This is a genomic window from Bacillus cereus group sp. MYBKT111-2, assembly GCF_051915205.1.
Classification (GTDB): Bacteria; Bacillota; Bacilli; order Bacillales; family Bacillaceae_G; genus Bacillus_A; species Bacillus_A paranthracis.
Genome location: NZ_JBQAEG010000013.1, coordinates 57,216 through 98,761 on the forward strand (window position 1 = coordinate 57,216; position 41,546 = coordinate 98,761).

A 41,546-nucleotide genomic window follows, 5' to 3' on the forward strand; every position below is an offset into this window, starting at 1 on the left:
CTCCCTTCTTTTTGCACGGAACCAAAACTCATCATAAATATAAACACAAACATCAAATATGTTCTCCACGTCAAAGAAGGTATATGCCCTGACCAAAGATAGCTAACTAAATAATTAATTCCCATAATACAAGACGATATTACTAAACTAATACTTATTAGTTTTACATATTTGAGCATATCTTTTCTCCTTGTTTTTTATTTTTCTAATTCTTCAAATTGTAGATTCACTGGTTCTTCTAAAAGTGTTTCATAAAAGTTCTCTGCCAAATCTGTTGTAGGAATTTTTTCATCTACTTCATCAAATCGAATACTATCTAGCCACACACAACCTTCTCCTGATAATAAAACACCAAATGCAATACCAAGCGCTCCTTCTTTTATATCTAATACAACCGAGTACGATTGCCAATTATTCGTATTTTTAATGGGACGATTTTGCATATTATCCATAGCAAGCGGTTCTGTCTCTTTTCCATCTACTCGCATCCACAATCCTGCCCAATCTCTTACATTTTCACTCTTAACAAATGCTGTAAAACGTAATCTCTTCCCTACATATTTATCTGCTCGGAACATTTGCATTAATGTTGAAAATCCTCCGTGCGTAACATTCTCTTTTGCTTTTATGTATGCAGATACTTTCCCTTGATGGACAACTTCATAATCTAAACCCATCTCATATTCAGCAGGATGACTTCCACTTAAGATCCATCCTTTCGGTATACCTTTTTGCATTGAAACACCCTCTCTTTCTATATAAAATGACTGGAAGTACTTTCGATATTTCTTTGGTGGCAATTGAAACATTCTTTTAAAAGCTCTCGTAAATGCCTCTTGTGAGGAAAAACCATATTGCATTGCAATATCAATAACTGCTCTTTCAGTCGATACTAAAGTCTGCGCAGCATGAGTTAACCTTCTCTTTCGAATATAATCCGTTACACTCATCCCAACATATCTTTGAAAGATACGATGAAAATGGTACATCGATACTGCACTGTGAGATGCCACTCTTTCTGTTGTAAGCTCCTCATGTAAGTGATTCTCTATATATTCAATTGATTTTTTTATTATCTCTTTATACTCTTCATGCATTTTAGTCCCTCCCTCACAACTTCAATTTACCATATACATACAAATCGTTTTTGATTTAAATTGCGGATTAGCCCTTATGACTACAGAATAATAATTTATTTTCAACACATACATAATTACATGTTTTTGGGAAAAACTTGTATAGAACGAATTTACATAAGGAGGAATTTATAATGAGAACTCTACTATCAGTTTTATTAGCTCTTATGCTAGTACCTGCATTAACAGGATGTAAAGCTCCTGCAAAAGAAGATACAACTTCTAATAAAAAGACGACTGAAGAAGCAAAAAACGAGGCTCCTGCAGATTTAAAACTAAACTTCAATGAATTCGATTTAAAGGCAGACTACCAAGATACAAAGAAAGACTACGAAGCAGACTATAAAAATGTAGCAGCTGATAAGAAAATGGAAGCAAAAATTGAAGATCATAAAGCAGATGTAAAATTAACAGGAGACGAGGCTATCACAAAATTAAGCCCACTTCTACAAGAATTAAAATTTGATAAAGATACTGCTGACCAAGAAGTAATCGATCAAGTAGTGAACGTGTTCAAACTTGATAAAGACTATCAAAAATTTGATTTAGAAGTTGTCTTCTCTGATGGAACGAAAAAAGAATATAAAAGAGAAATAAAATAAAGAAGTAGGCAGTTGCCTACTTCTTTATTTTTTAATTTTTGCGTATCTTAATTCTGGACTAGAACCAATAATGAATTGGACACCGGATACTGATGATTTTTGTAAATAGGAAGCACTTGGGAAAATAATTGGGATTAATGGTGAATCTGTAAACATAATATCTTCCGCTTTATGCAATAAGTCAAAACGCTTATCTTCATTTTGTTCAACTTCTGCTTCCTTCACTAAAGCGTCAAATTCTTTATTATGCCATTTTGCATAATTGTTTGGACCATCACCTGCATATAAATCTAGTTTAGTAATTGGATCTAATAAAGAGCCGCCCCATCCCATATAAGCTAATTGGAAATCACTTTGCTTGTATGTGTCGATGTAACTCTTCCACTCTTTATTTTCTAATTTAATATCTACGCCAAGATTTTTCTTAAACATTTCTTGCATTGCTTCTGCTACTTTTTTATGTTGTGTATCTGTAGTGAATTTTAATGTTACTTCAGGTAATGTAGACCAGCCTTGTTCTTTCATGCCTTCTTCTAATAACTTTTTCGCTTCTGCTGGATCAAATTTAACGTAATCACCTTTTTCTTTACGGAAATCACGGCCACTTTGTGTTTTTGCTCCTTCTGGAACGAATGCATATGCTTCTTGCGCATTATTTTTATACAATTTTTCAACGATAAATTTACGATCAACCGCTAATGAAAATGCTTTACGTACCTTTGCATTTGTAAACGGCTCTTTTTCTACGTTAAACGAATAAATATAAGAAGAGAACCCTGCAACACGCTTATATTCTTTATTTCCTTTTTCTTTTTCGATCATCTCTTGTGGTAAACCACTTAGTAAATCTAATTCTTTGGATTTAAATAATTGATACGCTGTTTTAGAGTCTGGAATAATACGAAACTCAATTTCTTTTAATGTTACCTTTTTATCATAGAATTCTTTATTTTTTTGTACTGTAATAGCCTGGTTATGCTTCCACTCTTTTAACGTGAATGGCCCATTCGTAATTAACTCTTTTGGATCTGTTTTTAATTTATTATTATCATCAATCGACTTTTTAGCTAATGGAATAAATAGTGAGCTTGCTAGTTTTTGTTTAATAGAAGCAACTGGGTGTTCAAGGGTTACCTTTAATGTTTGAGGATCAACAACTTGAATACCAACTTGTCCTTCTTCACCTTTTCCAGTATTATACGCCTCTGCCCCTTTAATAAAATACATTTCTGTCGCATTCATAGAACCCGTTTTCGGATTTAATAATCGCTTCCATGCAAATTCAAAATCATTTGCTGTAATAGGAGAACCATCTGACCATTTAATATCTTTCTTCAAATGGATTGTATATTCAGTTCCATCAGCATTTACTTCTTCTTTCTCCGCTAATTCATTTTGATATTTCCCATTACTATCTTGCGTATATAAACTTGAAAACAACTGCCCAATTATATAACCTGACGTGCTATCTGTTGCAATAGCAGAATCAAGTGTATATGGATCACTACTAATATTCGTTACTAATCGATCGCCTTCTCCCTTACCAGCACTCGCCTTTTGCGTTTCTTTCTTACCGCAAGCAACAGAAGTAATTGCTAATACGGTCATAATGACAAACAGTAAAAACTTCTTCATCCTACATTCTCCTTTAACCTGAAATTTTTGGTGTAGATGCTAATAATGTTTTTGTATAAGAATGTTGTGGATTACGGAATACTTCGTCCGTATTTCCAAATTCAACAAGTTCTCCTTTGTATAAGACAGCTACTTTTTCACATAAATAGTGAACCATCGGTAAATCGTGCGCGATAAATAAATATGTATAACCTTGTTCTTTTTGGATTTTTTGCAGCAGATGTACAATTTGAATTTGCAATGAAACATCTAATGCCGAAATTGGTTCATCAAGAATCAATACTTCCGGCTCACACAATAACGCTCTTGCAATAGCAATTCGTTGACGTTGTCCTCCGCTAAATTCGTGCGGATAGCGATCAATATATCGTCTATCTAACCCCACACGCTCTAGCGCATCACCTGCTACTTTATCCTTTAATCCTTTATCACCTAAACCAAATGAAATATAGCCTTCCGTTACGCTATCGCGTACTTTCCAGCGCGGATTTAATGCAGCTGTGGAATCTTGAAAAATAAACTGTACTTTCTGTAAGAAATCACGTTTATGAGCTGCCTTCAACTTGTGAACGACTTGACCGTTATAATCAATTTCACCAGACGTTGGGCTCTCAATCCCAGCTATGAGCTTACCAAGTGTTGTTTTTCCTGAACCACTTTCTCCAATAATGCCAAGCGTTGTTCCTTTCGGGATCGCAAGTGATATGTCTTTTAACGCTGCGATTTCTTTATTTTTACTTCCATACGTTTTCGTTACTTGCTTTACAGTAATTAAATCTGTCGTCATGAGGCATTCACCTTCTCTTTTGATTTCGCTTTATTATGCTCCAGAACATGTTGCCAGCAATGTGAACTATGCTCCCCAGAATATGTTGTTCTCTCTGGGAAACGATGAATACATTCTTTTATCGCTACTGGACAACGATTTACAAAAGGACAACCAAAGCTATTTAACGTCTCAATGGAAGGTGTCGTCCCTTCTATTGCACGTAATACTTTTTCGGAATCGTCCATATTGGGAATTGCTTGTAATAAGCTTTTTGTGTATGGATGTTTAGGAGAACCTATCACTTCCTCTATCGTTCCTTTTTCAACAACACGTCCTCCATACATCACAACTACTCGATCCGCTACTTCACGTACAAGTGCTAAATCGTGCGTAATTAGTAAAATACTCGTATTTTGCTTTTCCTTTCTTTCCTTTAATAACTCCATAATTTGCTTTTGAATTGTTACATCTAATGCTGTCGTAGGTTCATCCGCAATAACGAGTTTTGGGTGGCAGGCAAATGCGATCGCTAAACAAATACGTTGCCTCATGCCTCCGCTTAATTGATGTGGGTACTGTTCATAGCGTTTCTCTGCTTCATGTATTCCTAAATCATTTAATAAGTTAATTGCAATTTCTTTTGCCTCTTTTTTCGATTTCTTTTCGTGCTGCAAAATCACCTCTGTAATTTGCCTTCCCACCTTCATCGTCGGATTTAAAGATGAAAGTGGATCTTGAAAGATAAAAGAAATATCTTTCCCACGAATTTGATTCCATTCTGATTCTTGTAGATTCGTTAATGCCTTTGATTCAAAAGATATATTTCCATCATCAATTTGAATTGATTCTTGATTTAAGCCGATAATAGATTGTGCTGTAACACTTTTCCCTGAGCCACTTTCTCCTACAAGTGCAACTATTTCACCTTTGCTAACAGAAAAGGAAACATGCTTCACAATTGCTTGTTTACTATTCTCTTTTTCAACGGCTAACGTTACGTTTTCTAAAGATAAGAGCTGTCCCATGTTTTTTCTCCTTTCGATTCTGTTTTACGATTTTTGGATCAATTGCATCTTGTAAACCATCACCAATCGCATTAAATGCGAACATAATGAGCGCAATCATGATTGCTGGGAAGAATAGCTGCCACCATTCCCCGCTTAGTAATGTCCCAAGTGCATCATTCGTCATCGTCCCCCAGCTTGCTGCCGGTGATTGCACTCCTAGTCCGATAAAGCTTAAAAATGATTCTGAGAAAATAGCTGCTGGAATTGTAAATGATAAATTTACGATAATAATGCCTGTTAAGTTCGGAATTAAGTGCCCGTATATAATTTTCATATGTGATGTACCTAATCGCTCCGCTGCAATAACAAACTCTCTTTGTTTTAAAGATAAGACTTGCGCCCTAACGAGACGTGCCATACCAATCCATCCTGTTAATGCAAGGGCGATGATAATGGTAAAAAGACCTGGTTTCATAACAATTAATAGTAAAATAACAATTAATAAATACGGGATACCGTATAATACTTCGATTCCTCGTATAATCCACTCATCAATTAATGTCCCAAGGCGATTGCGCCCTCTCACATATCCACTAAATCCTCCAATTAGCACACCAAGTCCTATATCAAGAGCAGCTGCCACTAATCCAACTGTTAATGAAATTTTCCCGCCAGCCCAAGTACGTGCCCATATATCTCTTCCCAAATCATCTGTTCCGAACCAATGCTCACTACTAGGTGGTAAGTTTGTCGCCTCTTTTACTTGTTCACTCGCAGTAAATTGCGTTAAACTTTCACCAACAAGTGAAAAAACAATAATGAGTAATAACGTCACTGATCCTAAAACTGCGATTGGATTCGATACAAACTTACGAAACACTTCTTTCTTTCGGCTAATCTTTTGCTGATCTTTATTTATTGTTAATTCTTTTTTCTCTTCATTTGTTAATAACTGGTCATTAATTTCATAAGCACCCATTTAAATATCCTCCCTCCTTACGTAATAGAACGAATACGTGGATCAACAATACGATGAATAATATCTGTAATAAAAATACATACAATTAAAAGTGCACTATAAAAAATGGTTGTTCCCATAATCACTGGATAATCTCGATTAAAAATACTATCTACAAAATATTTTCCGAGACCAGGAATTGAAAAAATCTTTTCAATAACGAAAGTACCTGTTAAAAGTCCCGCCATTAACGGTCCAACAAATGTAAGTACCGGAACAATTGCATTTCGAAGAGCATGTCTTATAATAATTTTCTTAATCGGTATACCTTTCGCTCTCGCTAACTTAATATAATCACTCTGCAAAACTTCAATCATATTAGAGCGAACAAATCTTGTAATCACTGCGATTGGTCCTAACGCTAATGCAAAGGATGGCAATACCGTATGTTCAAATGTACCCCAAGAGGCTACTGGTAAGAGCTCGAATTGAATAGCGAATACTTGTATAAATAGTGGTGCTAAAATAAAGCTCGGAATAGAAATACCGAGGATGGCAAGTAAACTTACACCGTAATCAATTACCTTCCCATGATAGAGAGCCGCAAATGTACCTGCAGCAATTCCGACTAGCAATGAAATAATAAGTGCTTGTAAACCAATAATTGCTGATGGACCAAAACCAGTTGTTATAATTTCTGATACACCTTGCCCGGTTGATTGAACAGATTCACCAAAATCAAAATGAACTACGCCGTCTAAATAAGCAACATATTGATTCCATAACGGTTCATCAAGGTGATACTTCGCTCTCATGTTTTGGATCACTTCTTCAGGAAAGATTTTTGCATCTGATGAAAATGGATCCCCCGGAATAATATGCATAATTAGAAATGTCACCGTCGTAATAACCCATAGCGTGAACACCATAACTGATAATTTTTTAATTACATACACTTCATTAACCCCCTAAACACATATATTTACTTAGTTTTATGAACGTACTTTTTCCATTACTCCCTTTTCTCTTTTTAGAATACAAAAAGCCTTGATCTTAAAAAATAAGATCAAGGCTTAATAAACAAAGGCCTATCACTTATCTTTCAAGACTTGCTTGCTGGAATTAGCACGGTGTTCCTATTACAGAACCCGCTGCTGAGGTGTCATAGGGCCAGTCCCTCTACCTCTCTGGATAAGTAAATTGCTATTTTATTATTTGGTTCAAATTGTATATTTCGAATTATAATTCTGAAAAAATGAAAAGTCAATCAAATTGGATATATTTAGAAAAATCAGTTTTTAATAGTGTGTTTATCTAAATTACAGTTTTTCGCCTATAATAAAAAAAAACGATATGAAAGGAGTTATATGATGGATCCCTTACTTCTAGCAACTATAGGATTACCATTAACAATCGTTATACTTGTTATCATTGGATTTTATAAACTTTTCATTAAAAAGAAAAGCATTACCTCTTTTTACACCCCCTTTGATAATATTACCGGGCAAACTATTTCCGAATTTCACGAAGAACAGAAGGTATTAGTATCCGAGGATGAAGACGGCGATCGTAAGAAGAAAAAATAACCTTGCACAGGCAAGGTTATTTTTTCGTTTCTGCTTGAAAACGTTTATAGTATGTCGATGCTGTTGCAAAATTAATTTCTATATCACGAATCAACGATGAATCTTCTTCTTTAGCTAACTTCTGTAATTTTTTCATTGCTTGTTCCGATTCATTCAAGAAACCGACATATACCTCATGTTCTTGCTCTTTCGACTTCGGAACACGAATTTCTTTTCGTATATGATCAATATCTTCTAACATGCTCGTTGTTACCTTTTGCACATCTTCTTTATATGTAGCAGTCGTTATTTCCTTACCGCCCTTTTCTTTTGCCACTTCAAATAACTGCAGTGCGTTATTAATTTCTTTATTCATTTTCAAATCGTATTTTTCATGTACTGCACGGTATTCTTTCATTTCTTCTGTTTGTTCTGTAGATTGCTCTACCTTTTCTTTCGGTTCTTTCGTATCCTTATTTCCATTACATCCTGCTAGAAGGATCATACTTCCCATTACAGCAATACCCAAAACCTTCTTCATCTCTTCTTCTCCTTTTATCTACAGCTACTACTCATTATAGTTTCTTTTATCTCCACTTGTTATTATACCGAGAACATCCTACTTTTTACACTTAAGACGACATCGTAATATATATACCAACATGTTTGTCACAGTATCGTCACTTTATACAAATAACTTTTGCACTGCTTTACTACAGCACCTTACAAAACTGTAAGCACACATAAAGAACAAACCATGCTAGACTTACATATGCATAACGCAAACATATGTAAGTTTTTAAGGAGAATCATCTATGTACAATACAATGCCTTTTATGGGAGAAGATATTCGTGTCCTTATTCGCGAAAAATCACTTCATATCGAAAATACAGAGAGCCTTCGCCGCGTATTAAAAAAGAAGCATGCTCCATTTAAGTTAGCCCAATATTTAAAACAACAACATACAAATCAATTTCATACAGTGCTAAATATATCAGATAAATCATTAACAATCGAAATCATCGGTCATGTCTACATTGGAAACTTCGCAGATATCTTAAAAGAAATCCCACGTATACCGAAAATTGCTCCTATTATCGTTAAAAAAGCGTATAAAATTACCGACCATACCGATATTATCGACTGCGGGGAAAAAGAAGTTGATAGTAATCGCTGGGTGTGGGATAAACTTGCTATTTTATATGATACGATCATGAATAATATGTATGAGGTATTTGAAAGAAATGAAAAAAAGAACTGATTCAAATATTCCCTTTGAATCAGTTCTTTTTTGTTAAGCCTCTAAATTTTGTCTTGCTTGCAGTTCAAACTGCTTTTCACTTCTTCTAGCCATAAATAAATAGCATAGTACCGCAACAATTTCACAAAGAGCTATTACAACACCCATCGGTAATGCGGTATTACTTCCACCAATACCTACTAGCGGTGCAACAAGCGCTCCTGAAATGAACTGTAATAAGCCTAATAAAGCTGATGCTGTTCCTGCAGCTTGTTTTTGATTTCTCATCGCTAATGAGAACCCAGTTGTTGAGACAACCCCAACACTTGATACGACAAGGAATAACGAGCATAAAACACCAATTAACCCTATTCCTAATAAGATTGTTAGTAGTAAAGATAAACCACCAACAGCTGCAATAACAATACCAGAGACAAATAATGTCTTCTCATTCACTTTCCCTGCTAAACGACCCGTAACCTGACTCGCAATAATAATACCGATACCGTTGATTGCAAAGAATAAACTAAATTGCTGTGGTGATGCTCCGTATATGTTCTGCAACACAAATGGTGATCCCGAAATGTATGCAAACATTGCCGCCGTTACTAATCCTTGTGACAATGCATATCCCATAAACAAACGGTCCTTTAACAGTTTTCCGTACGTCGCTAACGTCCCTGACAAACCGCCTGTTTCTCTTTCTTCAGGAGGTAATGTTTCACGTAATACGAAAGTAGCTGATATTAACATAAATACACTTATTGCTCCGAGAACGATAAAGACACCGCGCCACGTTGTAAACTGTAATAATTGTCCCCCAATAATCGGTGCCAAAATAGGTGCTGCTCCGTTTACTAACATGAGCAGTGAGAAGAATTTCGTCATTTCAGAACCTGAATACATGTCACGTACCATTGCACGTGATATAACAATACCGGCTGATCCTGAAGCTCCTTGTAGAAAGCGTAATAACACTAAAGTCCAAATAGATGGCGCAACAGCACAAAGTAAAGAAGAAGCAACATAAATAATAAGAGCAATAATAAGAGGTTTGCGTCTTCCGTAAATATCACTAATTGAGCCAACAAATAATTGTCCTACTGAAAGCCCAAGCAAACAAGCTGTTAATGTAAGCTGTGCTAGAGATGCACCTGTTTGCAAGTCATCCGTTAATTTCGGTAACGAAGGCAAATACATATCAATAGATAATGGTCCAATCGCCGTAAGTGTTCCTAATACAAGAATCATCCATAACCTGTTCATCTTTACAGGCTTATATATTTCCTGATTAACTTCATTCACTTTTTTCGTTCACCCTTTCCTATACATACTAAATCGTAACAATTATAGTTACAACATAAACATACGTCAAGTATAGCGCATTTTCCTGTTTAATTTTGTAAAAAAAGCGATAGAATCTCTATCGCTTTACTTGTTCAAATTACTATTTGTAAATTTAGATACGGAAGACATCGCCTCTCCTGTATCTAAATATGTGATTTGAATTGGATCTCCCACTTCTGTAAACATAGCATATGGGAACTTTTTCGTAGGTATCATAAACACTTTTTGTTCGTTCTCCAACAGTACATAAACAATTGTATTTTCACCTGATTTTTCTTTATATACACGTTGTACAACGCCTTCTTTTTGCGCCTCTTTTCCATTTGAAGTCGGTCTAAATGAATCTCCGCTTCCACTCAGCGCATTTTTATAATTCTCAAGCGCTTCTTTTTGCGTCGAACCTGTTGCAAATATTTTCGCATTAGAAGCATAGATAACCGTATGGGCACGTACTAACCCTCCATCATCAATAACAGGTACAATCCAAGAAGGTTTACCGTACACGTTATAAATAACCGGCATCGTTCCATGCCACTTTTCTCTCTTAAAGGAATTATCCACGACTTCCGAAGCAGCCGAACCATCCATAATTCCCTTTACTTCTTTTCCATTATAGTAATACAACTTACCTGTACGCGCATCAATGAGTGAGTAACCTAACGCAGAATCTACTCCTTCTTTCGGAGAAGTGAAATCAGTAAAGTAATATAGTGTTCCATCCTTACCGAAAATCGGTGTAACTCCTTCTTTCGTTCCCCACTCAGTCGGGATCTTCATATCAGTTTGCGAGAATTTTGTATTCCAAAATCCGTGAATATATTTACCGAAGTACGTATTTAACGTAGATGCAGTCTCGTGATTTAATACGCCATCAACAAATTTAGGTGCCTTTCCTTTATCATATCTTTTCACCTCACCTGTTTGTGCATCTACTACTACAACGCCCTCTACCTCAAATCCAGATCTTCCTGAAATAAATTCACCGTACGTCATTGTATAATACGGTCTCCCTTTATCATCCACTTCAAATTTAGGTTTCCCTTTAAAGATTAAATTTGGTTCCGCTTGCCTTACCACACGCTCTAAGTTATTCCCGAAAAACATGCTTGGCACGTATTTCATTTTATAACCGAGGTGCAGTTTTGCTTCTGCATCGGGATTCGTACCTGACATTGTTACGTACCCTGGAATTGTCTCCGCTTTACGAGCTTTAAAAAAGCCTGAAACTTCAATCGGTGCTACGTATAAAGCCTCACCATTTACCATTTGTGGTGTTAATTCTCCTAGCTCAAAATAAGCTACTTTCGGAATATCCCCAAATACTTTTTTCATCTTATTCTCCGCTGTCTTTGGAGGCACTGTAAACGGCTGATCATTTTCAGTAAATGGCTCTGAAATATCTTTCTCTACCTTTACAACAGAATCATATTTCGTTTGCGAGATTACTATATCGTGCAAGTAACCAAAGTAGCCGTAACTTGCGAGTAAAACAAACATTAGAATTCCTTTTAATGTGCCTTCTAATTTTCCTATTTGATCTTGTGAAAATAAAACAAGCCCAATTAAAATTGCTACTGCAACAGAATAATGAGTAAGAATTGAATCTGCTCGATCATCAATTAGCCAAAAATATTCATAGATTGCAATACCTATCCAAAATAAAACTGGAATAACTAAAATGGATGATTTCTTACCCTTTACAACCTTCTCATCCCCTTTCTTATCCACTGCTCGAAGTTTACTACCGCCTCTTCTTGTCCATGGAATCAAAAACAAAGTGAGAATAGCTAAAATTAAAAATTTCATCAAAGGCAATGTCCCCTTTTCTTTTGTCTTCCCCTTTAGTATAACAAATAAAGGTTATTCAGGTAAAAATGGGAATAGTTATATTTTTTTACTACTTAATACAACTCCGCTTACTACATATAAGATAGATGCAATATAAAAAATCGTGCCGATCGTAAAGAAATCTACTAAATATCCTGTTGCAATAATTGCTACTGCTCCTCCAATCGATGTCCACACGTGATATTTTCCAATCTCATAACCAGCATTTTCTTGTACAACTTTTCGTGCTAACGACGTCTTCTCTGTATTACGCTGCACAGCCCCTAAAATACCCATTAAAATTTGAAGAATGTATACATGCCATACTTCTGTTGCAATAGGAAAACAAAGCATTAATATTGCCATGGACCAGGCGTATATAATTAATAACTTTCTATCACCTACTCTATCAGAGATTCTTCCAACTAACGGATATACTAGAGCTGAAGTTAAGGCAAATAAGCCATATGCCCAGCCAAACTGTGAGAAGCTATTTCCAACATTCCGAAGCAATAGAATGTAAAAAGGAAATACCATACTTCCAGCCATCATAATCATGCTTTGTGAAGCTACAAATCTTCTATATGTCATTTCGTATACTCCCTATAAAATAAATTCACAAATCTCTCTTTTGGATCCACTTCTTTTTTCTTCTGAAGAAACTCTTCTATACGAGGATATGCTCTCTTTAACTGCGCTTTCGTTGGATAAGAATAATACGGTAAATAATAACTACCGTTATGCTTTAACGTAACATCAATCATCTTCTGAATGACATCCTCTGTTTTCTTTATCTCATTTTCAGAACGCCCTTGATTAATTAAAAGAACCAGTGCAAACATATCATCTTTTGCATAGGATAAAACTGCATTTTCATTCTTTTCCACGTAACGAATCGTAATATTGAGCAAATTAAACTCTTCCTCATTTAATACGTTACGTAAATCATCTATGTATTCCGTGAAAGAATCTATAGGCACAAAATATTCTTGTAACACCTCTGTCCTATTCGGATTTTCATATTCCATAAAGGCACTATCTGACCTCATAACATTATTTCGCGTCTCATACTTTCCATCTGTACGTTCGAAATAACTTCTTTGTATATCCCAAAACGTATTCTTTCCCCAATCACTATAGCGTGATAATCCAAGTAAAAATTTCGGCGCTGCTATAATAGTTTCTTCTTTTAGTTCACTATACTCTTCCCTCATATTTTGATTTTGTGCCAATGTATAATCTGTCACATACATTTCTCTTAAGAATGAATTTGGAGCAACGGAAATACGAGCTAAGTGCATACGAACATTAGCATCTTTTTTCACTTTTTCTTTGAAATAAGACGTGTATTCTTTATAATCTAGCATTTTCGTATGCGTTTCATATAATTCATCATTTGTTAACTTTAAAGTCACATCTAAAATGACACCAAATAACCCATAACCGCCAATGACGTAAGGAAATAAATCCGCATTCTCTTCTCTACTTACATTACGTACAGTGCCATCTGCCATTAGTAATCGAAATGATTCGACTGTATCAATCAATGCCTCATGACGAATATCACGACCATGTACATTTACACTTAATGAACCACCAACCGTAAAAATATTTTGCGATTGCATCACCTGAACAGCAAGACCATATGGATTTACTTTCTTCTGAATATCATTCCACGTGACACCACTTTGAACTGTAATGCGCTTCTTCTCTGGATCAAATTCTAATATTTTATTATACCCTTTCATATCAAGCATCGTACCATGTGGATAATACGTCTGCCCGCCCTGACTATGTTGCATACCAGCAATAGAAATCTTCTCTCCAGAAACATTCGCATCTTGCACTAATTTTATTAAAGGGTGCTCATCCGTAGCACTTTCAACACGTTTTATTTTTGTCGGAAGCAATTTACCTACATCACTCATAATAGGATGATCCAGTTGTTTTTTATATGTATGTACAGACGTTGCAAGCAAAACGGTATACGCTACAATGGCCACTACTATCTTTCCTTTTTTCAAATGACACTCTCCTCTTCTACATCTTTTCCTCTTTATATTGTACCTATTTTCCTATGAAGAAAGAATACAAAAAAGAGGGACCTTATTTTAGGTCCCTCCTTATCAAAACTGTTACTTTGCTGCTGGCAATTGTATTGGGGCAAACTTTTCATACGACGTATATTTTGCGTTCGTAATAATGTGTGCTTTATCCTTGCCATTACTACTCATAATCATGTCTATCTTTGCTGATTCATATTTAAAATCTTTTGTAATGATATATTCTGCATCCACTTCTTCTATCTTCGCATTTTGTGCTTGTAACATTTTCTTCTGCGTTTCATCCATGCTAGTTAACATACTTTCTGTTTCTTGCCCTTTTAATGTAAATTTCAGTTTATATTTATCTCCGCTTTTCTCCAGCTTCATTTTATCTAAAACTACTTCCGGTACTTCTAATTTATCTATAATATCTTGAGTCGCTTTCATTCCACCAGCGTTTAATTGCTCCTCTGGTACGGTTATAACTTCTCCTGTATTAGGGTTTTTTACCTCACCAGCAACTTTACCATCCACAGTATACACTACAACATCTGTACCGGAAATGTTCATTTCAGAACGAGAATTCTTTGTCTTTGGCTCTAATTGCATCTTAGCCTTTAATATATCCATCTCTGTTCCCTCAGCTTTTACCCCTACACCATATGTCATCGTTACATGTTCTTCATTTTTAAAAGCTTCATTCGTTTTCTTGAAAACATCTTTCGCCGTTAATTCCTTTTCTTTTTGAACGGATTCTTTTTTCGGCTCATCCGTCTTTGCTGTTTTCTCATTACTACATCCTACCCCTAGACTGATTGCAAGCACTAAACTTGAAATAAAAATAATTTTTTTCATAATTCCGCCCCCCTTTCCCAAAATAATATCATCTCTTTTCCTATGAAATCTATATAAATTTCAATCTATATTCGCTATATAGCGACATGTTTAATGAAGAGTTTAAATATGATGTAAATAACGACAACTCATTTCAGGAGGTCATTATGAAGGCGATCATTTGCACACAGTATGGACCACCTAACGTTCTTCAGCTTCAAAATATAGAGAAACCTATACCTAAAAAGAACGAAGTATTAGTCAAGATTCACGCAACGAGTGTAACGACTGGAGATTGTAGAATACGTGGGTTTAATAGCCCTCTCTTATTTTGGATTCCTATGCGAATCATATTAGGTTTTAGAAAACCGAGAAAGCCTATACTCGGTGTAGAGTTATCCGGCGAAATCGAAGAAATAGGAACAGATGTAACTCAATTTAAAAAAGGAGATCAAATTTTTGCATTAACAGAGCTTAATGTCGGTGGTTATGCAGAATATACCTGTGTACATGAAAGTGGATTAGTAGCATTAAAACCTACCAATGTAACGTATGAGGAAGCAGCAGTTATTCCCTTTGGCGCAACTTCGGCACTACACTTCCTAAGAAAGGCCCGTATAAAAAGGGGGCAACAAGCACTAATATATGGCGCATCTGGATCAGTAGGAACAGCTGCCGTACAACTTGCTAAATATTTCGGCGCAACCGTTACAGCTGTTTGTAGTCATTCAAATTTTGAACTCGTGCAATCTTTAGGGGCTGACAAAGTAATCGATTATACGAAAGAAGATTTTACTAAGCAGGGGGAATACTATGATGTTATATTTGATGCAGTTGGAAAATATAAAAAATCCCTTTGTAAACAAGTATTAACACCTAATGGAATATATGTATCTGTTAATGGAATGATGGCAAAGGTAAGTAAAGAAGATATGTTTCTACTAAAAAAACTAACTGAAACAGAAAGTTTAAAGCCTGTTATTGATAGAACTTACCGATTAGAAGAAATTGCTGAAGCTCATATATATGTAGAAAAAGGGCATAAAAAGGGGAACGTTTCGATTACCTTAAAATAAAATATATTCAGAAAATAACGTTGACAATTCTTTTTGTAAGATTTACTATTAGTACCATATTAAAAAAACTACATACACATACTCTTATCAAGAGTGGCGGAGGGACTGGCCCGATGATGCCCGGCAACCGAGCTTATAACGTATAAGCTAAGGTGCTAATTCCTGCAAAACGAGTTCTCGTTTTGGAAGATAAGAGAGGAATCTATTTTGTCTATTCGGCACCTCTCTTATTTTTGAGAGGTGCTTTTTATTTTGGAACGTATATTTAAGGGGGAATTATAGATGAAGAAAGTATTATTAAGCATTGTAAGTGGGGCTGTATTATTATTAAGCGCATGTAGCGGGAGTTCAGATAAAGAAGTAAAAGCGTTAGATGAGAAAAAGATTACTGTCGGTGTAACAGGAGGGCCACATGAACAAATTTTTGAAAAGGTAAAAGAAGTAGCAGCGAAAGACGGTCTCGAAATTGATATAAAAGTATTTAATGATTATGTAGCACCGAACGTATCCCTCGATGAAAAAAGCCTTGATGTAAATAGCTATCAAACAAAATCATATTTAGACGTATTTAAAGCTGAACGTAATATGAAATTAACTGAAGTATTTTCAACAGTAACATTCCCTATGGGCGTATATTCAAAAAGCTTAAAGGATGTAAAAGAATTAAAAGAGGGCGATGCAATTGCTGTACCAAATGATCCAACGAATGAACTTCGAGCTTTAAAACTATTTGAAAAAGCAGGGGTTTTAAAAGTGGATCCAAAAGCGACAGAAAAAGCGACTGCGAAAGATGTAATTGAAAATCCAAAAAATTTAAAGATCGTTGAATTAGAGGCATCTCAATTACCAACACAACTAAGTGAAGTGAAAGCAGCTGCCATTAATACAAACTTTGCATTAGGTGCAAAATTAAGCCCTGCGAAAGATTCTATCTTCCGCGAAGGAAAAGATTCACCATATGTAAACTGGGTCGTTGTTCGTACTGAAAATAAAGATGATGCTGTTGTAAATAAATTAAAGAAAGCTTATCAATCTAAAGAAGTAAAAGAATTTATCGATAAAAAATTTGATGGTTCTGTTTTACCGTCTTGGTAGGAGCTGACGATAATGATTGAATTAAAAAATGTATCCAAAGTATTTACAACAAAAAAGGGGAATGTGGAAGCTCTTAAGTCTACTTCCCTCCAAGTAAAAAAGGGCGAAGTATTTGGAATCATTGGATATAGCGGCGCTGGCAAAAGTACATTAATTCGCTGTGTAAATTTATTAGAAAAACCAACAACAGGAAATATTATTGTAAACGAGCAAGATTTAACAAAACTGTCTACAAAAGAACTAGCAAAAGCGAGACAAAAAATCGGGATGATTTTTCAAGGGTTCAATTTACTTAAAACCGTTACCGTCTATGAAAATATCGCACTACCTTTACGCCTTGCTGGCATTCCAAAAGTAGAAATTGAAAAAAGGGTAGAAAAGTATTTACGTATTGTCGATCTCTTTAATCGAAAAGACGCCTATCCAAGTGAACTTTCTGGTGGCCAGAAACAACGTGTAGCCATCGCGCGTGCACTATCACATGAACCGGAAGTGTTATTAAGTGATGAAGCAACGAGCGCTTTAGATCCAGAAACAACTGACTCTATTCTTGATTTATTATTAAAAATCAACGAAGAAATCGGAATTACGATTTTACTCATTACACATGAAATGAACGTTATCCAGCGTATATGCGACCGAGTTGCTGTTATGGAACATGGAGCAGTAGTTGAAAGCGGGACTGTGAAAGATATTTTTACAAACCCACAACATGTAACAACGAAGAAATTTGTAAATAGCGCATTTGCAGCGAAAATTCCAGAAGAGGTACAAAAAGAACTTCAAACTACTGGTGAAATTGTAACTCTTTCTTTTATAGGAAATTCTTCAGGAGAACCAGCATTAGCTGTCGCTACAAAACGATTCCAAGTATATCCGAATATTTTATCCGGTAATATTACTCAATTAAAACATGAAGCATACGGGAAACTTGTCATTCATATGCAAGGGGAACAAAATGAAATCAACCGTGCTTTATCATTTTTACAAGAACAAGGAATCATCGTAGAAGGAGGTAGAACAGACCATGGAAAACAAGTCCTTTTTGGATGAATGGGGTAAAGTTATATGGGAGGCGACAATACAAACCTTTCAAATGACATCTATTTCATTACTCATCTCGATCCTTATTGCACTGCCACTTGGTGTCACACTTGTTTTAACGAGACCTGGTGGACAGCGAGAAAACAAAATCATTTATCCAATTCTTAATACAATTATTAATATCATTCGCTCTCTTCCATTTATCATTCTATTATTCTTCATTCTACCTTTTACAAAATTTCTAATGGGAACATCCATTGGTGTACAAGGTGTTATCGTACCGCTTGTCGTCTTCACTGCTCCCTATATCGCAAGATTGATGGAGACCGCATTATTAGAAGTCGATCGTGGTGTGATTGAAGCTTACCAAGCGATGGGCGTTTCTACTATAAAAATTATTTGGCACGTCATGGTGAAAGAAGCTCGTCCCTCCCTTGTACTTGGATTAACAATTGCAACGATTGGCTTAATCGGCGCAACAGCAATGGCTGGTCTTGTAGGCGCTGGTGGGCTAGGGGATTTAGCATATCGATTCGGACATTTACGCTATGAACCTGAAGTAATGTATGCAACTGTCTTTATTTTAATTATCCTCGTTCAAGGATTACAGTCTTTAGGGAATGGTATTGCACGAAGATTGAAGAAAGATTAAAAAAGAAGGTATCTCACCCTGGTGAGATACCTTCTTTTTACCTTTTGAATCCACCTTCTGAATGAATAACTTGTCCAGTAATCCATTCCGCTTCTTCACTTACTAAAAACTTAATAAGTCTTGCTGCATCCTTTGGTTCACCAATTCTACCAAATGGAAACATCGGTTTTAATCCTTGCTTTATCTCTTCAGTCATCCAGCCTGTATCAGTTGGACCTGGGTTAATTGCATTCACTGTTATTCCTAAATGAGCTACCTCGGCTGACAACGAACTAGTAAGAGCATCAATAGCCCCCTTCGTTGTTGCATACGCTAGTTCTCCAACCATAGGCCCTTGAAATTGTCCCGAAGTCATATTCACAATTCTACCACCAGATTTCTTATCAAACCCTCGGGCAAATTGACTACTTAATAATGTAGTCGCACGAATATTGACCATGTAGTGCTTATCTAATTCTTCAGCAGTCAAATTAGAGAAATTATTATTTGTAGAATACGCTGCATTATTAATTAATATATGAGGGTAGCCTAGTTGTTCAGTAACTTTATTTATAAGCTCTTTCGGTGCATCATTCTGAGTTAAATCTAACTCCATACTCGATACTTTCACACCGTTTTTTAGTAACCCTTCTTGTAATTGTATTTGTTCACTTTGATCAACGCCCCAAGGCATCTCTTTATCATACTCTGTCCAATACGTAAAAAATATATCGTATCCTGCTTCAGCTAATTCTTTACAAATTGCTGCGCCTATACCATCTAAACGACTTACACCTGTAACAACTGCTACTTTATGTTTTAATTGATTCATCATATACTCCTCCAATTTTAAAGGACGCATATTTTATATAAGAGATATGAATTTCCCCACATAGGTATCTATCCTTACAAAGGGGATGCACAAGCCAAATATGCAGTCCTTGCATGATTTACAGATAGCTAAATAACCCCTCACTTATGAGAGAAAAATTCATCTATCTAATTTCGAATCATTACAAGTTCATCCACATATTGAGTCCTTGTCTCCTTTCCATATACCTCTATTTCTATCTTAACAATATGATGTAATATTTTAAATGATAAAAAATAAAAACCAATATTCCATTCCAAACTTCTATCAAATTTATTATATTATAATATTGAAATAATAGAAATAATCAGAAAAAACACTGGTAAATATTGACTAGCCTTCTTATAATAAAATGTGGGGCTAATGTGAGAGTTTAGTTTTAAACAAATAGGGGGAAGAAACATGTCCAAAAAATTACTTTCTTTATTTTCTGCAGTAATCGTAGCAGCTTTTGTAATAACCGGCTGTGGTCAAAGCGATACGACAAATAAAGAACAAAAAGAAAATGCAACAAAAGAAAGCAAAACGGATACGACGAAAGAAAATAAACCTGAAGATAAAAAATCCGAAAACAAGAAAACTGAAGATAAAAAGACGGAAAATACCGCTACTAGCTCCAGCGATTATTCTAAACTTATTTCCTACATGGAAAAAGAAACAGGTGGTAAAACAAAAGTTCTTTTTGAAAATAAGGAACCACAAGTTTATAAAGCTGAAGATGTTTCAGTATCGATGAACAGCTATACATTAGTTGAATTAAATGGATTCCATACGGACTTTAACATTCCATTTAACCGTCAAACAGAGGGCGGAGTTATTCTTGTGAACTATAGCGTAAAAAATAGTTCAGCTAAAGATATTTATTATATGCCAGCATTGGACATGTCATTTACTGGTGCGCAGAAAGTATATAGTAACTATAAAGACTTAATTCCAAAAGAAGATCAGCTGCCAACTAAGCTTGCTCCAACGAATGATTACTTAGTAAAAGCAGGAGAAACCATTTCTGGTTATATCGCGTATCCATTCGGAAAAGATGATCTAGAAAAAATTTCAAGTCTCTCAACAGTCTCAGTCACAGTCCCAACTGCACAAGCTAATAAAGGAAAATTCGATGCTCCAATCGGAAGCCCTGGAAGCTTTTCATTAAGTTTAAATAAACAAGGTGCTGAAAAGGTTGCAACAGATAAAACTTTCTACCAAGATAAAGCTACAGCTAATAACATGGGCGATAAAAAAATGTTAAAAGAGAAATCAAGTATTAATAACAGCCAAGAATTAGGTGCTGTTCATGTTACATTAGACGGATACCAATTTACTCAATTCACACCAAATTCCGTCGAAGCACCACGCTTTGCAAATTTCAAAAATGGTATTGTTCTATTAACAGTGAAATTCAAGCTTGATAACAAAGATACTCAAGACGTTTCATTATCTCCTATAAGCTCTACATTAAGAGTGAATGATGGTACACAATATACAATTAATGAAGGTATGCTACTAAATTACGACTATAACGCTGCAGTCAAAACAGGAACATCTGGAGAGTTACTGCAAGTATTTATTTTAGATCAAGAGCAGTATGAAAAGATTTGGAAAGATAAAAGCTTTGAGATTGAGTTAGGACCTATGAGAAATAAAGAAGCTAAAGATATTTCACAAGGTAAAAAAGCTAAATTTACATTACCTAAATAAATTACTAAATATATAATAGAAAAGGCATATAACATATGATTGTTATATGCCTTCTTTATTTTCATAAAAAAACACTACTTTTGTTCACACTTTATCTATTGTGAATTTTTTCACAATAGATATATAATAAACTTGTAAATACAATATTGGAGGGATTTCAATGGTTATCAATTTTTTAAGAACTGATAAACGTGCTGCTTTCATATTATTATTTTTACGACTTTACATAGGATATACATGGCTCGCTGCTGGAATCGGCAAAGTCTTTGGACAATCTTTTGACGCAAGTGGTTTTCTAAAGGGCGCTATTGCTCAAGCATCAGGTGACCACCCTGCCGTACAAAGTTGGTGGGCAGATTTCCTTCAACACTTTGTTCTTCCAAATGCAGACCTATTTAGCTTTTTAGTTCAATGGGGAGAAATTTTAGTAGGTCTAGGTTTGATTTTAGGCGGATTAACAAAAACAGCTGCATTTTTCGGAATCATAATGAATCTTGCATTTTTATTAAGCGGAACTGTTAGTGTAAATCCAAACCTGCTTATTTTAACTATGTTCATTTTAGTTGCAGGACAGAACGCCGGGCGTATTGGATTAGATGGCTATGTTTTCCCAAGACTTTTCCGTAAAAACAGCCATGGAACATATAAATTAAGTAAAACTGCGTAGTAACGGTTTACTCTTAAAATATAAATAAGAAAAAGAGCCTGCGTATAGGCTCTTTTTTATTTACTCCAAATTTAAACTCTTAACGAGCCACGAAAACCTCTGGCAGCATAATAAGAGTCTGCTCCATTGTGGTACACGAAAACATGTCCGAAGCGATAATCGCAAAATAGCGCACCACCGAGTTCTCTAATATCTGAAGGTGTTTGTACCCAGCTTGATGATTTCATATCAAAATCTCCAAGTTGTTGTAACTCTCGATATTGTTCTTCAGTTAATAGTTCAATACCCATAGCGGCTGCCACATCAATAGCGTTATTTTCTGGTTTATGCTTCTTTCTTGATTCTAACGCTTCAAGATCATAACAAAGGCTTCTACGACCTTTAGGACTCTCCTTTGAACAATCATAGAAAGTATACTCGTCCTTCTCTTTGTCATATCCAACAACATCCGGCTCACCGCCTGTTACTTCCATTTCATTAAGTGACCATAATTTTTCAGCATTAGCTTCTATCTTCGCTTCAACTTTAGCCCATTCAAGACCTTCATGGCGGTTCATGTTTTTCTCAAAACGAGCTTGTAATACTTTTATTAGTTCTTCACGTTGTTCTACAGATAACTCATTTTTATTCGCTGTCATATTCGTCCTCCGAATTACGTTTCTTTATACTCACTTAAATCTCTTCAATAATAGTTTAGTTTACAACAAATTATATAATTTGTTGAATCTCTTTTTCAACAATCTGACCCGATTACCCAACGGAAAATCCCTGCGCGGATATCTATTATATAGTTCTAAAATCTTTCATACTTTCCCCAAGTATATAGTGTGAAAACCACATCAAATTCTGCTTCATAATAGCCACATGAACTCCTGGTTGGTCAGAACTATATGCCATTTCTTTAAATATAATTAGTTCTGTATCAACTTCCATATCTCTTAATCCTTGATGTAGCTCATATGCATTTGTAATTGGTATTCTTAGATCCTTTTCGCCATGTTGGATTAAGGTAGGCGTACAGGCTGATTTAATATATGTCATTGGTGATGTTTTCGTATATATATCTGGATCATTCCATGGAGTATTTCCTAAATGCATCCTAATGAAGTAAGGGATATCTGTATTTACGTAATGAGTAATCCAGTTCGTAATTCCGCCCCCAACTGAAATCGCCTTAAATCTATTACTAAATGTAGAACAGAACGCTGATATATATCCTCCGTTACTCCATCCCATAACTCCTACTCTATCTTTATCTACAATCCCTTTTTCAACTAGTTCATCCACTCCAGATATAACATCATCGTAATCAGCAAGTCCTTGTTTTCTGTAGTTCGCTTTTAAAAATTCATTGCCATAACCAGAACTTCCTCTATAGTTTGGCTCTAAAACGATAAAGCCTTTTTCAACAAACTGTTCAATCGGATATTTCTCATTGAAGCAATCTGAAAATATCGGAAAAGATGCCCAAGCCGGACCTCCGTGAATTACTACTAATAAAGGATATTTTTTATTTGAGTCAAACTCTACTGGTCTTGATAAAACACCCTCTATTTTAAGACCATCACTACTTTGCCATGAGATGATTTCCCTGTTGCTTTTAAGCTTCCCTTCGAAAAAGCTATTTTCATTCGTTATTTTTTTATCGTCCAAATAGATTTCAAAGGTCTCATTTGTTATAGCTTTACTATAGGTTATATGATTTCCATCCTTTGTTATAGAAGCATCCATTATAAAACCATCTACGTTGTCACTTAATACTTCCATAGTGCCATCTTCAGCTAGTAATCCAATACGATAATTCGTTTTATCCTGCCATCTAATTAAGATCCCTTTAGCTGTCCATTGTAATGGCATAACCGTACTATCAAAGTTTGTTAAGGGCTGAAGTACCTCTCCAGTATTCATATCATATATCTCTAATGTACTCTCTTGTATATGGTTTCTATAATACTCCTTCTCTCTTATGCTTGCTGAGTAACATATTTTGCTGCCCTCAGGAGAAAAGCAAACGCTCCCGCCCAACAACTTATCTACATTCATCTTTTGCAGTTCCTCAGCTTCAACATCTAATATATATAGATCACCATTCATATAATCGTTTAGGCTTGGTGTAGCCATACATACAACTTTTTTCCCATCATTTGAAATATCAAAGTCATGGATATAAAAATCCTTACCATCAGTTAATTGATAAACACCGTTAATCTCTCGTTCCTCTTTATCATTTTGTATCACTTTTTCTATTTCAACGTAGCATAAACAATTATTTTGATGTTCCTTACCTACATGGTGGAAATCTCCATATAGCTCCTTACGTTTCTTTATTTCCTCACATTCTTTTGCCTGTGCAATATAATAAAAACCTTTACCAGTATGATCCCATTTGAATGTACTGACCCCTTCTTCCTCATCAGTAATTTGCACCCCACTATAACCATCTAATGACTTAACGAAGATTTGATTTTTCCCATTACCACCAGGGCTAAGGTATGCAATATCCCTAGAATTTGAAGACCATAACGGGCATGTACTATCTATATCCCCATTTGTTAATGGATAACTTTTCCCTTTACCTTTTTCATATATCCATACATAATTTCTATATGTATTGTCTTTCCAGTTAGCTGTCCTCTTAACAAATGCTACATTTTTGCCATCATCACTTATGTTTGCACTTGATAAGGCCGGTAATGAAATAATCTCTTCTATACTTAAATATGTTTTTTCACTCACTTTCATCCATATGCCCCCTTGCAATGTCCATAAATCTCTCGTCCCTTTTTGTCATAATAAAGGAAATTGTTCACGGCTACTTAAAATAGTAACGGAAAATTCAGATAAATAAAAGTGAAGTTGATAAAGTAAAACTTTAATCTATAGAGTTCTATCCACTCAAATTAAAGATTATGTGGTTTTCATCTAAATGGGAAAAATAAACGCATTTTGATTCATACATTCGTTTAAAGTGAACTTCCATCAGTGGGGGTCTTATAGCCTACGAATTGTGGAATAAAAAATGGACTAAGAATTTAATCTTAGTCCATTTTTTATTTTATATCCATTTTGTATGGAATGTACCTTCTTTATCTACTCGTTTATACGTATGTGCTCCAAAATAATCGCGCTGCGCTTGCAACAAGTTTGCAGGTAGTTTGGCAGTACGATAGCTGTCATAATAAGAAATTGCTGCTGAAAATGCAGGTATCGGAATGCCCTGTTGTACCGCCAGTGAGATAATTTGGCGTAATCCACCTTGATATGACTCTACAATTTCTTTAAAGTATGGATCAAGTAAAAGGTTCGGTAGATCAGTGTTAGTCTCATAAGCCTCTTTAATGTTCTGTAAAAAGGCAGCACGGATAATACATCCGCCTCTCCAAAGCATAGAAATGCTGCCAAAATCAAGGTTCCAATCATATTCCTCAGAAGCTGCCTTCAATTGCGTGAATCCTTGTGCATAAGAACAAATTTTACTCATATATAAAGCTTGGCGCACCGCTTCAATTAATTCGGCTTTTTCAACTCCAATTGCCGTTTTATCTTTAGGGCCAGATAAAACTTTGCTTGCGTTCACACGCTCTTCTTTTAAAGCAGAAATGCAACGTGCAAATACAGATTCCGTGATAATAGGCAGAGAGATACCTAAATCAAGTGCGCTTTGACTTGTCCATTTCCCTGTACCCTTTTGTCCTGCAGTATCAAGAATAACATCCACTAATGGCTTACCAGTTTCTTCATCTTTCTTCTTGAAAATATCGGCTGTAATCTCAATTAGATAGCTGTTCAGTTCACCTTTATTCCATTCAGCAAATATTTCATGGAACTCTTCTGCAGTCAAATCTAGTGTTTGTTTCAAGAAGAAATATGCTTCACAAATTAATTGCATATCTCCATACTCAATACCATTGTGAACCATCTTTACATAGTGTCCTGCCCCATTAGGTCCGATATAAGAACAGCAAGGCTCGTTATTCACTTTTGCAGAGATGTTTTCAAGCATATCCTTTACTTTTTCGTATGCATCCTTCTGTCCGCCTGGCATAATAGATGGTCCCTTCAATGCACCCTCTTCACCGCCTGACACACCTGCCCCGATGAAATTGATTCCTTCTTCGGCAAGACGTTTGTTTCGGCGAATTGTATCGACAAAGTATGTATTACCACCGTCAATTAAAATATCACCTTTATCGAGGTGAGGGACTAGAGAATCAATCGCTTTATCTGTAATTTCCCCCGCATTAACCATTAATAAAATCTTTCTAGGTGATTCAAGTGAGTTAACAAACTCTTCAACTATATGAGTACCAACTAAGTTTTTACCACGGTTTTCCTCAATGGTTTCATCAACTTTTTCCTTTGAAATATCATATAGGGCAACAGAATACCCTTTGCTCTCAAAGTTAAGTGCGAGGCTTTTTCCCATAACGCCCACACCAACAACTCCAATTTGTAACTTTTCCATATTCTATCGTTCCTTTCCATGTATGTTACTCTGTATTATAGTATATATACCTAAAATAACACTTTAATCAAATAATCCAACTTTTTCATTTCAATAGGCTCTGCCAGTATTCGTGCAAAAGGTTAAAGGGACACGGCACATCACTATCAAGTTAAAAAATAAAGAGAAATTTTCATCCTTATTAATCAATCATGAAAAATAACTGGTTAATTATGAAAAATCACATTAAACAGCTTCCGTATCCCTTTTACTGTTTAGAAAGATCTATACAAATAAACTTAATAATAAAGTAAACCCTAATCCGGCTACAGAAACGATAGTCTCAAGTAAAGTCCATGTTGCAAATGTTTCTTTCATGCTTAAACCAAAGTACTCTTTGAACATCCAGAAACCAGCATCGTTCACGTGTGAAGCAATTAAACTACCAGCCCCTGTTGCAAGGACAACTAAAGCAAGGTTAACATCAGATTGGCCTAACATCGGAATCACTAAACCGACAGTTGTTAATGCAGCAACCGTAGCAGACCCCAATGAAATACGTAAGATGGCAGCGATAATCCATGCGAGCAAGATCGGTGATAAGGAAGTTCCTTTGAATAATTCGGCTACATAGTTACCAACGCCGCCATCAATTAATACTTGTTTGAAAGCGCCGCCTCCACCAATAATTAAGAGCATCATCCCAATATTCGAGATCGCTGTTGTACAAGATTCCATCACGTTTTTGATTGGTATATTTCTTGCCAATCCCATTGTATAGATCGCAACTAGTAAGGATATCAACATGGCAGTATCCGCATTCCCAATAAACTCGATCGTTGCTAGTAAACTATTATCTTTGAATCCCATTGTTTTTTGCAGCAAAGTAATAATTGTAGCGACTGCCATTAAAAGAACAGGCAGTAAAGCGGTAAAAACACTGATTCCAAAACCAGGAGTTTCTTCAAGTTTAAATACTTTCTGCTCACCTAATGATTGTATATTACCGGTTTTTGTGAACGCCTCAGGTACTAGTTTTTTTGCAAGTTTAGTAAATACAGGTCCAGCTAACACAACCGTTGGAACCGCTATCATAAAACCGTAAAGTAATACTTCACCGATGTTTGCATGCAATTCACCAGCGATAGCAGTTGGTCCTGGGTGTGGTGGTAAAAATCCGTGTGTTACAGATAAAGCAGCTGCCATCGAAATACCGAGATATAAGATAGAAACTTTTAATTCTCTTGAAATTGCAAATACAATCGGGATTAATAATACTAATCCTACTTCAAAAAATAATGCAATCCCTATAATAAATGAGGCAGTCACAACAGCCCATTGAATGTTCTTTTCACCAAATTTTTTCACAAGGGTCATGGCAATGCGTTGTGCACCCCCAGAATCTGAAAGCAACTTACCTAACATCGCACCAAGTCCAAAAACGAGTGCTAAGTGCCCAAGTGTTCCGCCTAATCCCGCTTCAATGGTTTTAAAAATCTTTTCTGGTGGCATTCCAAGTGCTAAAGCAACCCCGACTGATACAATGATTAATGAAATAAAGGTGTTTAATTTAAAGCGCATAATCAGTAAAAGTAATGCTAAAATCCCAATTGCTACAATGACTAATGGCATCGTAGTTCCCCCCTAATCTTAGCTGTATTTGTATTTATCCCGCTATTCGTGGGCAGTAAGGCCCCCACCTCGTGTTTTAGATAGAAGCGAGGCGTGGGGGATTACTGATGAAAATTTTACTTTATTAAATTTCTTTGATAATTTGCAATGCGTGTATAATCGTCTTCTAGTGCCCTTGATAGGTTAATAAATATAGGCAGTAATTGTCTGTATTCTTTTGTTGCTTCTTCTTTCGGTGTATGTTTGTAGGTACTACCAACCATTTCGGAAACGATTTCAAAAGAATCAATTTTTCCTGTGGCATAGAGACCTAATATACATGCACCTAGACAAGAGCTTTCGTAGCTCTTTGGAACAACGACTTCAGATGCAAAAATATCGGACATCATCTGTCGCCAAACGTCAGACCTTGCGAAACCGCCCGTTGCTTGAATACGAGTTACAGGACCATCCATACATTCTGTTAATGCTAAAAATACAGTGTATAAATTATATATAACACCTTCTAAAGCTGCACGAATCATATGTTCCTTCTTATGTGACATCGTTAAACCGAAGAAGGAGCCACGTACATCTGGATTCCATAATGGTGCACGTTCCCCTGCGAGGTACGGATGGAATAATAATCCGTCTGCACCAGGTCTCACGCGTTCTGCTATTTTAGTTAATACATCGTATGGATCAATTCCTAGTCTTTTCGCAGTTTCTACTTCTGATGAAGCAAGTTCATCACGAATCCAGCGAAGGACCATCCCTCCATTGTTTACTGGTCCACCAATTACCCAATGCTTTTCTGTTAAGGCATAACAAAATATTCTTCCTTTTTTATCTGTTTGTGGTTTATCAATGATGGTCCGAATAGCACCACTTGTTCCAATTGTGACAGCAATCTCCCCTTTCCGAATTGCATTCACACCTAGATTAGAAAGCACCCCATCACTGGCACCAATGACAAACGATGTTTGGGAATCGATACCAATCTTTTGGGCTAAATCTGGATTGCAGTTGCTGAATATTTTGGTGGTTGGTACGAGTTTAGATAATTGAGCTGATGTTATACCAGCAATTTTTAAAGCTTCCTCATCCCAATCTAGCGTTTTTAAGTTCATCATACCCATGCACGAGGCGATGGAATGATCAACAACATATTGATCAAAGAATTTTTTGAAGATATATTCTTTGATTCCAATATATTTTTTCGTTCTAATCGCAATTTCCGGATGGTCATTCACAATCCATGTAATTTTACTTAATGGTGACATTGGGTGAATAGGTGTTCCTGTTCGTCTATAAACTGCATGGCCATTCAATTCATCTTTGATTTTATGTGCCCATGCCTCACTACGATTATCTGCCCAAGTGATACAAGGTGTCAGCGGCTGATCATTTTCATCCATAGCAATGACACTATGCATAGCACTGCTAAATGAAATAAACGATGGGTTTTTATCTGAATGCTGTTTCGTTATATTTGATATTGCTTGTAAAACAGCTTGGAAAATCTCTTCTGGATCTTGTTCCGCTGTGGATATATCCGGTGTGCGAAGTGGATAACCAATATTCTCGGTTTGAATGACTTCGCCTTTTTCAGTAAATAAAACTGCTTTCGTACTTGTTGTACCGATATCTATACCTAACATATAGCTACTCATGTCCTTGCTCAACTCCTTTAGATAACATTTGTTGTGACATCCAGAGGTCTTCGACTTTCCCTTGAACATCATCAAAGTTTTGATGTAAGGCCTCAATCATGAGGGCTCGATCTTTTGATTCGATTGCTTTTATATAAAGCTCATGATTTTTAATAATCCGTTCAAAGTCTTCGTACTTTTCCTTGAAACGAGTACGCATTGATAAAAGGATTAAGCTTTCCATAACGGGCTTTAAATTATTCCAAATCATCAGGATGTAGGAATGCTCAATGGTTCGAATAATCGTTTCATGGAATAAGAGATCTTGATAAGAAAATTCATCAGAATCATGATACTTAATGGCGATTTTCATCATTTCCATTATTTTATTTAGTTCTCTTACTAAATCATTTGTGTCTATCTTTCCAAGTCGCTCAAAAATAAACGTTTCTATAAGTAAACGAACATCATATATTTCTTCGATTTCTTTCTCGGTTAAACCAATGACAACTGCGCCCATTCTTTCTAAGCGAATAATATTTTCAGAAGCTAGTAATTTTAATGCTTCACGAACGGGTGACCGACTTACAGAAAAATCGGCAGCTATTTTATTTTCTGACAATATGGTACCGCTTTCAATTACACCTGCAATAATGCGCATTCTCAATTCGCTCGCAACACGATCACCTGTAGAAGCTTTTGAAAGCCATTTTTCAGGATAAAGAAATTCCATTGATTTCGTCATAAACCCACCTCGTGTTAATCAAGTATACTTGTATACAAGTATTATAACTCGGATTTTTAATTATGCAAGCGCTTTTATTGTTTACTTTGGTTCTATTAGAGGAAAGCCCATAATTATTAAGCTCACAAATCAAGTCACCCCAAAACTATTATTGGTGATAAAGAAGATTTAGGAAATGGAAAACTAAACAAGTGGCATGAAAGACAAATAATTATAGAATCTATGTAAAAAGAAGCAGCTACCTTTAAATGGAGAGGTAGCTGCTTTTTTAGTTGTTCATATTCTGCTGATGCTTTGAAATTAATTTAGACATATAGACAAAACCCTAAATTACGTATTGTCTTGTAACTCCATGAATATCTATTCGCGCTATTGTGTTTATACACTGCTCATTGATAGTTTCCCGATTAATTCTCAATAACATCATGTAACCTCTCAGCAAACTCTTTATGATGCACTGTGTTATAACCCACATGATGTCCTGGAAACTCTGCGAATTCTGTTCCGAGGTGTTCTGCTAAGTTGAATGCGCAATGATAAGGAAAAGTTTCTCTTGAAATACTTCCACCAGCTGGACATACCTGTATCGATGCAGGTTTTAATAGGGACTTTAATACATCGATATTTAAAGTATAGCTGAGAATTCCCGGGATTTCATAATCAGTGAAATACATCGAATTGCCAAGTAGTCGCTCTGTTAGCATATCCTTCGATGGTTCGGAATTACTATCATCAATATTTGACAATAACTTCATGACCTCACTTTGATGATTCCCTTTAAGGTCTTCCATGAAATTTATAGCCTGCTTCAACTCATTTTCAGATAAAAGTTGTAATAAAACCGGTTCGTGTGGAATTAGTAACTGTACCTGCTCAGGATGACGTATGCACAAATCAAGTCCGATAACAGCACCAGAACTACTTCCGAATACATAAGCCGGTTCTTTGGTCAGATTAGCTAGCAACCGATGAGCATCTTCGCTATGCGTGTGCACATGGTAATCCTCATTTTTATTGACGAGATTGCTACGGGAATGACCACGACGATCGTAAGTAACAACGGTATACCATTTAGCAAGATGGTCGGCGATATTATGGAACTTGTCGGCATCACCACCCCCACCATGAATTAAAAGAAGAATTGGACCCGAACCACGTACCTCATAATAGATGCTTGCTCCAACTACTTGCAATGTTCCGTTTTTTACTATACTCATTTGTACATTCTTCCTTTCTTTTGTCATCTCCCTTAACATTACATGATTGGTGAATGATATAAAATGCAGGAAATAACTAAGAAACAAATTCACCATAAGAAAAAGCAATGTGTGGCTTTAAAATAAAGTTTGATTAAAAATATTGTGTTAAACCGTATTCTATGATGAATAAAAAGAAACCATTTTGAAAAAGTCTAATCAAAATGGTTTCTTATCCAACAGGTTTATGTTTATGTTTTATAAAAAAGTTTGATCATAGCTTATTTACAATTCTTTGATTAAAGAGATAAAGCATCGCACCTTTTTTATAAACGTCTTAACTTTATTTCAAAACTACACTATATTTACTAACCTACTAATCTCCTACTCAACCGTAACAGACTTAGCTAAGTTACGTGGCTTATCAACGTCACACTCGCGGTGAAGTGCTGCGTAGTATGAGATAAGTTGTAATGGAATAACTGCTACTAGCGGTGCTAGTGCTTCGTGTACAGCTGGTAATACGAAGCTGTCACCTTCCATTTCTAAGCCTTTCATTGAGATGATACATGGGTTAGCTCCTCGTGCTACTACTTCTTTCACGTTACCACGAATTCCAAGGTTTACGTGTTCTTGTGTAGCAAGTGCGATAACTGGTGTACCGTTTTCGATTAAGGCGATTGTACCGTGTTTTAATTCTCCTCCAGCAAATCCTTCTGCTTGGATGTAAGAGATTTCTTTTAGCTTTAACGCTCCTTCTAATCCTACGTAGAAGTCTACGCTACGTCCGATGAAGAAACAGTTACGAGTTGTTGCTAAAAATTGTTTTGCTAATGCGTCCATTTCTTCTTTTTGATCACAAAGTTGTACCATTGCATTTGCTACAAGTCCTAATTCGTGTGTTAAATCGAAATCAAGAACTTCACCTTTTGCTTTAGCAATATCCGCAGCTAAAATTGAAAGTACTGCAAGCTGTGCTGTGTAAGCTTTCGTTGATGCAACGGCGATTTCTGGTCCCGCGTATAACGGAAGTGTATAATCCGCTTCACGAGAAAGTGTAGAACCAGGTACGTTTGTAATTGTTAATGCTTTATGACCCATTTCATTTGTTTGTACAAGTACTGCACGGCTATCAGCTGTTTCACCACTTTGTGAAATGTAAATGAAGAATGGTCTTTCTGTTAATAATGGCATGTTATAAGAGAATTCACTTGCTACATGCACTTCAACTGGCATTTTTGCAAACTTCTCGATAAATTGTTTTCCAACAAGACCTGCATGATAACTTGTTCCACATGCAATGATGTAAATACGATCGCTATCTAAAATCGCATTGCGGATGTCTTGATCTAATTCAATCTCGCCATTTTCATCTTGGTACTTTTGAATTATATTACGGATAACAAGTGGTTGCTCATCGATTTCTTTAAGCATGAAATGAGGGTATGTTCCTTTTTCAATATCACTTGCGTCTAATTCCGCTGTAAACGGTGCACGTTCAATCGTTTCACCTTGTAAGTTTTTAATTGTAATACTTTCTTTCGTTACAATTACAATTTCTTTATCCATTAATTCAATAAATTGATCTGTAACTTGTAACATCGCCATAGCGTCGCTCGCCACAACATTAAAGTTGTCACCAACACCTACTAATAGCGGGCTTTTGTTTTTAGCAACATAAATCATGTTTGGATTTTCAGCATCAAGTAATCCGATTGCATAAGAGCCATGTAAAAGAGATAGCGTATTACGGAACGCTTCTTCTACACTTAGTCCTGTGCTCACTTGTTGTTCCATAAGCTGTACGATAACCTCTGTATCCGTTTCACTTACGAACGTTACATCTTGTAAATATTCCTTCTTCACTAACTCATAGTTTTCAATTACACCGTTATGAACTAGTGTAAAACGCTTTGATGTACTTTGATGCGGATGCGCGTTTACTTTGCTCGGAACACCATGTGTAGCCCAGCGTGTGTGACCGATCCCCACGCTTGTTGCTACATTCTCATCTACGATTTCGCGAAGTTTTGCAATACGGCCTTTTTCTTTGTATACAACAACACCGTTCTCTGCTTGTACTGCAATACCTGCTGAATCATATCCACGATATTCTAGCTTTTCTAAACCTTTTAATAAAATTTCCTTTGCATCTTGCTCTCCAATAAATCCTACGATTCCACACATGTTTAGTCGCCGTTACAAATGCTTACACTGCTCTGCGAACATGTAACGACATAGTCCGATACCATTTTTATTTATACTAAAAAACGGATTACATATTGCTAGCCCTGTAAGCTTGTAACGACTTTCACCTTCCTCTCGATTGGGTTTAAGTCCGTATATACTTATACAGCTAGTTTGTATCCGTTCCTTTTCTCTCATCACACTTTCACCTTTGTCCACTAAGTCACCTTAATGATTTAAGTAAAAGCTTGCGGTTGTGATGAACAACCGGGAGCCATCCGCCGAAATCTCGATAAACCCCACCTCGTCAACTACACTACTTGTAGTTCTGGCGCTTCTATAATTTACAATATTTCCTTTGAGAAAAAGAACAAGACCATCTTATAACAAACATGGATAAACCGTCAATGAAAATTTTTTCACCATCTATAAAACATATGAAAAAGGAGCACTTATTGTGCTCCTTTTCAATAAATTTATTAAATTATTCAGCGCCAACTTCCGCTTTCACAACTTCTACAATGCGATGTACATATGCATCACAAACTTCTTGTGTTGGTGCTTCTGCCATTACACGAATAAGTGGTTCTGTTCCAGATGGACGAACAAGAATGCGGCCATCACCGTTCATTTCTTCCTCTACAACACGAATAATTTCTTTAATTTTTTCGTTTTCTAGTGCTAGTTTTTTATCTGTTACACGAACGTTTACTAGCAATTGCGGGAATTTTGTCATTTCTCCTGCAAGCTCAGATAATGGTTTTTTCGTCATTTTCATAATGTTTACAAGTTGAAGTGCACTTAACATTCCATCACCAGTTGTAATGTAATCAAGTAAGATAATATGGCCTGATTGTTCTCCACCTAAGTTGTAACCTCCGCGCTTCATTTCTTCCATTACGTAGCGGTCACCAACTGCTGTTTTATCACTTGTAATACCGTTAGCTTCAAGTGCTTTGTAGAAACCTAAGTTACTCATAACTGTTGAAACAACTGTATTATGCTTTAGTTGACCAGTTTCTTTCATGTACTTTGCACAAATAAACATAATTTGATCGCCATCAACAATGTTTCCTTTTTCATCTACAGCGATTAAACGGTCACCATCACCATCGAAAGCAAGACCAATATCAGCACCTTTTTCTTTTACTAATTCAGCTAATACTTCTGGATGCGTAGAACCTACTCCATCGTTAATGTTCATACCGTTTGGTGAAGTTCCCATTGTTGAAATATCAGCTTCTAAATCAGCAAATAAGTACGGAGCTAAAGAAGACGTAGCACCATGCGCACAATCTAAAGCGATATGTAAACCTGAGAAATCTTCCTCTACAGTTTGTTTAATGTATTGTAAATACTTTTGTCCACCTTCAAAATAATCACTCACTTGTCCAAGGTTCGTACCTGTTGGACGTGGTAATTCATCAACTTCTTTGTCTAATAAAGCTTCGATTTCTGCTTCTTGCTCATCTGTTAATTTAAAACCATCTGAACCGAAGAATTTAATTCCGTTATCTTGTACTGGATTATGAGATGCAGAAATCATAACACCTGCTTGTGCATCTAATGCTTTTGTTAAATAAGCAACACCCGGTGTAGAAATAACACCAAGACGCATTACTTCTGCTCCAGTTGATAATAGACCTGCTACTAAAGCTCCTTCTAACATATGTCCTGATATACGTGTATCACGGCCGATAATTACTTTTGGACGGTCTGTATCTTTTGTTAATACATAACCACCAAAACGTCCAATTTTGAACGCTAATTCAGGTGTTAACTCCTTATTCGCAACCCCGCGTACTCCATCTGTACCAAAATATTTACCCATTATGATTCGCTCCTTTTTCTGGCTCTTTTTGATTATCTACTGTTGGCTCTTGGCTAGTTTCTTTATCTTCATTTTGTTCCGATTCCTTCTCCTTTTCCTTTTCTGGATCAGGCTTAGGTTCAGGTTCAGGATTTTTTGGTTTTTCAGTTTGATTATCTTTATTATTATTTGAATTTGGTTGCTCACCGTTACCCTGTACTTCTTTATCGGGATTTTCTTTCTTCACAATTGTAACTTTAGCACTTTTTTGTTTTGGCTCTATTGAAATATTACCAGGGCCACTCACTTGAATAGCAACATCCTTCGTCCCAGGAGACACATTTTGTAGATTAATCACTGCTGTTATTTGAGCAGCTGTTATTTTATCTACTATACTTGTTTCTCCTGAAATATCAACGCTTATCTTCCCATCTTGCGGCGAAAGTAACTGGGCCGTAACGTCTTTAGAAAGTCCATTTTTTTGAATTGAAATACCATCAATCGTTCTTGTTTTCGTTTGTTTTGTTTTTTGTACGCCTACTGAAACCTTCACTTGATTTGGTTTCGCACTTGTTACACCCTTTGGTAATAAAACAGAGGTATCGAATGTTGTAGACTCTGTCAATTGACTAAGATCTACTTCGACCCCCTCTATCGATTGTATATTATCCAATATATCTTTTGGACCTGCTATCGTTACTTCTCTCGGCTCAACGCTAATATTTGTAACGGCCAATCCTTCCGGTAAACTCCCCTTTTTCGTATATGCTATAGGAACAGTTTTTTCAGTATTATTGGCCGTAGCTTGCGTCGCCACATTCAACGTTACACTAATTTTAGATGGACTTGTTCTTACATTTAAACGTTTTCCTTCTTTATTGTATAATGTAACTTCGGCTGTTTTCGTAACAGTTTTATTAACACCTTTTAAATCAATATACGCCTTAGCAGATGAAATACTTTCAATTTCTTCTTTCGTCCCAACTACCTCAACCGTATCAGGTTTAATGTTTGATTTTTCGAGAGTAGCACCCGCTGCCATCTGATCCTCATTTGATAATTTCAAGTCTACATGAACATATTTTCTCGCTTTTTCATGAAGAGTAATTTTAATTGTTGATGGCTGAACTGTTCCTTTCACATCATCTGGAAGTCCGTTCGTTTTCAAAGAAACTTCATACGTTCCTTTTTCGCTATCTCTCAAATCAACTGGTATATCAAATTGTTTTTTCGCTTTTGCCGTAGCAACTGCTGCTTTTGGACCCTCTAACTTCACCTTAACGCCCTCTGCCGGAATACCACTTACAATATATTTCTCTTCATCATACTTAACGTTAATAGCATAATTAGTTAATGTTTCTTTCGCATCATTTGCAAAAGGTAGTATCCCCGATGTCGTATTTTTTTCAGTTAAAGTCGCTGACATAAAAAGCATACACGCCAATAGTAATGAGATCCCCTTTAAAAACCAATGATTCTCCATTAACTTATCCATGACGCTTTCTCCTCCAATTCCATAAAGACGAAGAAGTCGTTTTTTCATTCGCACTAAATTCAGATAACAACATATCTTTCAGTTGTTCTGTCTTCAAATCACGATGCAACTTACCATTTTTCGTTAAAGAAATTTGGCCTGTTTCTTCCGACACAACTACTGTAATACTATCAGTAACTTCACTAACTCCCATTGCAGCGCGATGCCTAGTTCCTAACTCTTTAGAAATAAATGGACTTTCCGATAACGGAAGATAGCAAGCTGCTGCTTTAATGGTACTTCCTTGCATAATTACTGCTCCATCGTGAAGAGGTGTGTTTGGAATGAAAATATTAATGAGTAATTCCGATGATACGTTTGCATTTAGCGGAATACCCGTTTCTACATAATCACCCATACCGGTCTCTTTTGACAAGGTAATTAATGCACCAATTCTACGTTTCCCCATATATTCCGTTGCTTTCGCTATCGCTGTTGCAACCATTTCAGGCTCATCATCCTCGTGAGTTCCAGTACGCGAAAATAAACTCCCGCGTCCTAGCTGCTCAAGCGCTCTTCGCAATTCTGGCTGGAAAATAATAATAACGGCTAAAAATCCCCACGTTAATACTTGTTCAGTTAGCCAATATAGCGTTCGCAATTCAAGAAAAATACTGATCATCCGAACGAGAATAATAACTGTAATCCCTTTTAAAAGTTGAACAGCTTTCGTCCCTCGGATTATGAGAATTAGCTTATATATAATAAACCATACAACGGCAATATCTAATGCCGTACTAAGATATTTCAAAATGGTCGTATCTTCAAAAGGCATGCTAACCCTTCCTCCTACTTACGAGCAATTCTATCCATATATTGAAATATTGTTTTATGCTCTATCTGTATGTATTTCCAACAACTAGTTAATTATACCATACATGAAACAAACGACAATTACAAACAACCCCCTTTAGCCTAAATTGGTAAGATGTCAAACATTCTTATCGTACAGTATAATATAAATCATTATTATACGCCTATTTTCAAATAAAAAAAGCAACTTCTCAGTTGCTTTTCTTACATTTATTTTAGTTTTTCACCGAATAAAGAACCCATTAAAGCAACCGCTGTTGTTGCCGTTCTATTTCGCTCATCTAAAATCGTATTTACCTCAACAAATTCCGCAGATGTAACAATATCAGCTTCCGCTAACATTTCCATTGCTAAATGACTTTCACGATAAGATAAGCCACCAATTACAGGTGTTCCAACTCCTGGTGCATCATGAGGATCAAGACCATCTAAATCTAATGATAAGTGTACACCATCGGTATGAGATAAATATGCGATTGTTTCTTCCATAACGGCCGTCATCCCCATACGATCAATTTCATGCATTGAGAACACTTTAATACCTTCATTACGAATGAAATCTTTTTCTCCTTCATCTAATGCACGCGCACCGATAATTACAACATTCTCTTTTTTCACCTTTGGATATGCTCCGTATAAATCTACAAGTGAAGAATGTCCATAACCTAAACTTGCTGCAAGTGACATACCGTGAATATTCCCAGATGGTGAAGTTTCTTCTGTATTTAAATCGCCATGTGCATCGTACCAAATAACACCTAGGTTTTTATAATGTTTCGCCACACCAGCTAATGTACCGATAGCAATACTATGATCGCCACCTAATACAAGTGGAAAACGACCTTCTTCTATAATATGATCCACCTTACTTGCTAATTCATTACATACAGTTGCAACTTGTGTAAGGTTTCTTAATTTTGTATTTTCATCTATCTCTTTTTCTCTCTCTATACATATATCTCCCATATCTTTAACGTCATATCCAATTTCTTCAATTCTTTCAATTACCCCTGCATAACGGATTGCGCTCGGTCCCATATCAACGCCACGACGCATCTGCCCTAAATCCATTGGAACTCCAATAACTGAGATTTCTTTTTTCATAGATAGTATCCCCCTTCTGTGCCTTCACTAAATATTTTAAATCTTTTATATAGTCTGACTCAACTCGACATTTTTCTGTATGGATATACAAATTATTCACTTATATCCGCTTCAAAATCCAAATGTTAAGACTATTCTATGTATAAAGTTAACTTAATGAAACAACTACCATCATTATTATTAGATAATAATAAAAAACACTCCCGCATTTAGAAGTGTTTTTCTGATGCTATTTTCCACACTGCTGCAATATTCTTTGCTGTCATTTCGATATTCTCTTCTGCTACTTTATATGCCTCCTCTAATGTCATCGGACTTGTTGTAATACTAAATACTGCATCAATTCCTTTTTCATGAACAGCCGAATAATTCGGAGATACCGATCCCCCAATAGCAATGACAGGAATATGAAAATGCTTTGCACGCTCCGCAACACCTACTGGGGCCTTTCCATATGCTGTTTGTTCATCTATTCTCCCTTCGCCAGTTATAATTAAATCTGCACCTTCTATATGCTTATCAAAATTTGTATAATCTAATACAATTTCAATTCCTCTCCGCAAGCTTCCCTTTAGCACTGCAATAACAGCTGCTCCCATACCTCCCGCAGCTCCTGCACCAGGTATTTTAGATATGTCGCAAGATAGGTATTGTTTAAGGATATGCGCATAATGCTTTAAATTCTCATCCAGCTCTTTCATCATCTCTTCATCCGCACCCTTTTGTCGCCCAAATACGAAAGATGCTCCTCTTATTCCAACTAACGGATTATCTACATCACATGCTGCTTCTATCTTTATATGCTTTAAACGGGAATCCATTTGTGAAAAATCAATAGAGACAATCGAATGTAACGTTCCACCAGATGGCTCTATTACTTCTCCTTTTCCATTTATGAACTTGACTCCTAAAGCTGACAACATACCCGCTCCTCCATCATTTGTAGCACTTCCTCCAAGTCCTAAAATGATATGCTCAGCTCCTTCGTCTAGCGCATGTAGTATAAGTTCTCCTGTTCCTTTCGTCGTCGTAATAAGTGGGTTTCGTTTTTTAGCCGGAACATGTTGTAAGCCTGATGCTGCTGCCATTTCAATAAACGCTGTCTTTTTATCTTTAGACATACCGTAAAAAGCTTGTATACTCTCTCTAAGTGGTCCTGTCACATGAAATGATATAATCCTCCCGCTTATGGCATCAACAAGGGAATCAACCGTTCCTTCCCCTCCATCTCCAATTGGTATTTTTACATACTCTGCTTTAGGGAAAATTGCTCCAAAGCCTCTTTCAATGGCCTCACATACTTCTATAGCTTTTAAGCTTTCTTTATATGAATCAGATGCAATAATAACTTTCATAATTATCCCCCACCCTTTATTTTCACGTTTTCTCCATTTTAAATGACAAGTATGAAAGTTGTCTTTTCAAACACAAAAAAAGCTTACATCATATGATGTAAGCTTTCTCTATTAGATGGAGCCTAGCGGGATCGAACCGCTGACCTCCTGCGTGCAAGGCAGGCGCTCTCCCAGCTGAGCTAAGGCCCCTTAGTAATTAAGCGGAAGACGGGATTCGAACCCGCGACCCCAACCTTGGCAAGGTTGTATTCTACCACTGAACTACTTCCGCGAAAATGGTGAGCCATGAAGGACTCGAACCTTCGACCCTCTGATTAAAAGTCAGATGCTCTACCAACTGAGCTAATGGCTCGTAAATGGCTGGGCTAGCTGGATTCGAACCAGCGCATGACGGAGTCAAAGTCCGTTGCCTTACCGCTTGGCTATAGCCCATTAATATTTACTAGTATGGTTATCTTTTCAAAAAAATAAACCCTCTCAGGTTATTTTAAAGAAAATGGTGGAGGGGGGCAGATTCGAACTGCCGAACCCGAAGGAGCGGATTTACAGTCCGCCGCGTTTAGCCACTTCGCTACCCCTCCGACATTTAAAATATATATGGTGGAGGATGACGGGATCGAACCGCCGACCCCCTGCTTGTAAGGCAGGTGCTCTCCCAGCTGAGCTAATCCTCCAAAAGTGGTGACCCGTACGGGATTCGAACCCGTGTTACCGCCGTGAAAGGGCGGTGTCTTAACCACTTGACCAACGGGCCAAAAAAGTTTTAAACCTATTCCCAAGCTTCCAACCGGGCTTGAACCGGTGACCTCTTCCTTACCATGGAAGTGCTCTACCAGCTGAGCTATGGAAGCATAATGGCTCCGCAGGTAGGACTCGAACCTACGACCGATCGGTTAACAGCCGATAGCTCTACCACTGAGCTACTGCGGAATAATATTAGCCTGGCAACGTCCTACTCTCACAGGGACAAGGTCCCAACTACCATCGGCGCTAGAGAGCTTAACTTCCGTGTTCGGTATGGGAACGGGTGTGACCTCTCTGCCATCATTA

At 36.4% G+C, this 41,546-nt stretch carries 37 protein-coding genes, 9 tRNA genes, 1 rRNA gene and 2 riboswitches (1 of these 49 only partly in view); of the genes, 9 read left to right on the forward strand and 38 right to left on the reverse strand.

Going from position 1 to position 41,546, the window contains the following annotated elements; all coding sequences use genetic code 11:
* Positions 1-179: the 5' portion of a hypothetical protein gene (locus ACTFNE_RS25305; protein WP_000922549.1), read on the reverse strand. The gene continues 13 nt to the left of window position 1, outside the view; only the first 179 of its 192 coding nucleotides appear in the window; its start codon is at positions 177-179; the stop codon falls past the left edge of the window.
* Between the two features lie 18 nt (positions 180-197).
* Positions 198-1,097 carry a helix-turn-helix transcriptional regulator gene (locus tag ACTFNE_RS25310; RefSeq protein WP_046199329.1) on the reverse strand — a complete coding sequence of 300 codons (900 nt, stop codon included), beginning with the start codon at positions 1,095-1,097 and terminating at the stop codon, positions 198-200.
* Positions 1,098-1,270: 173 nt separating this feature from the next.
* Between ACTFNE_RS25310 and ACTFNE_RS25315 the strand changes: the two genes are divergently transcribed.
* Positions 1,271-1,738, forward strand: a complete 468-nt coding sequence (locus ACTFNE_RS25315) for a YusW family protein (RefSeq protein WP_001259643.1) — start codon at positions 1,271-1,273, stop codon at positions 1,736-1,738.
* Between the two features lie 24 nt (positions 1,739-1,762).
* Here ACTFNE_RS25315 and ACTFNE_RS25320 read toward each other — a convergent pair whose 3' ends face one another.
* The 5 genes from ACTFNE_RS25320 to ACTFNE_RS25340 are packed head-to-tail and all read right to left on the reverse strand — an operon-like array spanning position 1,763 to position 7,063.
* Entirely contained in the window at positions 1,763-3,373 is a 1,611-nt protein-coding gene (locus ACTFNE_RS25320; RefSeq protein ID WP_046199328.1) for a peptide ABC transporter substrate-binding protein, read from the reverse strand.
* 13 nt (positions 3,374-3,386) lie between these two features.
* The gene (locus ACTFNE_RS25325) at positions 3,387-4,160 is read right to left on the reverse strand and encodes an ABC transporter ATP-binding protein (protein WP_000205663.1); all 774 of its coding nucleotides are present in this window, start codon (positions 4,158-4,160) and stop codon (positions 3,387-3,389) included.
* Entirely contained in the window at positions 4,157-5,167 is a 1,011-nt protein-coding gene (locus ACTFNE_RS25330) for an ABC transporter ATP-binding protein (RefSeq protein ID WP_000531257.1), read from the reverse strand. The genes ACTFNE_RS25325 and ACTFNE_RS25330 overlap by 4 nt, the downstream gene beginning before the upstream one ends.
* Complete coding sequence (locus ACTFNE_RS25335) at positions 5,124-6,128, reverse strand: ABC transporter permease (RefSeq protein WP_000501526.1); 1,005 nt, start codon at positions 6,126-6,128, stop codon at positions 5,124-5,126. The genes ACTFNE_RS25330 and ACTFNE_RS25335 overlap by 44 nt, the downstream gene beginning before the upstream one ends.
* 17 nt (positions 6,129-6,145) lie before the next feature.
* A complete protein-coding gene (locus tag ACTFNE_RS25340; protein ID WP_000289310.1) occupies positions 6,146-7,063 on the reverse strand; it encodes an ABC transporter permease in 918 nt (305 codons plus the stop codon).
* A 136-nt stretch (positions 7,064-7,199) separates the two neighbouring features.
* A riboswitch (SAM riboswitch) is annotated at positions 7,200-7,305 on the reverse strand.
* 172 nt (positions 7,306-7,477) lie between these two features.
* Here ACTFNE_RS25340 and ACTFNE_RS25345 point away from each other — a divergent pair.
* Positions 7,478-7,693, forward strand: coding sequence for a DUF3951 domain-containing protein (locus ACTFNE_RS25345; protein WP_000371392.1), 216 nt, complete (start codon positions 7,478-7,480; stop codon positions 7,691-7,693).
* Between the two features lie 16 nt (positions 7,694-7,709).
* Here ACTFNE_RS25345 and ACTFNE_RS25350 read toward each other — a convergent pair whose 3' ends face one another.
* Positions 7,710-8,213: a hypothetical protein gene (locus tag ACTFNE_RS25350; RefSeq protein ID WP_000756528.1), complete on the reverse strand. Its 504-nt coding sequence runs from the start codon at positions 8,211-8,213 to the stop codon at positions 7,710-7,712.
* A 274-nt stretch (positions 8,214-8,487) separates the two neighbouring features.
* Between ACTFNE_RS25350 and ACTFNE_RS25355 the strand changes: the two genes are divergently transcribed.
* Positions 8,488-8,934, forward strand: a complete 447-nt coding sequence (locus tag ACTFNE_RS25355) for a hypothetical protein (RefSeq protein ID WP_000282866.1) — start codon at positions 8,488-8,490, stop codon at positions 8,932-8,934.
* Positions 8,935-8,967: 33 nt separating this feature from the next.
* On the opposite strand, the gene ACTFNE_RS25360 is transcribed toward ACTFNE_RS25355, so the two are convergent.
* From ACTFNE_RS25360 to ACTFNE_RS25380, 5 genes are all read right to left on the reverse strand, one after another.
* Positions 8,968-10,179: a multidrug effflux MFS transporter gene (locus ACTFNE_RS25360; protein ID WP_046199357.1), complete on the reverse strand. Its 1,212-nt coding sequence runs from the start codon at positions 10,177-10,179 to the stop codon at positions 8,968-8,970.
* Positions 10,180-10,344: 165 nt separating this feature from the next.
* On the reverse strand, positions 10,345-12,066 hold the full coding sequence (locus ACTFNE_RS25365; RefSeq protein WP_046199327.1) for a DUF3981 domain-containing protein: 1,722 nt from the start codon (positions 12,064-12,066) through the stop codon (positions 10,345-10,347).
* 78 nt (positions 12,067-12,144) lie between these two features.
* Entirely contained in the window at positions 12,145-12,678 is a 534-nt protein-coding gene (locus ACTFNE_RS25370) for an MFS transporter (RefSeq protein WP_046199326.1), read from the reverse strand.
* Positions 12,675-14,111 carry an FAD-binding oxidoreductase gene (locus ACTFNE_RS25375; RefSeq protein WP_046199325.1) on the reverse strand — a complete coding sequence of 479 codons (1,437 nt, stop codon included), beginning with the start codon at positions 14,109-14,111 and terminating at the stop codon, positions 12,675-12,677. Before ACTFNE_RS25375 ends, ACTFNE_RS25370 begins: the two co-directional genes overlap by 4 nt.
* A 111-nt stretch (positions 14,112-14,222) precedes the next feature.
* Entirely contained in the window at positions 14,223-14,987 is a 765-nt protein-coding gene (locus ACTFNE_RS25380; RefSeq protein ID WP_046199324.1) for a DUF6612 family protein, read from the reverse strand.
* A gap of 146 nt (positions 14,988-15,133) precedes the next feature.
* Between ACTFNE_RS25380 and ACTFNE_RS25385 the strand changes: the two genes are divergently transcribed.
* The 4 genes from ACTFNE_RS25385 (at position 15,134) to ACTFNE_RS25400 (ending at position 18,833) form a co-directional block, all read left to right on the forward strand.
* Positions 15,134-16,042 (forward strand): NAD(P)-dependent alcohol dehydrogenase, encoded by a 909-nt coding sequence (locus ACTFNE_RS25385; RefSeq protein WP_046199323.1) that lies wholly within the window; start codon positions 15,134-15,136, stop codon positions 16,040-16,042.
* An 81-nt stretch (positions 16,043-16,123) separates the two neighbouring features.
* Positions 16,124-16,238, forward strand: a riboswitch (SAM riboswitch).
* Between the two features lie 86 nt (positions 16,239-16,324).
* Positions 16,325-17,137, forward strand: a complete 813-nt coding sequence (locus ACTFNE_RS25390; RefSeq protein WP_000757003.1) for a MetQ/NlpA family ABC transporter substrate-binding protein — start codon at positions 16,325-16,327, stop codon at positions 17,135-17,137.
* A 12-nt stretch (positions 17,138-17,149) separates the two neighbouring features.
* Complete coding sequence (locus tag ACTFNE_RS25395; protein ID WP_046199322.1) at positions 17,150-18,190, forward strand: methionine ABC transporter ATP-binding protein; 1,041 nt, start codon at positions 17,150-17,152, stop codon at positions 18,188-18,190.
* A complete protein-coding gene (locus tag ACTFNE_RS25400; RefSeq protein WP_000428874.1) occupies positions 18,165-18,833 on the forward strand; it encodes a methionine ABC transporter permease in 669 nt (222 codons plus the stop codon). Before ACTFNE_RS25395 ends, ACTFNE_RS25400 begins: the two co-directional genes overlap by 26 nt.
* Positions 18,834-18,870: 37 nt before the next feature.
* Here the strand turns inward: ACTFNE_RS25400 and ACTFNE_RS25405 are convergent, their stop codons facing one another.
* Positions 18,871-19,647 carry an SDR family oxidoreductase gene (locus ACTFNE_RS25405; protein ID WP_046199321.1) on the reverse strand — a complete coding sequence of 259 codons (777 nt, stop codon included), beginning with the start codon at positions 19,645-19,647 and terminating at the stop codon, positions 18,871-18,873.
* Between the two features lie 438 nt (positions 19,648-20,085).
* Here ACTFNE_RS25405 and ACTFNE_RS25410 point away from each other — a divergent pair, with 438 nt between their 5' ends.
* Both ACTFNE_RS25410 and ACTFNE_RS25415 read left to right on the forward strand, forming a co-directional pair.
* Positions 20,086-21,378 carry a DUF5068 domain-containing protein gene (locus ACTFNE_RS25410; protein WP_046199320.1) on the forward strand — a complete coding sequence of 431 codons (1,293 nt, stop codon included), beginning with the start codon at positions 20,086-20,088 and terminating at the stop codon, positions 21,376-21,378.
* A 160-nt stretch (positions 21,379-21,538) separates the two neighbouring features.
* Positions 21,539-22,045: a DoxX family membrane protein gene (locus ACTFNE_RS25415; protein WP_046199319.1), complete on the forward strand. Its 507-nt coding sequence runs from the start codon at positions 21,539-21,541 to the stop codon at positions 22,043-22,045.
* A gap of 71 nt (positions 22,046-22,116) precedes the next feature.
* On the opposite strand, the gene ACTFNE_RS25420 is transcribed toward ACTFNE_RS25415, so the two are convergent.
* From ACTFNE_RS25420 to rrf, 24 genes are all read right to left on the reverse strand, one after another.
* Positions 22,117-22,683 carry a DUF4256 domain-containing protein gene (locus tag ACTFNE_RS25420; RefSeq protein ID WP_000126341.1) on the reverse strand — a complete coding sequence of 189 codons (567 nt, stop codon included), beginning with the start codon at positions 22,681-22,683 and terminating at the stop codon, positions 22,117-22,119.
* Positions 22,684-22,828: 145 nt separating this feature from the next.
* Entirely contained in the window at positions 22,829-24,787 is a 1,959-nt protein-coding gene (locus ACTFNE_RS25425) for a S9 family peptidase (protein WP_270706030.1), read from the reverse strand.
* 313 nt (positions 24,788-25,100) lie between these two features.
* Positions 25,101-26,510: an NADP-dependent phosphogluconate dehydrogenase gene (gene gndA, locus ACTFNE_RS25430; RefSeq protein ID WP_046199600.1), complete on the reverse strand. Its 1,410-nt coding sequence runs from the start codon at positions 26,508-26,510 to the stop codon at positions 25,101-25,103.
* 264 nt (positions 26,511-26,774) lie between these two features.
* On the reverse strand, positions 26,775-28,121 hold the full coding sequence (gene gntP / locus ACTFNE_RS25435) for a gluconate permease GntP (protein ID WP_001131723.1): 1,347 nt from the start codon (positions 28,119-28,121) through the stop codon (positions 26,775-26,777).
* 116 nt (positions 28,122-28,237) lie between these two features.
* Entirely contained in the window at positions 28,238-29,773 is a 1,536-nt protein-coding gene (gntK, locus tag ACTFNE_RS25440; RefSeq protein WP_000100548.1) for a gluconokinase, read from the reverse strand.
* Positions 29,766-30,497: a gluconate operon transcriptional repressor GntR gene (gntR, locus tag ACTFNE_RS25445; RefSeq protein ID WP_000167474.1), complete on the reverse strand. Its 732-nt coding sequence runs from the start codon at positions 30,495-30,497 to the stop codon at positions 29,766-29,768. The genes gntK and gntR overlap by 8 nt, the downstream gene beginning before the upstream one ends.
* A 407-nt stretch (positions 30,498-30,904) precedes the next feature.
* Positions 30,905-31,714, reverse strand: coding sequence for an alpha/beta fold hydrolase (locus ACTFNE_RS25450; RefSeq protein WP_046199601.1), 810 nt, complete (start codon positions 31,712-31,714; stop codon positions 30,905-30,907).
* Positions 31,715-32,077: 363 nt separating this feature from the next.
* A complete protein-coding gene (gene glmS / locus ACTFNE_RS25455) occupies positions 32,078-33,880 on the reverse strand; it encodes a glutamine--fructose-6-phosphate transaminase (isomerizing) (protein ID WP_046199602.1) in 1,803 nt (600 codons plus the stop codon).
* Positions 33,881-33,892: 12 nt separating this feature from the next.
* A complete protein-coding gene (locus ACTFNE_RS25460; protein ID WP_001208183.1) occupies positions 33,893-34,078 on the reverse strand; it encodes a hypothetical protein in 186 nt (61 codons plus the stop codon).
* Between the two features lie 286 nt (positions 34,079-34,364).
* The gene (gene glmM, locus ACTFNE_RS25465) at positions 34,365-35,711 is read right to left on the reverse strand and encodes a phosphoglucosamine mutase (RefSeq protein WP_000521474.1); all 1,347 of its coding nucleotides are present in this window, start codon (positions 35,709-35,711) and stop codon (positions 34,365-34,367) included.
* A complete protein-coding gene (locus ACTFNE_RS25470; protein WP_046199603.1) occupies positions 35,704-37,185 on the reverse strand; it encodes a CdaR family protein in 1,482 nt (493 codons plus the stop codon). Before ACTFNE_RS25470 ends, glmM begins: the two co-directional genes overlap by 8 nt.
* Positions 37,178-37,999, reverse strand: a complete 822-nt coding sequence (gene cdaA / locus ACTFNE_RS25475; RefSeq protein ID WP_046199604.1) for a diadenylate cyclase CdaA — start codon at positions 37,997-37,999, stop codon at positions 37,178-37,180. Before cdaA ends, ACTFNE_RS25470 begins: the two co-directional genes overlap by 8 nt.
* A gap of 248 nt (positions 38,000-38,247) precedes the next feature.
* Positions 38,248-39,141 (reverse strand): arginase, encoded by an 894-nt coding sequence (gene rocF / locus ACTFNE_RS25480; protein WP_000711564.1) that lies wholly within the window; start codon positions 39,139-39,141, stop codon positions 38,248-38,250.
* A gap of 209 nt (positions 39,142-39,350) precedes the next feature.
* Complete coding sequence (locus tag ACTFNE_RS25485; protein WP_046199605.1) at positions 39,351-40,496, reverse strand: glycerate kinase; 1,146 nt, start codon at positions 40,494-40,496, stop codon at positions 39,351-39,353.
* A 116-nt stretch (positions 40,497-40,612) separates the two neighbouring features.
* Positions 40,613-40,685, reverse strand: a tRNA-Ala gene (locus ACTFNE_RS25490).
* 10 nt (positions 40,686-40,695) lie between these two features.
* Positions 40,696-40,767: transfer RNA gene (locus tag ACTFNE_RS25495), tRNA-Gly, on the reverse strand.
* A 5-nt stretch (positions 40,768-40,772) separates the two neighbouring features.
* Positions 40,773-40,848 (reverse strand) — tRNA-Lys (locus ACTFNE_RS25500).
* Positions 40,849-40,853: 5 nt separating this feature from the next.
* Positions 40,854-40,928 (reverse strand) — tRNA-Gln (locus ACTFNE_RS25505).
* Between the two features lie 65 nt (positions 40,929-40,993).
* Positions 40,994-41,077 (reverse strand) — tRNA-Tyr (locus ACTFNE_RS25510).
* A gap of 17 nt (positions 41,078-41,094) precedes the next feature.
* A tRNA-Val gene (locus ACTFNE_RS25515) sits at positions 41,095-41,170 on the reverse strand.
* Positions 41,171-41,175: 5 nt separating this feature from the next.
* Positions 41,176-41,250 (reverse strand) — tRNA-Glu (locus ACTFNE_RS25520).
* Between the two features lie 24 nt (positions 41,251-41,274).
* Positions 41,275-41,347: transfer RNA gene (locus tag ACTFNE_RS25525), tRNA-Thr, on the reverse strand.
* Positions 41,348-41,351: 4 nt separating this feature from the next.
* Positions 41,352-41,426: transfer RNA gene (locus ACTFNE_RS25530), tRNA-Asn, on the reverse strand.
* 9 nt (positions 41,427-41,435) lie between these two features.
* Positions 41,436-41,546 (reverse strand): 5S ribosomal RNA (rrf, locus tag ACTFNE_RS25535); the annotation flags it as partial.

Bases quoted from the DNA above. Each gene is read 5' to 3' on its own strand.
- ACTFNE_RS25310 (WP_046199329.1), bottom strand. From the start codon at position 1,097: ATGCATGAAGAGTATAAAGAGATAATAAAAAAATCAATTGAATATATA.
- ACTFNE_RS25315 (WP_001259643.1), top strand. From the start codon at position 1,271: ATGAGAACTCTACTATCAGTTTTATTAGCTCTTATGCTAGTACCTGCA.
- ACTFNE_RS25320 (WP_046199328.1), bottom strand. From the start codon at position 3,373: ATGAAGAAGTTTTTACTGTTTGTCATTATGACCGTATTAGCAATTACT.
- ACTFNE_RS25325 (WP_000205663.1), bottom strand. From the start codon at position 4,160: ATGACGACAGATTTAATTACTGTAAAGCAAGTAACGAAAACGTATGGA.
- ACTFNE_RS25330 (WP_000531257.1), bottom strand. From the start codon at position 5,167: ATGGGACAGCTCTTATCTTTAGAAAACGTAACGTTAGCCGTTGAAAAA.
- ACTFNE_RS25335 (WP_000501526.1), bottom strand. From the start codon at position 6,128: ATGGGTGCTTATGAAATTAATGACCAGTTATTAACAAATGAAGAGAAA.
- ACTFNE_RS25345 (WP_000371392.1), top strand. From the start codon at position 7,478: ATGGATCCCTTACTTCTAGCAACTATAGGATTACCATTAACAATCGTT.
- ACTFNE_RS25350 (WP_000756528.1), bottom strand. From the start codon at position 8,213: ATGAAGAAGGTTTTGGGTATTGCTGTAATGGGAAGTATGATCCTTCTA.
- ACTFNE_RS25355 (WP_000282866.1), top strand. From the start codon at position 8,488: ATGTACAATACAATGCCTTTTATGGGAGAAGATATTCGTGTCCTTATT.
- ACTFNE_RS25360 (WP_046199357.1), bottom strand. From the start codon at position 10,179: ATGAACAGGTTATGGATGATTCTTGTATTAGGAACACTTACGGCGATT.
- ACTFNE_RS25365 (WP_046199327.1), bottom strand. From the start codon at position 12,066: ATGAAATTTTTAATTTTAGCTATTCTCACTTTGTTTTTGATTCCATGG.
- ACTFNE_RS25370 (WP_046199326.1), bottom strand. From the start codon at position 12,678: ATGACATATAGAAGATTTGTAGCTTCACAAAGCATGATTATGATGGCT.
- ACTFNE_RS25380 (WP_046199324.1), bottom strand. From the start codon at position 14,987: ATGAAAAAAATTATTTTTATTTCAAGTTTAGTGCTTGCAATCAGTCTA.
- ACTFNE_RS25385 (WP_046199323.1), top strand. From the start codon at position 15,134: ATGAAGGCGATCATTTGCACACAGTATGGACCACCTAACGTTCTTCAG.
- ACTFNE_RS25390 (WP_000757003.1), top strand. From the start codon at position 16,325: ATGAAGAAAGTATTATTAAGCATTGTAAGTGGGGCTGTATTATTATTA.
- ACTFNE_RS25395 (WP_046199322.1), top strand. From the start codon at position 17,150: ATGATTGAATTAAAAAATGTATCCAAAGTATTTACAACAAAAAAGGGG.
- ACTFNE_RS25400 (WP_000428874.1), top strand. From the start codon at position 18,165: ATGGAAAACAAGTCCTTTTTGGATGAATGGGGTAAAGTTATATGGGAG.
- ACTFNE_RS25405 (WP_046199321.1), bottom strand. From the start codon at position 19,647: ATGATGAATCAATTAAAACATAAAGTAGCAGTTGTTACAGGTGTAAGT.
- ACTFNE_RS25410 (WP_046199320.1), top strand. From the start codon at position 20,086: ATGTCCAAAAAATTACTTTCTTTATTTTCTGCAGTAATCGTAGCAGCT.
- ACTFNE_RS25415 (WP_046199319.1), top strand. From the start codon at position 21,539: ATGGTTATCAATTTTTTAAGAACTGATAAACGTGCTGCTTTCATATTA.
- ACTFNE_RS25420 (WP_000126341.1), bottom strand. From the start codon at position 22,683: ATGACAGCGAATAAAAATGAGTTATCTGTAGAACAACGTGAAGAACTA.
- ACTFNE_RS25425 (WP_270706030.1), bottom strand. From the start codon at position 24,787: ATGAAAGTGAGTGAAAAAACATATTTAAGTATAGAAGAGATTATTTCA.
- gndA (WP_046199600.1), bottom strand. From the start codon at position 26,510: ATGGAAAAGTTACAAATTGGAGTTGTTGGTGTGGGCGTTATGGGAAAA.
- gntP (WP_001131723.1), bottom strand. From the start codon at position 28,121: ATGCCATTAGTCATTGTAGCAATTGGGATTTTAGCATTACTTTTACTG.
- gntK (WP_000100548.1), bottom strand. From the start codon at position 29,773: ATGAGTAGCTATATGTTAGGTATAGATATCGGTACAACAAGTACGAAA.
- gntR (WP_000167474.1), bottom strand. From the start codon at position 30,497: ATGACGAAATCAATGGAATTTCTTTATCCTGAAAAATGGCTTTCAAAA.
- ACTFNE_RS25450 (WP_046199601.1), bottom strand. From the start codon at position 31,714: ATGAGTATAGTAAAAAACGGAACATTGCAAGTAGTTGGAGCAAGCATC.
- glmS (WP_046199602.1), bottom strand. From the start codon at position 33,880: ATGTGTGGAATCGTAGGATTTATTGGAGAGCAAGATGCAAAGGAAATT.
- ACTFNE_RS25460 (WP_001208183.1), bottom strand. From the start codon at position 34,078: ATGAGAGAAAAGGAACGGATACAAACTAGCTGTATAAGTATATACGGA.
- glmM (WP_000521474.1), bottom strand. From the start codon at position 35,711: ATGGGTAAATATTTTGGTACAGATGGAGTACGCGGGGTTGCGAATAAG.
- ACTFNE_RS25470 (WP_046199603.1), bottom strand. From the start codon at position 37,185: ATGGATAAGTTAATGGAGAATCATTGGTTTTTAAAGGGGATCTCATTA.
- cdaA (WP_046199604.1), bottom strand. From the start codon at position 37,999: ATGCCTTTTGAAGATACGACCATTTTGAAATATCTTAGTACGGCATTA.
- rocF (WP_000711564.1), bottom strand. From the start codon at position 39,141: ATGAAAAAAGAAATCTCAGTTATTGGAGTTCCAATGGATTTAGGGCAG.
- ACTFNE_RS25485 (WP_046199605.1), bottom strand. From the start codon at position 40,496: ATGAAAGTTATTATTGCATCTGATTCATATAAAGAAAGCTTAAAAGCT.